At 60.0% G+C, this 57,671-nt stretch carries 44 protein-coding genes and 1 tRNA gene; 19 read left to right on the top strand and 26 right to left on the bottom strand.

The features are described 5' to 3' along the window. The first annotated feature begins 85 nt into the window (after positions 1-85). Positions 86-1,444 carry a 30S ribosomal protein S12 methylthiotransferase RimO gene (gene rimO / locus HNQ65_RS08245; protein WP_184339043.1) on the top strand — a complete coding sequence of 453 codons (1,359 nt, stop codon included), beginning with the start codon at positions 86-88 and terminating at the stop codon, positions 1,442-1,444. 31 nt (positions 1,445-1,475) lie between these two features. Here rimO and HNQ65_RS08240 read toward each other — a convergent pair whose 3' ends face one another. Next, positions 1,476-4,067, bottom strand: coding sequence for a hypothetical protein (locus HNQ65_RS08240; RefSeq protein ID WP_184339042.1), 2,592 nt, complete (start codon positions 4,065-4,067; stop codon positions 1,476-1,478). Positions 4,068-4,183: 116 nt separating this feature from the next. Between HNQ65_RS08240 and HNQ65_RS08235 the strand changes: the two genes are divergently transcribed. Further along, a complete protein-coding gene (locus HNQ65_RS08235; RefSeq protein ID WP_184339041.1) occupies positions 4,184-4,903 on the top strand; it encodes an RNA polymerase sigma factor in 720 nt (239 codons plus the stop codon). Between the two features lie 86 nt (positions 4,904-4,989). Next, positions 4,990-6,654 (top strand): bifunctional serine/threonine-protein kinase/formylglycine-generating enzyme family protein, encoded by a 1,665-nt coding sequence (locus HNQ65_RS08230; RefSeq protein WP_184339040.1) that lies wholly within the window; start codon positions 4,990-4,992, stop codon positions 6,652-6,654. Positions 6,655-6,678: 24 nt separating this feature from the next. Here the strand turns inward: HNQ65_RS08230 and HNQ65_RS08225 are convergent, their stop codons facing one another. The 3 genes from HNQ65_RS08225 to HNQ65_RS08215 form a co-directional block, all read right to left on the bottom strand. Continuing rightward, positions 6,679-8,175, bottom strand: coding sequence for a tannase/feruloyl esterase family alpha/beta hydrolase (locus HNQ65_RS08225; protein WP_184339039.1), 1,497 nt, complete (start codon positions 8,173-8,175; stop codon positions 6,679-6,681). A 117-nt stretch (positions 8,176-8,292) separates the two neighbouring features. After that, entirely contained in the window at positions 8,293-11,124 is a 2,832-nt protein-coding gene (locus HNQ65_RS08220) for a hypothetical protein (protein ID WP_184339038.1), read from the bottom strand. A gap of 266 nt (positions 11,125-11,390) precedes the next feature. Then, positions 11,391-11,708, bottom strand: coding sequence for a hypothetical protein (locus HNQ65_RS08215; RefSeq protein WP_184339037.1), 318 nt, complete (start codon positions 11,706-11,708; stop codon positions 11,391-11,393). A gap of 263 nt (positions 11,709-11,971) precedes the next feature. On the opposite strand from HNQ65_RS08215, the gene HNQ65_RS08210 reads away from it, so the two are divergent. The 4 genes from HNQ65_RS08210 (at position 11,972) to ppk1 (ending at position 18,030) form a co-directional block, all read left to right on the top strand. Continuing rightward, entirely contained in the window at positions 11,972-13,222 is a 1,251-nt protein-coding gene (locus HNQ65_RS08210; protein ID WP_184339036.1) for a glucuronyl esterase domain-containing protein, read from the top strand. A 73-nt stretch (positions 13,223-13,295) separates the two neighbouring features. Then, positions 13,296-14,321, top strand: coding sequence for an ROK family protein (locus HNQ65_RS08205; RefSeq protein ID WP_184339035.1), 1,026 nt, complete (start codon positions 13,296-13,298; stop codon positions 14,319-14,321). 27 nt (positions 14,322-14,348) lie between these two features. Then, positions 14,349-15,905, top strand: coding sequence for a hypothetical protein (locus tag HNQ65_RS08200; RefSeq protein WP_184339034.1), 1,557 nt, complete (start codon positions 14,349-14,351; stop codon positions 15,903-15,905). Continuing rightward, positions 15,880-18,030: a polyphosphate kinase 1 gene (gene ppk1 / locus HNQ65_RS08195; RefSeq protein WP_184339033.1), complete on the top strand. Its 2,151-nt coding sequence runs from the start codon at positions 15,880-15,882 to the stop codon at positions 18,028-18,030. Before HNQ65_RS08200 ends, ppk1 begins: the two co-directional genes overlap by 26 nt. A 9-nt stretch (positions 18,031-18,039) precedes the next feature. Here ppk1 and HNQ65_RS08190 read toward each other — a convergent pair whose 3' ends face one another. After that, positions 18,040-18,297, bottom strand: coding sequence for a hypothetical protein (locus HNQ65_RS08190; protein WP_184339032.1), 258 nt, complete (start codon positions 18,295-18,297; stop codon positions 18,040-18,042). Positions 18,298-18,768: 471 nt separating this feature from the next. After that, positions 18,769-19,503, bottom strand: a complete 735-nt coding sequence (locus HNQ65_RS08185) for an MIP/aquaporin family protein (RefSeq protein WP_184339031.1) — start codon at positions 19,501-19,503, stop codon at positions 18,769-18,771. Positions 19,504-19,631: 128 nt separating this feature from the next. Here HNQ65_RS08185 and HNQ65_RS08180 point away from each other — a divergent pair, with 128 nt between their 5' ends. Next, the gene (locus HNQ65_RS08180) at positions 19,632-20,510 is read left to right on the top strand and encodes an alpha/beta hydrolase family protein (RefSeq protein ID WP_184339030.1); all 879 of its coding nucleotides are present in this window, start codon (positions 19,632-19,634) and stop codon (positions 20,508-20,510) included. 7 nt (positions 20,511-20,517) lie between these two features. Here HNQ65_RS08180 and HNQ65_RS08175 read toward each other — a convergent pair whose 3' ends face one another. Both HNQ65_RS08175 and HNQ65_RS08170 read right to left on the bottom strand, forming a co-directional pair. Further along, a complete protein-coding gene (locus tag HNQ65_RS08175) occupies positions 20,518-21,330 on the bottom strand; it encodes an MlaE family ABC transporter permease (protein ID WP_184339029.1) in 813 nt (270 codons plus the stop codon). 70 nt (positions 21,331-21,400) lie between these two features. Further along, the gene (locus tag HNQ65_RS08170; RefSeq protein ID WP_184339028.1) at positions 21,401-22,879 is read right to left on the bottom strand and encodes a hypothetical protein; all 1,479 of its coding nucleotides are present in this window, start codon (positions 22,877-22,879) and stop codon (positions 21,401-21,403) included. Positions 22,880-22,967: 88 nt separating this feature from the next. Between HNQ65_RS08170 and HNQ65_RS08165 the strand changes: the two genes are divergently transcribed. The 4 genes from HNQ65_RS08165 to HNQ65_RS08150 all read left to right on the top strand — a co-directional run bounded on the left by HNQ65_RS08165 (position 22,968) and on the right by HNQ65_RS08150 (position 27,319). Beyond that, on the top strand, positions 22,968-23,759 hold the full coding sequence (locus HNQ65_RS08165) for a TatD family hydrolase (protein ID WP_184339027.1): 792 nt from the start codon (positions 22,968-22,970) through the stop codon (positions 23,757-23,759). Between the two features lie 48 nt (positions 23,760-23,807). Continuing rightward, positions 23,808-24,779 carry a DUF6807 domain-containing protein gene (locus tag HNQ65_RS08160; protein ID WP_184339026.1) on the top strand — a complete coding sequence of 324 codons (972 nt, stop codon included), beginning with the start codon at positions 23,808-23,810 and terminating at the stop codon, positions 24,777-24,779. A gap of 68 nt (positions 24,780-24,847) precedes the next feature. Beyond that, complete coding sequence (locus HNQ65_RS08155; RefSeq protein ID WP_246437956.1) at positions 24,848-26,881, top strand: FAD-dependent oxidoreductase; 2,034 nt, start codon at positions 24,848-24,850, stop codon at positions 26,879-26,881. A 147-nt stretch (positions 26,882-27,028) separates the two neighbouring features. After that, entirely contained in the window at positions 27,029-27,319 is a 291-nt protein-coding gene (locus HNQ65_RS08150; RefSeq protein ID WP_184339024.1) for a hypothetical protein, read from the top strand. A gap of 74 nt (positions 27,320-27,393) precedes the next feature. Here the strand turns inward: HNQ65_RS08150 and HNQ65_RS08145 are convergent, their stop codons facing one another. After that, the gene (locus HNQ65_RS08145) at positions 27,394-28,164 is read right to left on the bottom strand and encodes a polysaccharide lyase (protein ID WP_184339023.1); all 771 of its coding nucleotides are present in this window, start codon (positions 28,162-28,164) and stop codon (positions 27,394-27,396) included. A gap of 184 nt (positions 28,165-28,348) precedes the next feature. Here HNQ65_RS08145 and HNQ65_RS08140 point away from each other — a divergent pair. Further along, positions 28,349-28,424 (top strand) — tRNA-Lys (locus tag HNQ65_RS08140). A 16-nt stretch (positions 28,425-28,440) separates the two neighbouring features. On the opposite strand, the gene HNQ65_RS08135 is transcribed toward HNQ65_RS08140, so the two are convergent. The 4 genes from HNQ65_RS08135 to HNQ65_RS08120 form a co-directional block, all read right to left on the bottom strand. Beyond that, positions 28,441-29,130: a PIG-L deacetylase family protein gene (locus tag HNQ65_RS08135; RefSeq protein ID WP_184339022.1), complete on the bottom strand. Its 690-nt coding sequence runs from the start codon at positions 29,128-29,130 to the stop codon at positions 28,441-28,443. A 908-nt stretch (positions 29,131-30,038) separates the two neighbouring features. After that, positions 30,039-31,532, bottom strand: coding sequence for an ammonium transporter (locus HNQ65_RS08130; RefSeq protein ID WP_184339021.1), 1,494 nt, complete (start codon positions 31,530-31,532; stop codon positions 30,039-30,041). A gap of 232 nt (positions 31,533-31,764) precedes the next feature. Continuing rightward, positions 31,765-32,292: a hypothetical protein gene (locus tag HNQ65_RS08125; RefSeq protein WP_184339020.1), complete on the bottom strand. Its 528-nt coding sequence runs from the start codon at positions 32,290-32,292 to the stop codon at positions 31,765-31,767. A gap of 28 nt (positions 32,293-32,320) precedes the next feature. After that, complete coding sequence (locus tag HNQ65_RS08120; RefSeq protein ID WP_184339019.1) at positions 32,321-32,788, bottom strand: plastocyanin/azurin family copper-binding protein; 468 nt, start codon at positions 32,786-32,788, stop codon at positions 32,321-32,323. Between the two features lie 137 nt (positions 32,789-32,925). Here HNQ65_RS08120 and HNQ65_RS08115 point away from each other — a divergent pair, with 137 nt between their 5' ends. Beyond that, a complete protein-coding gene (locus HNQ65_RS08115) occupies positions 32,926-34,284 on the top strand; it encodes a DUF1552 domain-containing protein (RefSeq protein WP_184339018.1) in 1,359 nt (452 codons plus the stop codon). A 76-nt stretch (positions 34,285-34,360) separates the two neighbouring features. Here the strand turns inward: HNQ65_RS08115 and HNQ65_RS08110 are convergent, their stop codons facing one another. The 3 genes from HNQ65_RS08110 to HNQ65_RS08100 all read right to left on the bottom strand — a co-directional run bounded on the left by HNQ65_RS08110 (position 34,361) and on the right by HNQ65_RS08100 (position 38,374). Then, positions 34,361-35,842: a hypothetical protein gene (locus tag HNQ65_RS08110; protein WP_184339017.1), complete on the bottom strand. Its 1,482-nt coding sequence runs from the start codon at positions 35,840-35,842 to the stop codon at positions 34,361-34,363. Between the two features lie 738 nt (positions 35,843-36,580). Then, positions 36,581-37,405, bottom strand: coding sequence for a hypothetical protein (locus HNQ65_RS08105; RefSeq protein WP_184339016.1), 825 nt, complete (start codon positions 37,403-37,405; stop codon positions 36,581-36,583). A gap of 327 nt (positions 37,406-37,732) precedes the next feature. Beyond that, entirely contained in the window at positions 37,733-38,374 is a 642-nt protein-coding gene (locus HNQ65_RS08100) for a TPM domain-containing protein (RefSeq protein ID WP_184339015.1), read from the bottom strand. Positions 38,375-38,562: 188 nt separating this feature from the next. On the opposite strand from HNQ65_RS08100, the gene HNQ65_RS08095 reads away from it, so the two are divergent. Beyond that, positions 38,563-40,089, top strand: coding sequence for a hypothetical protein (locus HNQ65_RS08095; RefSeq protein ID WP_184339014.1), 1,527 nt, complete (start codon positions 38,563-38,565; stop codon positions 40,087-40,089). Positions 40,090-40,200: 111 nt separating this feature from the next. On the opposite strand, the gene HNQ65_RS08090 is transcribed toward HNQ65_RS08095, so the two are convergent. From HNQ65_RS08090 to HNQ65_RS08080, 3 genes are all read right to left on the bottom strand, one after another. After that, a complete protein-coding gene (locus HNQ65_RS08090; protein ID WP_246437940.1) occupies positions 40,201-40,680 on the bottom strand; it encodes a Fur family transcriptional regulator in 480 nt (159 codons plus the stop codon). A 20-nt stretch (positions 40,681-40,700) separates the two neighbouring features. Then, positions 40,701-41,651 (bottom strand): carboxylesterase family protein, encoded by a 951-nt coding sequence (locus HNQ65_RS08085; RefSeq protein WP_184339013.1) that lies wholly within the window; start codon positions 41,649-41,651, stop codon positions 40,701-40,703. Positions 41,652-41,717: 66 nt separating this feature from the next. Further along, the gene (locus HNQ65_RS08080; protein WP_184339012.1) at positions 41,718-42,833 is read right to left on the bottom strand and encodes a leucine-rich repeat domain-containing protein; all 1,116 of its coding nucleotides are present in this window, start codon (positions 42,831-42,833) and stop codon (positions 41,718-41,720) included. A 77-nt stretch (positions 42,834-42,910) separates the two neighbouring features. On the opposite strand from HNQ65_RS08080, the gene HNQ65_RS08075 reads away from it, so the two are divergent. Both HNQ65_RS08075 and HNQ65_RS08070 read left to right on the top strand, forming a co-directional pair. Next, complete coding sequence (locus HNQ65_RS08075; protein ID WP_184339011.1) at positions 42,911-43,192, top strand: putative quinol monooxygenase; 282 nt, start codon at positions 42,911-42,913, stop codon at positions 43,190-43,192. A 61-nt stretch (positions 43,193-43,253) separates the two neighbouring features. Further along, positions 43,254-43,715 (top strand): c-type cytochrome domain-containing protein, encoded by a 462-nt coding sequence (locus tag HNQ65_RS08070; RefSeq protein WP_184339010.1) that lies wholly within the window; start codon positions 43,254-43,256, stop codon positions 43,713-43,715. Positions 43,716-43,721: 6 nt separating this feature from the next. Here HNQ65_RS08070 and HNQ65_RS08065 read toward each other — a convergent pair whose 3' ends face one another. The 7 genes from HNQ65_RS08065 to HNQ65_RS08035 all read right to left on the bottom strand — a co-directional run bounded on the left by HNQ65_RS08065 (position 43,722) and on the right by HNQ65_RS08035 (position 56,032). Further along, positions 43,722-44,729 carry a methyltransferase gene (locus HNQ65_RS08065; protein ID WP_184339009.1) on the bottom strand — a complete coding sequence of 336 codons (1,008 nt, stop codon included), beginning with the start codon at positions 44,727-44,729 and terminating at the stop codon, positions 43,722-43,724. 71 nt (positions 44,730-44,800) lie between these two features. Further along, positions 44,801-46,096 (bottom strand): TolC family protein, encoded by a 1,296-nt coding sequence (locus tag HNQ65_RS08060; protein WP_184339008.1) that lies wholly within the window; start codon positions 46,094-46,096, stop codon positions 44,801-44,803. Positions 46,097-46,390: 294 nt separating this feature from the next. Continuing rightward, positions 46,391-47,377, bottom strand: a complete 987-nt coding sequence (locus HNQ65_RS08055) for an efflux RND transporter periplasmic adaptor subunit (protein ID WP_184339007.1) — start codon at positions 47,375-47,377, stop codon at positions 46,391-46,393. A gap of 73 nt (positions 47,378-47,450) precedes the next feature. After that, the gene (locus HNQ65_RS08050; RefSeq protein WP_184339006.1) at positions 47,451-50,570 is read right to left on the bottom strand and encodes an efflux RND transporter permease subunit; all 3,120 of its coding nucleotides are present in this window, start codon (positions 50,568-50,570) and stop codon (positions 47,451-47,453) included. Between the two features lie 70 nt (positions 50,571-50,640). Further along, a complete protein-coding gene (chrA, locus tag HNQ65_RS08045; protein WP_184339005.1) occupies positions 50,641-51,951 on the bottom strand; it encodes a chromate efflux transporter in 1,311 nt (436 codons plus the stop codon). Between the two features lie 69 nt (positions 51,952-52,020). Then, complete coding sequence (locus HNQ65_RS08040) at positions 52,021-53,013, bottom strand: bestrophin family protein (protein WP_184339004.1); 993 nt, start codon at positions 53,011-53,013, stop codon at positions 52,021-52,023. Between the two features lie 211 nt (positions 53,014-53,224). Beyond that, positions 53,225-56,032: a PSD1 and planctomycete cytochrome C domain-containing protein gene (locus HNQ65_RS08035; RefSeq protein WP_184339003.1), complete on the bottom strand. Its 2,808-nt coding sequence runs from the start codon at positions 56,030-56,032 to the stop codon at positions 53,225-53,227. Between the two features lie 70 nt (positions 56,033-56,102). On the opposite strand from HNQ65_RS08035, the gene HNQ65_RS08030 reads away from it, so the two are divergent. Beyond that, entirely contained in the window at positions 56,103-57,239 is a 1,137-nt protein-coding gene (locus HNQ65_RS08030) for a M20 family metallopeptidase (protein WP_184339002.1), read from the top strand. Between the two features lie 106 nt (positions 57,240-57,345). Continuing rightward, on the top strand, positions 57,346-57,591 hold the full coding sequence (locus HNQ65_RS08025; protein WP_184339001.1) for a hypothetical protein: 246 nt from the start codon (positions 57,346-57,348) through the stop codon (positions 57,589-57,591). Positions 57,592-57,671 lie beyond the last annotated feature (80 nt).

The raw sequence follows: 57,671 nt of genomic DNA, 5'->3' as shown, positions 1-57,671 counted from the left end.
CAGGCCCTGAGCCTGGCCAGCACCGGAGTCGCAGATCATCTTTCTCCTTTCCGCAGCCCGTAAAGGCGCTAAGATGCCAGCCCCCATGATCAAAGTCGGCCTCGTCTCCCTCGGTTGCGCGAAGAATCTCATCGACTCGGAAATCATGATCGGCCACCTCCAGCAGGCTGGCATGGTCATGACGCCTGAGCCTGATCTCGCGGATGTGCTCATCGTGAACACCTGCTCGTTCATTGACATGGCCAAGAAGGAGAGCGTGGGTGCGGTGCACGACGCTGTGGACGGTCGTGCCGGATCCAAGAAGCGCGCCCGCCAGAAGATCATTGTGGCAGGCTGTCTTTCGCAGCGGTTTTCGACGGAACTGCCGGGTCTCATGCCTGAGGTGGACGCCTTCATCGGCCTGGACCAGATCACGCAAGTGGCACCGATCATCGAGAAACTTGTGGGCACCAAGGAGCACGAGCAGGAAAATCTCGTCACGAAGCAGCCGCAGTATATCCCGGACTACGACACGCCGCGCTTCCGCCTGACGCCGCAGCACATGGCGTACATCAAGATCGCCGAGGGGTGCAATCATCCCTGCTCTTTCTGCATCATTCCACGTATTCGCGGCCGTCACCGCAGCCGCTCTCAGGAGAGCATCGTCAAGGAGGCGCGCCAGCTCGTGGCCGCCGGGGTGAAGGAGATCAATCTCATCTCCCAAGACACGACCTACTTTGGCATGGACAAGTGGACGGAAGAGCGCCCGAAGCCGCGCAGCGGTGTGGACTCCAGCAAGGGTGAGTCCCTTTCCACCCTCATCCGTGAGCTGAACAAGATCGAGGGGGACTTCTGGATCCGCCTGCTTTACACGCATCCCGCGCACTGGAGTGATGACCTCATTCAGGCGATCGCCGAGAGCCCCAAGGTGGCGCGTTATATCGACATGCCGCTGCAGCACATCAGCGACCACATGCTGGACCTGATGAAGCGCGAGACCGACGGCGCGTACATCCGAGATCTGATCAAGCGCATCCGCGCAGGCATCCCCGGCATCGCCATCCGCACCACCTTCATCGTGGGCTTCCCAGGAGAAACGGAAGCTGATTTTAATGAGCTGCTGCAGTTCATCGAGGATACCAAATTTGAACGTGCCGGCGTCTTCAACTACTCCCGTGAGGAAGGTACTCGTGCCGCCAAGATGGAGGACCAGCTGCACCACATGACCCGCAAAGCCCGCTGGAACGAGGCCATGCGCGCAATCCAGCGCAGCGTGGAATCCTTCAACACCACCCTGGTGGGGCGCAAGATGCGTGTGCTGGTAGAGGAGCCCGGCGTGGCCCGCAGTGAGATGGATGCCCCGGACATCGACACCACAGTGTTCGTGAACAAGAAGCTCCCGGTGGGCAGCTTTGCGGAAGTGACCGTCAAGGAATGGCGCGGCTACGATCTGGTGGCGGCGTGAGTTTGCGCCAACCGTGAGCGGTTGACAGGGCTTACTCCACGACCACTCGGAAGAAAAGCCGTGTGGTGGAGAGGCCGGTGAGAGTCATGCTGGTGGTGGTGGAGGGAACTGCTCCTGTGCTGGAGCTGGGAACGGCCTGCCAGGCTGTGAGATCGGCCGAGCTTTCAATGTGGTAGCTTTTGCCGACGACACTGTTCCAGCCAAGAGTGATCTGACTGCCGGAAAGCTGGGTGGAGGTTACCCGCACGCATGAGGATGAGTCCTGAGGCGCGGTACCGGCGTAGAGCTCGCTTTCGTTGGTTTGGCCGTCGCCATCATCGTCCGTTGTCCCGAGCACCAGGGTGAGAGCACGCTGGCCCGTGGCGCCGCCGCCATCAGTCCAGCGGAGGCGGAGATGGCGGACGGCTTTTGTCGTGCGGTCGAGTGTGGCGGCTTGCACCAGGTAGGACCCGTTGATGCTGAAGTCGGAGTTGTCATCGGAGCCGGTGCCGCCGACGAGCGCATAGGTGCAGCGCAGTCCGCTTTCCGTTCCCCCGCCCGTGATTTCCGCCAGCACCGTGCCGATGGCGGTGCCGCCGGGCACCTCAGTAACACTGAGCCCAATGGGACGCGCGGCATCTTCGCCGATCATGGAGAGGATGTCGCGGCCATCCATGAGGTTTAGCGTAGTGCGCCTGGCGGCTGCGCTGTTGACGATGCCCGCGTAGAAGCTGCGACGGCGGTTGGACTCGGTACTTGTGAGCTGTGAAGCCCAGAGGGAGGTATTGTAAGGATCCCAATTGGGTGTGCGGCGTGAGTTGGAATAAATGGAGACCCAGGCGGATTCACTGGCGAAGAGGTCGTTGTCATGCAGCTTCACGCCGACGAAGTATGGTGAGATGGCGCCGCTGGCAGCGTGTGCATTCGTCAGGGAGTCATCCAAGGAGCTGGCCACGGGCTGGGTAACTTTGGACGGGTCGAAGGTCTCGATCAAACGCCAGTCAAAGCTCTCAGGGCGGACATTGAGCGTGCCGCCTCCGGTGACGGATGCCGTTGCGCCGAAATTCACGGCTGAGTTGCTGTCATGCTGCACGATCATGCGCACGCCCGAATTGTAAAAGTAGGGATAGACGGTGTTTTTGGAGTTCGCGTCGGAGGAGTTTGGCCCGACAAAGCGTGGTGTGCTGCCATACAGGGAGGTGAGCTTGGCAAAGCCGCCGCTGACACCGGTGTTTGGCTGGCCCGTCACCATGTTGAGCTGCGAGCTTTCGTAGCTCGTCACGTCACTGCTGGTATAGCTGCGCCACACGACGGTCTGAGTGCTGTCATAAGCGTAGGGCTTGGGCGCACGGATGTGGTACGCCGTGTTGACCCAGCGGCTGGAGAGCAGGCGCCCGAGCAACTCAGGTGCCTGAGCTTCGAGGATGTCCGTCTGCCAGGTGGTGAGAAAGACATCCACAGGAACTTGCAGCGCCTCGTGGTGATTGAGCAGGGTGCGCAGTTCGGTGCAGCTTTGAGCGGTGTAACAGAAGTCCTGCCAGTTCAGGGAAAAGCTGATGTTGTCTTCGGGGCGCAGATAAAGGCCGGACTGTGCGCTGTACGGGGAAGCATTCCACTCCGTGTAAATGTCCTCAAAGGTTTTCACCTGCAAGCGTCCGGCATCACGCCACTTTTGGATGGTGTCCAAAATGGCTGGTGCGGTGGTGGTGAGGTAGCCGCTTTGCACAAAGTCGCGGTGGTTCATGACACGCCCAAAGGTCCAGAGCTTGTTGTTGTGCGGGAGGGAGTTGTCCTCCAGGGAGCGCAGCAGGCGGTCAGTTTCAAAAAATTCCTGCTCCCAGGTGCCGATGGCTGCGATCTGCCCGCTGGCGGAATCGACCAGATAGTTGTTTGCATCCTGGGGACGCCAGAGTCCGGCGACGTGTGGGTCGTCCTTGTGAGTTGCGCCGCCACCGCCCATGAGCAGGTGAGGCTTCCAACGATAGCCCGAGTGAGAAGCGGCGAGGAGCCCGTCATTGATGCCATTGCTGTCGAGGTCTCCGATGAACTTGGGCCAGTTCTGGTAGTTGGATGCGGTGGGGACATAAACATGGCCGCCGACGACGAGCGTGACATCGGTGTCACAGCCGACGTCGATGAGCCAGGCGATGTCGGCGTAGTTGTAGTTTGGATTCGACTCGTGCGAATGCGGATCGAGGTTTACGCCGAGGGTTTCATGCAGGTATTTAATGACGTTTTTTCCACCGGTGTCCGTGGTGGTGCTTGCACCAGTGTAGGTGAAGGTGGAGAGAGAGCTGTCGGAAAAGGTGCCGTTCATGATGGTGGAATCAAAGCTGGCACCACCGAAGACTTCGAAACGGCGCACGCCTTCGAGGAAGTTGTAGTCGCTCTGGAACTGCCACGGCAGGCTGCGTGCCTGGCATTGTTTGGCAAAATTGATCAGCGCCTCGCGCCACTGAAGGTAGGTGACCTTGGTGGTGCCGAGGCTGGTAAAATTGGGCGTGGCCGGAATGCCATTGGTGCCGCCACCGGCGGTCTCGGAATGAACGGCGAGCGCAAACCGGGCCTGCTGGCCGGTGGCGTAAGCGGGTAATGTGACAGCGGCGGAAACAACGGCGAGCAGGGCAAGGCAGGAGTTTTTCATCTGAATTGGCGGGTGGTTCACCTCTCAGATGGCCTGTTTGGACTTGAAGATTACAGTGTGGTGAAAAGATAGATTCGACAAAACCGGCGTGGTGGGTGTCAGTGAGAATCTGCCGCATGTCCGCCGTCTCCGCCGCCCGACCCTTTCCCGCCACGATGTGGAGCAAGGTGCTGCGTACGAGGGACGAGCCCACGGCGCATGCCGCGCTGGACCAGCTGTGCTCCATTTACTGGCAGCCAGTGGTGGGCTACATCCGTGCGCTGGGCTGCGGATTTGACGAGGCGGAGGATGTGGCGCAGGATTTTTTCAGCATCTTTTTGAGGCGTGAGGGATTTCAGCGTGCGGAGCAGGCACGCGGGACGCTGCGCTCGTATTTAAAATCCGCCGTTCGTTATCATGTGCTGCACTGGCGGCGAGACCGTGCGGCGCAGCGGCGGGGCGGCGGTCTGGAACCTCTGGCACTGGATGACGAAGGCGCGCCCGAACTGCCGGCCAGTGATGAACCCGCCATCCATTATGACGAGCAGTGGGCCGTCACCGTCATGGAGCGTGCGCTGAGCGCAATGAGGCATAGCTATGCAAAGCGAGGCAAAGCGGAGCTTTTTGAAGCGCTGAAACCGGTGCTGATGCAGCCGGAGCATGGTGATGGCATGGCTGCGGCGGAGATGCTGGGAGTGGCGCGTGGCACCTTTGCCGTGGAGCAGCACCGTGCGCGCCGGCGACTGGCAGAACTGCTGCGCGTGGAGGTGGCGCAGACCGTGGCAGAGCCGGAAGAAGTGGATGCAGAGCTCCTGCATCTGCTGCGGGTGCTGGCAAAGACGGAGGCCCAGGTGTGATGGAACCGGCAAGCCACAGCTGCGGCACCCACCTGCGCCGCATTGACGGTGTGTGCCCGGCATGCGTGGCACGTTCCATCACCGGCATGCTGAGCCGGCCAGTGGTGGAGGCTGAAGGCATGATGCAGGTGCCAGGCTATGAAATGATGGAGGTGATCGGCCGGGGAGGAATGGGGGTGGTGTTTCGCGCTTTGCGCGCCTCTGATGGCAGCGTGGTGGCGGTCAAGCTTCTGCCTGCGCATCTGGCGAATCAGGAGGAGATCACAGACCGCTTTATGCGCGAAGCCCATGCACTGGCTGCGTTTGATCATCCGCATGTGCTGCGTGTGCTTGACTCCGGGATGACGCCAGGCGGGCAGCTGTTTTTGGTGACCGAGCATGCCGCAGGCGGGGATCTGGCGCACAGGCTGCAGCAAGGCACATTGAGCCTGGATGAGGCTGTGGAGCTTTTTCATCAGGTGCTGCAGGCCATCGGCGAGGCCCATCACCACGGGATCGTGCATCGTGACATCAAGCCTGCGAACATCCTGCTGGATGACGCGGGCAGAGTGAGGGTGGGTGATTTTGCGCTGGCCAAGCTCCTGCGCGAGGGCGGTGTCCCGCAGCTCACGCTGACGCAGGGAGGTGATGTGTTTGGGACTCCGTATTACATTGCGCCGGAGGTGCGGCTTGGTGCTGGCGCCGTGGATGAACGTGCGGACCTTTTTTCCCTCGGTGTGCTGCTGCACGAGATGCTCACCGGCCGTGTGCCGATCGGCAGCTATGAGCCTGCTTCGAGTGTGACGGGCGTGCCTCGCGCCATGGACCGTCTGATCGCACGCTGTCTTCGGGAAGATCCTGCGAAGAGGCCGCAATCGGTTGAAGAACTCCGCGGTGAATTTGACGCTGCATTGAAAACCAACCTTCGTGGCAAGGTTTGGATGACACTCATCGTGCTGGCTCTGCTGGGGGCGGGACTTGCTGTCAGCCGCCAGACTCAGATCACACCGCGGACCGCTTCCAAGCTGGCACCGTGGAGCAACAGCATGGGCATGAATTTTGTGCCAGTGCCTGGAACGAAGGTGTTGTTTTCCATCTGGGAGACAAGGCGCTGTGATTTTGCCGAGTTCGCCAAAGAAAAACCGGGGCTCGAATCTGAGCATGAGTGGGAGCGTGCGGCAGGTGCCGCGACTGTTTTGCATCCTGTCTCAGCCGTGAGCTGGTTGCGGGCTGAGCAATTCTGCAAATGGCTCACCAAGCGTGAGCATGATGCCGGAATGCTGCCGAGGCACATGCAATACCGTCTGCCAACGGATCTCGAATGGAGTGCTGCAGCCGGACTGCCCTCGGAATCCGGAGGCACGCCGCAGGAACGTAATGCGCAGCTGGGCCCTATGGAACATGCTCCGTATCCATGGGGGCGCTCATGGCCGCCGCCTGCGGCCAATTTTCCAGCCAACTTTGCCGGACAAGAAGCCGCTGGCACTGTGCCAGCCTTTGTCAGACCTCTGCTGGCTGAGCGTGATGCCTGGCCAACCACCGCACCTGTGGGCGCATTTCCTGCCAACGACCTAGGGCTCTACGATCTGAGCGGAAACGTCAGCGAGTGGTGCCTGGATGCCTGGAGCAAGGAACTGCCCGATAAGACAACACGTGGCGGAGCCTGGAACCAGACGTCAGCCTATGCCCTGCGCCTCGATGGGCGCGGGCATGCATCTCCGCCACGCCAGCTGAGCGGCACAGGATTTCGTGTCGTTGTCCAGCTGGAATGAGGGTCGTGCCCGATACGATTGGCTTTATTCAGCAGCTTTTGGGCTGAAGCGCTCAGACACTCGGTCCACGCCGCCACGCGGGCCTTCGACGGGTTTAAATCCAGCGGTCTTGTTCCAGCTGGTTTTTTCCGGGTAGGGATAAAGCGGCATGTCGAGTTCGGTCTTGCCATCCACGATGCGCTGGGCACTGAGCTTGCCGGGGGCTTCGCCTTTTTCGCGCCAGGTCATGACGAGGCCGAGCATGTCCGGCAGCTTGTTGATCCCAGGGCCGGGGCCATGGCTCATGCCTGGAACAATGTAGAGCTTCATAAACTCGGCCGCCTTGTCCAGAGAGCCAACTCGTTCGGCCACGCGCTCATAATAGTCGAGTGTGGCGTGATAGGGGACGCAGGAATCGGCCGAGCCGGAGATCATGATGAGCTTGCCACCGCGCTTGATGAAGGGGGTGAGGTCTGGATTTTCGGCATTCAGGTATGGGCCGAGTGCGGCGGTGTAGGTGTCGATGTCCTTGCCAAAGTCCAGGCTCAGGAGGTCTTTGTCTTTGCCGAAGACCCAATTGAAAAGATACAGGTGTCCGTGGGCGATCTTGAAGGAGCTGCCGAAGGGGATGCCATTGAAGATGCGTTCTCCGGTGATGGTGTGCTTGGGCCCGCCAAAGAGTTTTCGCAGGGCCTCGGCGTGGTTGTCTGTGAGAGTCGGGTCTTTTTTGCGGGCCAGGGCAATCACGGCCTCGATGTCTTTATCCGTGCAGCGGGGGTCTGAGACCAGCCTGCCGGCAGTCTGCGGGATCTCGCGTGCTGCCATGTACTCATTGCCAGCGGCAATGATGTTTTCCTCCTGCGCAGGTGTGAAAGGGCACTTCTTGAGGATCTGCTCATTCCACAGAAAGTAGGCATGCAGCGGCGTGCGGCAGTGAGCTGGCACATTGGCGATGATGCCATCGTAATCTTCCGGATAGCGCTGAGCCTCCTGCATGGCCTGCTGGCCGCCGGTGGAGCCGCCATTGAAATAAGAGAACTCAGGCGCACGACCGTAGCAAGCCGCAACGACCTGCTTGGCGGTCACTGTCATGAGGTGCGTGGCGCGGTAGCCGAAGTCCTTCCAGACATCTGGTTTGCCCACACCTGAGTAGGCGTCCGGGGCTGTGCCCATGTCGGTGGTGGCCACGGCAAAACCACGGGCCATGTAGCCCAGGAGGCTGCCCGAATTGATGCGACCGGCAGCACCGCCGTTTCCCAGGCCGATCAGGCGGTTGTTCCATTTTTCTGCCAATGGCAGGCAGATTTCGACATTGATGTGGGAATCCTTTCCCGGCGTGAGCAGCAGCTTTACCACTGTGTGCGGCGGCACTCCATTTTCTATTTTACTGCTGTGCTCCACGAACAGGATTTTTCCAGATTCCAGAGTTAACTGCTGAATGGCTGCCAATGGATCTGCAGCCTGGCTGGTGACCGTGATGACAGTGCTGAGCAGAACAAGACGGCACAGCCAGCTTGGAATCAATGAGGGGTCATGTTTCATGGATGAACAACAGAAGCGCGAATCACTTCTACATGCCGGAGGCAGCGGTTTCTTACAATTCGTTGAAACGCTTTTCCGTTATTCAACGCAGAGGATCACTGCGATCATGAGCTTGGGTCAGCGCCTGGATATCCGGCGCTTTTTTGGTTTGGGCTGCTCTAGCAGGGCCTGGCGAATTTCCTCAGGGCTGAGGACGATGGCCTGGCGAATGGTCACAGGCTGTGAACTTTCTGGTGCCGCTGGTGCTGCTGCTGGGGCGGCCAGAGTGATAGAGCTGGGTGCCGCGACGATCCGGGCTTGAGGTGCTTCTTTGGCCACGGGGAGGGAAGGTGCAGCATTGCTTGCCGCCGTTGTGATAGGGACGGGTTTTTTAATCGTGATATCCAAAGCAGGAGTCTCTGGCTCTGCTTGAGCAGGTGTGGCTGCTGAGTTTTCCAGTTCTGTGTCCTGTGACACCTCTGCCAAAGCGGGAGACATCTTTTCGACGGGGATATTTTCTGCGACCGCCGAAGCCACAGTCATGACCGGCTCAGGAGCTGCGGGCTGGGGCACAGGTGGGGCAGGACTCACAGGTGTTTTGGCTGCTGGAGCTGGTGCGGCGGCCACGGGATTCACCGCCTCAGTCATCTGAAGAGTAGAGGTCGGCACAGGGCCTGGAAGAGAGACGGGGCGGGCTTCTGCTTGGCCTGCGGGTGCAAGGGCTGGAGCTGCGTTTTCCAGATCAGATGATGCTCGACTGGAGACGATATCCTGAGGAAGGGGGCCTGGCATTTCGCCGAAAATCATCCATGCCAATGCTCCCAAAAGAAGCAGGGTGGCGCTCAAAGCCAGCCAGGGGAAATGGAACTCCCGCCGCGCAGGGCGCTGGTAAAGATCAAAAGGCTTGATGTGAGGGGCCACGGGCATGTGGCGGGGGGCTTCGGTGGAAGCTGGCGCTGTGGCGGATTCGGCGGGCCAGTCTTCTTCAAAGTCAGAAACAAACCCGGCGCTTTCCAGTTCTCCTGATGCCAGCACCGCAGGCTCGGCGTCATCTTTGTCTGCATAGACCAGTGTCAGCAACTGGCACAGTCTTTCGGTGAAGTCCGCCGTCGCGGGCAGCGGTGCGCCGATGAAGATGGACTGCAGGCTCTCCAGCAGATAGCTGGAGGCTGACGCAGGCACGCTGACGGGGAACTCTGAGATGCTCCGCATCTGGCCCTGGCCTGAAAGAAGGTAGGCGGCCAGGCAGATCAGGGAGCGCTGTCTTTCCTCTCTGGCCCCGATCACGTCGGCCTCATGCACCGGTCCAAAGTCGCCGACACCGGGATCAATGAGGCGTGGCTGGCACAGGCTGCGCATGGTCTTGTGCAGGCGGAGTTTGACCATGAATTTGGGCCAGACGTCCAGCCGCTTTTGGTGCAGGCGCTCCAGGTCCCGGGGCAGCACCGGGCCATCGTAGCCGACGCAGAGCTGAATGCCCTCGGGTTCCAGGTCTACATGCTGAACACCTGAATCCAGAGCCTGTTCCAGGCCTGAATGTATCTGCCGCAGCAGGAGGGTGACCTCCACCGGATTGAGTGTGCCGCGACGGGCCATCAGACTGCCGAGGCTCATGCCGGGTTCACGTGGTTCGGAGAGAAAGGCCCAGTCAGGTCCCTGCCAGTGCTGGATCATGTGCAGGAGATTGGGCTGCCGGGCTGCATCCTGCCGCCATGCCTGGGAGGGCAGGGCAGAGAAGTCAGACTGGCTGACGATGCGCCCGGGTGGCAGCAGATGCAGCGTCACGTCCTGCGAGCCGCACACATTGACCGCCGGAATGGCAAAAGGATGGCAGCCAGCGAGCTCGGGGTGCTCGATGCGGAAGCTCGCTCCGAAAAGGGTCTTCAGCGGAATGTTTCCCAGCAGCAGGTGCTGCAGGTGGGAGAGGGGCAGGGAACTGTCATCCGCCACCAGAAGGCTTCTGGGGTTGCGTGCCTGCGCCAGATTTACGAGTGAACAGAGCGCCTCGCGCACTTCCGTGCGCAACGTCTTGAGGGTCACCGTGGAGTCAGAAGGCCTGGAGAGCACCTGCCTGAGCAGGAAACGCAGGGCTGAGGGCAGCTCGGCGATGACTCCGAAGTTTTCGGGATTCCCACCTGCATAGTCCTGACCGGTCAGCAGCAGAAACAGCAGACGGCAGCAGTCTCGGATGAGCGTGGGAGGGCAGGCTGTCTTGCTGGCTGTCACTTGATTTGAAAGTCCGTAGTCAAACAGTTGCAACTGGAGATACTGCTCCTCCTGGGAGGTGACCAGCACGCGCTCAAGCCGCATGCTGCAGAGCAGCTGAGAGTGATGCTCTTCCGCTGCGGAAAGGTCCTTGAGGAGCTGTTTCACCAAAGCCAGCGCTGTGACCGTGGGCAGGGCTCCGCGTCTGCGGATGTAGTCCTGAACGAATTCGCCGTCATTAAGCTGGGTGACGTAGTAGGGCATGTCGTCGTCCATGCCCGATTCGAGCACTGTCATGAAGGAGGGGGCTTGCACTCTGGCGGCTTCCCGCAGCAACTCGCATGCTCGGAGACTCTGCTCCGCGTCCAGCGTTTCCGCTGGAACGTCTGCCACGGCCTCAGTAAAGCCCTGAGGCTGGTAGAAGCGGTGCAGGTAGCGTGCACGGACGCGTGAGGCCTGCACCAGGCGCCGTCTGCCGGAGAATTTGTGGAAACGCCCCTGGAAGCGCGTGGATGTTGAAGTCGTCTTCTGACGGAGCTGCGTGCTCTCAGGCCTGACCCAGCGTCTTGTGGGTATGGCTGCTTCAGCCGGATTGGTCTGCGGGGCTGGTTTACCAGTGTAAACATGGAGCTCCACCAGGCGCCTCTTTCGCTGGTCGAAGGCCAGCATCACCGTTTCATCCTTGGCGCGTGGTAGCACAATAGGGGAGCCATCGCGATGGCTAGCCAAGGACAAGGCACCCAGGATTTGCGGTTCTGCTATCATGATCGCGCTTTAGATATAGAAAATCGAGTGGTTTGAGTTTGGCGGCTTCGCTTCTTTCTAAAATATGATCATTGAGACGCAGTTTTGCAATGGAAATTATATAATAAACCAATTAGTTTAGAAAACGCTCTATTTTATGGGTGAATCGGTCCCGAATTTAAGGGCTTCATGCGCCTTTCAGGGCGTTCTGAAAGAGGTGAGAAGTTAAGGATTTGTGTGGCTTCGCTTTCCTCAGGCAAACTCTGAGCACCGGAAAGGTTCGCGATTCAGCCATGGCACACGCTCAGCCTTTGCCGTTCGTTTCCCTGCATTTGTCCATGGGTCGTCTTTAGATGATCCAGAGCTGTCACGTGTGCCTTCAGATCTGGGTCTTTGGCAGCTACAGCATCCAGCTCCGTCTTCGCTGGCCAGGAGTGGTGAAGCCAGCCTTTCACGATCCTTATGCGCATTTCATCTGCCTTGCAGCTTGCGACTTTGGGCACACTCAGATAGAGCGACTGGTAAAAGTCCGGCTGCCACTCTCCCAAGGAATCAGGCTCCATCAGTACCAGCACGCCGACCATATGTCTCGCCATCAGTTCCAAGATGGAGATTGGCTGTACTTCGGCGTTTTTTTGCCTCGCTGACCGGGCTGCATGCGCGCCACAAACACCACGCAGTCAACGACCGCTCCTGCCGCCAGAACAGCCCCCAGCCTTGAAAAGCGGGCGGTGGGATGGCTTGCATCCAAGTAGGCAGCGGCGGGGGGCTGCAGGTGTGTTCATCATTCCCCCCCCGATGAAACATCGCCTTGCCAGCGATGCCACGCACAATTCTGTTCCGCATTCACGTTCCATTGCCCACAACCATGCGCTCCTCCCTATTTCTCCTTCTAACCGCCTCCGCCCTGGCCCAAACTCCACGCCCAGGGGTGAATTACGATGAAGCCAAGGTCGGCACGGATCGCCTGCCCGACCTTAAACTCACCACTGCTCAGGAATGGACCCAGAAGCGACGTCCGGAGATCCTGGAGCTCTTTGAAGATTACGTGTATGGCAAAACACCTGCCAACATCGGCGCGCCGAAGTTTGAAGTCACCGCCACCAAAGCGGACGCACTCGGCGGACTGGCTACGCGAAAATTCATCCACGTCTCTCTGCCGGATCGCCCGGCCTGGCCAGGAATGGATGTCATGCTTTACACGCCCAATGGCACCAAGGCAGCCCCCTGCTTTGTAGGCCTGAGCTTTGGCGGCAACCACGCCGTGAGCACCGAACCCGACGTGCCGCTGAGCACCCGGTGGATGCGCGAGAGCAAGGAGAAGCACATCGTCGATCACCGCGCCACCGAGGCCACTCGCGGCACCGAGAGCAGCCGCTGGCCGCTGGAGATGATCCTCAAGCAGGGCTTTGCCGTGGCCACCGCCTACTATGGCGACATCGAACCCGATCACGCCGACGGCTGGAAAGACGGCCTGCGTGCTGCGGTGAGCAGGGATGGCGCTGGCACAGTCTGGAAAGACGGCGAATGGGGTGCCATCGGCGCCTGGGCCTGGGGCCTCAGCCGCATCGCCGACTACCTGCAAACCGATGCACAGGTCGATGGCAAACACCTCGCTGTGATCGGCCATTCCCGACTGGGCAAGACCTCCCTCTGGGCTGGAGTGCAGGACGAGCGCTTTGGCGTCGTGATATCCAACGACTCTGGCGAAGGCGGGGCCGCCCTCATGCGGCGCGACTTTGGTGAAACCACCGCCATCATCACCAAAGCATTCCCCCATTGGTTCACCCCGAATTACGCCAAATACGCAGGCAATGCCGCCGCCTGCCCGGTGGACATGCACATGCTCATCGCCCTGGCGGCACCACGCCCCATTTACATCGCCAGCGCCAGCGAAGACCACTGGGCAGATCAGAAGGGCGAATTCCTCTCCGGCAAGTACGCCAGCCCGGTCTATGCGCTGTTTGGCAAACAGGGCGTCGGCGTGGATGCACAGCCTGCCATCGACACTCCGGTGGGGGATTTCATCGGCTACCACAACCGCACGGGCAAGCATGACGTAACAGACTACGACTGGACGCAGTATCTGAAGTTTGCCTCCCGCCATTGGGTCAAGTAAGAGGGCACCTGTTCACTTTGTCGCTTGCCGCATGCGAAAGCCTCGTGTGTCTTGAGGCATTCTTTTCCAAGCCATGCCTGCCAAAAAAGCGAAAACCAAACCTGAAGCGAAGAAGCCGGCAAAAAAGCTCCGCAAAGTGCCCTTTTGGATCGGCTTCGATCTCGGCGGCACCAAGATGATGGCGTCGGTGCTGGACGCCAACTACACGGTGCTCGGCTCTGCGCGCAAGTCCACCAACGGCTCTGACGGCGCTGCCAAGGGCCGGGCTAAGATCATCAAAGCCATCGAAGAAGCCATCGCTGAAGCAGGCGTGGACCCCAAGGGCATCCAGGGCATCGGCATCGGCTGCCCAGGACTGGTGAATCCTGACAAAGGCATTCTCATCTTCGCCCCGAATCTGGGATGGACGAACATGGCGCTGCGCAAGCTGCTGCAAACCAAGTTCAAGTGCCCCATCGCGGTGCTCAATGACGTGGATGCGGGCACCTATGGCGAGTACGTTCTGGGAGCAGGCAAGGGAGCGCGCTCACTGCTCGGTGTGTTTCCCGGCACGGGCGTCGGCGCAGGCTTTGTTTACAATGGCCAGCTGGTCATGGGCCGCGCCATCTCGGCCATGGAGCTGGGCAACATTCTCTTCCCGGGCACGCACATCGGCAGCCCGGTGTTTGGCACCGTAACGCTGGAGGACCTGACCAGCCGCCTGGCCCTGGCCTCGCAGGCCGGCTTGGCCTGCTACCGCGGGCAGCTTCCTGAACTGGACAAAAAGACCGAAGGAGCCCTGCGCAGCATCCGCAGCAAGGCGCTGGCAAATGCCTTCCGCAGCGGCGACGACGCGGCCATGATCATGTTCCGCAATTCCATCCGCTACCTGGGCATGGGCGTGGCTACCGTGGTCAACCTGCTTGCCCCGGACCGCATCACCCTCGGCGGCGGACTGGTCGAAGAACTGCCCGGCCTGTATCTCAACCTGCTAAAGGAAGAAGTGGAGCATTACGCCATACCTGAGCTGGCCCGTGGCATCAAATACTCGCTCGCCAAGCTCGGCGGCCAGGCTGTGGCGGTGGGTGCTGCGGCATGGCTGCGCTCCTCCAACAAGTAACCAGCGCTGCCAGCATCCCCCTTCTCAATGAGCGACGTGCCATCCCCCGCCCCACTCCAGCCGACTCCGGAGCATGCCGTCATCTACGTAGGCGCTGCCTCTGTGACTCTCGTCATCGGTCGAAAAGACGACAAGGGCCAGTTCATCCGCATCGAGAGCTTGGACCGCCCTCTGCCTGTGGCACGCGATATCTTCCGTGCCCGCAGCATTTCCCGCAACACCGTGGATCAGGCTGCCGCCATCCTGCGCGACTTTCTGCAGAGCATGCGCGAATACGGCATCCCATCATCTCAGCTGCGCCTCTTCACCACCAACATCCTCGCGGAGGCGGTGAACCATGAGATCTTCCTCAACCGCCTTCAGGTCCACAGCGGTGTGATCCCCAGCCTGATCGATGACGGGAACATGACCCGCCTGGTGTACCAGATCGCTCAGCGCATGCTGCTGAAAAACCCGCTGCTGGCCAAGGGAAACACCTTTGTCTCCCATATCGGTCCCGGAAACACCCGCGCCATTTACTTTCAGCAGGGCCGACTGGCCGCCTACAGCAACTACCGTCTGGGAATCTTCCGCGCGCGTGAGGCCATCGCAACGCCAGATGAAGAAGCCAGCCAGCAGATGCTGCACCTGGAGGAACACATCCGCGGCGTGGTGGATCATCTCGCACAGGATTACTCTGATGTGAAAATCGACCACCATGTGGCCATTGGTGCGGAGATTCAAAGCGTGGCCCCCCGTCTGGGCAAAGCGCGCCACGGAGCGCACCGAGTTCTCGAAGACGATCTGGCCAGCCTCACGGACAAACTCGCACGCCTGAGCCCTGACGAACTCGTGCGCGAGCTGCACGTGCACTACACCGGCGCCGAGGGCATCGTGCCCGCCCTGCAGACCAATCTGGCCCTGGCACGCCGCTTTGGTGACGACTCGCTCTGGGTGCCTGAGGGCGACTTCCACCTGGAACTCATCCTCGACCTGATGACCTCTGGATCGCGCACCGCGATCTTCCAGGAGGAGGTGATGCAGGCCGCGTGCGAAATCGGCCTGCGCTACAAGACTGACCGCAAGCACGCCGACCACGTGGCCGCACTCTCCCGCCAGCTCTTCCGCGAACTGCAGCACCTGCATGGGCTGGATGCGAAATATGAGCTTGTCCTTCGCGTGGCTGCCACACTGCACGAGGTGGGCATGTTCATCAGCCCGCGCGAGCACCACAAGCACAGCCTCTACATCCTGATGCACACGGAGATCTTTGGTCTCAGCTCCCAGGACCGTGTGATGGTGGCCCTGCTGGCGCGCTATCACCGCCGCTACAATCCGGAGCCGAATCATCCGCACTTCTCCGACCTCTCCCGCGAGGAGCGCATGATCGTGCTCAAGCTGGCCGCGCTGCTGCGCCTGGCGGACGCGCTGGACCGCAGCCATGCGCAGCGCATCAAGGCCATCCAGCTCCGCCCCGAAGGCACCCGACTCACCGTCCTCACGCAAGGGGCGGATGACACCACGGTGGAGCAGATTGCCATCGACATGAAGTGCGACCTTTTCCGCGAAATTTACGGTTATGACATCATCCTCGCCAAATCCTGAAGCACCATCCGCACCGCCGCTGCGCCTGACCGAGGAGCACTTCATCAACCGCGAGCTGAGCTGGCTGGCCTTCAACTCCCGTGTGCTGGACGAGGCTGCACGCCCGGACCTGCCCGTGCTGGAGCGCGTCAAATTCCTCGCCATCACCGCCTCGAATCTCGATGAGTTTTTCATGGTCCGCATCGGCGGCCTTCAGCTGCTGCGGGAGCAGGGCCTGCGCGTGCGTGACAATGCCGGCCTCACCCCCACCCAGCAGTGGGATCAGGTGCATCAGCAAGCCACCGCTTTTGTGGCACGGCAGTATGACATCCTGCATCAGCAGCTCGTTCCACTCATGAAGGAAAAGGGCATCCGCCGTCTCCTTCCCGCCGAACTCACCCCGGCTCAGCGCACCCTGCTGCGTGCGTATTTTGACGAGCATATCTTCCCCGTACTTTCCCCGGTGGTGGCTGACGACGCCGGCGCACGCTCGGTCATTCCGGCGCTGAACATCGTCCTCCTTTGCACTGTGACCGGAGACGACAATGGACAAACGGACAAGCGCCATGTGCTGCTGCCCCTGCCAGGCAATCTGCCGCGCCATGTACCCATACCTGACCCGGACAGCGGCCAGTACCTCTATGTGAATCTGGAGGATGTCGTGACGCTCTTCATTGGAGAGTTTTTCCCAGCGGAGAAAGTCTCCGCCCCGACCCGCTTCCGCGTCAGCCGCAACACGGACATCACCGTGGACGATGAGAGTGCCTTTGACCTCGCCAGCGAGATGGAGCAGGTGCTGGAGCAGCGGCTGAAGAGTCCCGCCATCCGCATCGAGATCGAAACCGGCGCCTCACGTGAGCACACCCGCACCATCCGCGAGCTCTGCGGCGCCCGAACTGCGCAGTTTTATGACATTCCAGGAGAGCTGGATCTGCGTGCCTATTTCCAGATCGCTGGAATCTCGGGCTTTGAAGAGCTCAAAGTTGACCCTTGGGAAAGCCACCTCAGCACAGCTATCACTCCCGGAGAGAGCATCTTCGACGCGATCAAGCGCGGCGACATCCTGCTGCATCACCCCTACGAGAGCTTTGATCCTGTGCTGGCCTTGGTGGAAGAGGCAGCAGCAGACCCGAACGTCATCGCCATCAAGCAGATCCTCTACCGCACGGCCAAAAACAGCCGCATCATCTCCGCTCTCATCCGCGCCGCGCAGGCGGGCAAGCACGTCACCGTGCTCGTGGAGCTGAAGGCCCGCTTCGACGAGGCCCGCAATCTCGAACGAGCGAACGACCTCATCAATGCAGGCGCGCAGATCATCTACGGCGTCGCTGGCCTGAAGACGCACGCCAAGGTCTGCCTCGTCATGCGCCGTGAATCCGGACACATGACGCGCTACATGCACTTCGGCACCGGCAACTACAACGAAGCCACCTCCAAGCTCTACACCGATGTGAGCCTGCTCACCTGTCGTGCTGACTACGGAGCTGATGCCTCGGCGTTTTTCAACACCGTCACGGGTCGCTCGCGCTTCGTACATTTCAACAAGCTCAGTATGGCCCCCTATGGCCTGCGCGAGCGCCTGCTCTCCCTGATCCGCAGCGAAACCTCCCGCGCCCGCAAAGGCGAGGCCGCTGAGATCATGCTCAAGATGAACGCGCTCGAAGACCGTCAGATGATCGAGGCGCTCTACGAAGCCTCGCAGGCAGGTGTGAAGATCCGCCTCAATGTTCGCGGCATCTGCTGCCTGCGCCCCGGCGTCAAAGGCATCAGCGAAAACATCAGCGTCGTCAGCATCATCGACCGCTATCTGGAGCACGCCCGCATCTTCTGGTTCCGCCAGGGGGGCAAGCCCGCTGTCTTCATCGCCAGCGCGGACTTCATGAACCGCAACCTCTCCAAGCGCGTCGAACTGCTGACCCCCATCGAGGACAAGGAGGCACGCAAACGCCTGCTGCACATTTTGGAGGTCCATTTTGCCGACACCGCCCGTGGCCGCGTGCTCAAATCCGACGGCACCTGGCATCTGCCTCAAGTCGTCGCCGCCAAAAAGGCCCGCTCACAGGATCTCTTTGCTCGCGAGATGGCCAAGCGCGCCCGTCAGACCAACGAGTCCCCGGACGTGCTCGTCCCGCACACGCCGAAGTAAGTACGCAGTTCATGCCTCCTGCGGTGTAAAACCGTCAGGAGCCAGCATGGCTGGAACATCAATGGCTGCCATGTCACCTTCGTGGGTGACAAGGATGTTGCCTCCGTGTGTGTCTGCGCAGATCACCCTGTCGGCATCTCTGAACCAGACATTTTTCCCGTGCCAAATACAACGCTGAAAGCTTCGCTGGCTGAAAAACATCTCAATTTCTTCCATCTCGGCAGGCCTGCCTTGAATCGCCTGCTGTGAGGTAATGATGCGAATCAATGCAAAACTAGGCTCGAAGACACCTTCCAATTCGATGTCATCGCCAAAAATTTAGTTCTCCAGCCTCAAGCGTTCGAGGTAGCCAACAGGCGTGGCTTCCCTGCAGTCAGGCATGACACCAAATGAGTTGTCATAAGTGGCTTTCAGCACACGCGGGTTTGGGCTCCCAGATTTTGGAAACCACACCTCGTGTTCGTAGCCAAAGGCATCAGGTGGCCTGCTTAGTTCCTCGTAGTGCCGAATGAATCCGCCGCTTTCTGCCCAGAGCCTGAGGGCTTCGATCTCGGCTGCAAGGCGTGTCGCTGCAAATAGGCCTCCACCTCGGCGAATTGCTTCAGCGCCTCGTCGCGTGTTTTCAAGGGCGACTTCAAGCGTGCTTGACGCATCTGCGCTGCGAATTGCTCCGGGGTCATTTTGCATCCTCCAGCATGTTGGGTGAAGATAATCGATATGGCTGACGCTGCAAGACCATCACGCAGCCTCCCACAGCGCCTTATAAACCAGCGCTCCGACGACTCCGCCAATGATCGGACCCACCACTGGAATCCAGGCATAGCCCCAGTCGGAATCGCCTTTGCCAGGAATGGGCAGCACAAAGTGGGCGATGCGCGGGCCGAGGTCGCGTGCGGGGTTGAGTGAATAGCCGGTGGGGCCACCGAGCGAAAGACCAATCGAGCCCACCAGCAGACCGACGAGCGCCGGGGCCAGGCCTTTGTCGAAGCCGGAATTCGGCACCAAATTGGCAGGAGAGAGGATGGCCAGGATGCCGAGCATCAGCATCGCGGTGCCGATCACTTCGCAGACCACATTTCCAACCGTATGGCGAATGGCAGGGCCGGTGCTGAAGACCGCCAGCTTGTCCCCGGCAGACTCTGTTGCTGGCCAGTGTGGCAGGTAGGCCAGCCAGACGAGAATGCCGCCGAGGAAACCACCCACCAGCTGTGCGGTGATGTACCCTGGAACCATTGCCCAGCTGAATTTGCCAATGGCCGCCAGCCCGAGAGTCACCGCAGGATTCAAATGCGCACCGCTGATGGAGTTGACGCAGTAAACCGCTATCGCCACAGCCAATGCCCAGCCTGCGGTGATCACGATCCAGCCGGCATTGTTGCCTTTGGTTTGCTTGAGCACCACGTTGGCGACGACACCGTCGCCCAGGAGCACCAGAATCATCGTACCGAGCATTTCAGCAAGATTTGCAGACATGGGATGGTTGGGTTGGTTGGTTGAATTTCCATGCGAGGCTACCGGGCTGCCTCAAAAAGAGCAAGAAAGAAGCATGCCTCCTACTTTTGCATTGTGGCCGTTCTGGCAGCCCATTAGCCTCAGATGTCATGAGACTTATTGTGTCTGTTCTTTCCGTTTTTGTCCTAGCAACATCGACATCGTCGGCCCAGTTATCGGCGTCCGAAAACAGTGCTGTTATTCCCGCGGACATCGTTCGGAAAGAATACAAGATCGCTGAGAACGGCAATCAGGTATGGGTCTATCATTCCTCCACCATGAAAGGGGGCTCCATTCCCTGCATCCTGATCGCAGCGGCTGGTACGCGCATGTTTCACGGAATGGCTCTGGGAGATGGCGATGTGCCCGAGCACCTGCCCTATGTGAAAGCAGGCTTTGCCGTCGTGGCCTACAGTCTGAGCGGCCCATGGCCTGATGATCCAGTTACCGATGCAGGTGTCATCAAAGCCATCTCTTCTTTCATTCAAAGCCAGGGCGGCCTCAAGGATGCCGCTGCGGCGCTGCAACTGGCCAGAGCAAAACATTCCTTTCTCAGCACCTCTTCAGTCTATGCCGTCGGCCATAGCTCCGCTGCTGTCGTGGCATTGAATCTCGCTCAAAAATTGCCCTCGCTGCGCGGCTGCATCGCCTACGCACCCGCAACCGATCTGGAGAAACACTACGGTGCCAAAGTCATCTCTCAACTCGACAGCGGCGTCCCAGGGTTTCGCAGATTTGTCGAGGAAAACTCACCGTTCCGTAATGCGGAGCAAATTAACTGTCCGACCCTGCTTTTCAATGCGCTGGATGATTCCAAGATCCCACCTGCCAGCATCAACGCCTATGTTGAACGTCTGCAGAAGGCAGGCAAGACAGTCAAGCATGTCGAAGTGTCCACCGGCGATCATTACGACTCCATGCTGAATGAGGGCATTCCGCTAGGCATTCAGTGGATCAAAACGCAAGAAGCCTCGGGCTCGAAACATTGATCAATCCTCAAGGCTCCGACCCCAATGGCGACACGTAGTTCAGCGCGATCGTCAGGAAGAAATTTGAGATCAGAATGGCCAGGGATGAGTACACCACTGCCCGCGTCGTCCCCAGGCCCACGCCCACCGCGCCATTCTCCGCCCCCAGCCCCTGATGGCAGCTGATGAGTGTGATGATGATGCCAAACACCCAGCCTTTGAACATGCCGATGCCCACATCCAGCACCTCGGTATGCTCCACCACGTGTCCCCAGAACCAGCTGCCCGGCACATCAAAGCCGTATACGATGAGGGCATAGGAGGCCATCAGCCCAAAGGAGATGCTCTCCGCCACCAGCAGCGGCATGGAGATGCACATGGCCAGAAAGCGCGGCAGCACCAGATAGTCCACCGGATGCACGCCCATCACTCGCAGGGCGTCGATCTGCTCGGTCACTTTCATCGTGCCGATGTCCGCCGCCATCGCTGCACCCACGCGCCCGGCCACCATCAGCCCCGCCAGCACGGGCCCCAGCTCCCGGCAGAGCGCCACAGAGACAATGGCTCCCACAGTCGTTTCAATGCCAAACTCCTTGAACTTGGCATACGATTGAAAGGCAAACACGGCCCCTGTGAAAGCCCCCGTCACCACCACCACCAGCTGCGAGCCATAACCGATCGCCACGATCTGCTGCCCCACCAGCTTCAGCCGCCATACACCACTGCGCAGCCCGATGAACAGCTCACGCATCAGCGCGGTAAGCTGCCCCAGCCATGCCAGCATGCCGATGCCTGCCCTTCCAATGAAGACCAGCCAATCCTCCCAGCGCCGTGATTCCATGCCACCATGAATGGCGCATCCGCCCGCAGCGTGAAGGCTGCACGTGTGCCTTTTTCGTCACGCGTACTGGCTACTCCACTCGCGCCGCCTTCAGCCGCTCATCATCTAGATCGAGGCGGTAAAGGATCTGATTGTAGTCGTAGCGTGGCGTCGCCACAGGATTGCCGGAGAAGGTCTCGGCGTAGGTCCCCTGAAAATAGATCAGGCGACCATCTTGCTGATCGAAGAAAGCGTGATGGCTCGGATTGTAGAAGCTGTACTTCGGGTGTGTGGCAATTTTGACCGCCTTTCGCCAGGGGCCGTCGATCTGCTTTGCCTCGGCATACCACACCTCTCCGAGATAGGAGTCTCCGCCCTCCTGCTGCACGGCAATCATGATCCAGCGCTCGCGGTGCTTGTTCCAGTGCATGCTGCCGGCATGCAGTCGCACCGGCTTTCCTGTCTGGGCATCCACCACCTGCATTCGTGCCTTTTCAGCGGGCATTTTCTTTTCCGCGATCAGCTTCTCCTCATCTTTCTGCGTCGTGGGCGGCAGCGCCTTTTGCCACACGTAATCGTCACTTTCAGCAGACCACGCCAGCGCCTCATACGCCGAGGTGTTTTGCACGGAATCATAATCTGCCTTCACCCGTGTGCGGCAGTAAGGCGTGGAAAAATAGATCCAGTCTCCGTCCGCCCCTTTCACCCACACGGCATTGCCCAGCGGGTGCTGCCACTCAAACTCATCTCCCAGCACCGCAATGCGCCGGAAGCGCCCGCTCGCTTCATCCATCTCCGCCAGCCCGTGCTCCAGGCGCTTGCCCAGATCGCGCCACCGGGAATAGTGCGCCATGAGGTGTTCTTTGCCCTGACCATCCATCACGGTGTGCATGCCAAAGAGCCACACAGCGCCGGGCTCCTCCAGCGGAATCATTTTGGCCACGGCGCGGTTCTCATCCGTGATGTACTCAAAGTGGATGCCGTGCTCGGGCTCCAGCCCGCCTTTGTCGGGCGCATCGCTCCAAGCAGCCGTGGAGTGGTAATTTCCCAGCGGGTAGTTGGGTCGCAGCGTGTCGCCAAAGATCCAGAAGTAGCGCCCCTTCCACGGCACCACCTGCACAGAATCCAGGCCCATCACATCCGCCGAGAGATTGGGGCTGGGTAGCGGCGGCTCGTGCCCCAGCAGGGTGCTGTCGCGATAAATGCCCTGTCCTGTCAGCCGGCACAGGCGTTCAGCGATGTTGGTTCGCAGCACTTTCACCTCCACGGACTTTCCGGCCACAGGCTTCAGTCGCACTCCGGTGAAACCAAATCCATCTTTCGGCATCGTGTATCCAGGGCCCTGAACATTGAAATACACCGCCCGATTCATCAGCCCGGGTTCATTGAATGCGATCCACCCTGCGCTGTCTGTCGTCAGCGCGATATGGTTGGTCGTTTCCAGCGTGACCAACGGCACGCCACGCCCGGTGTGCTCATCGATCACACGGATGCCAAAATAATCCTCTGGAGCGGCGCTGAGAAAGGCTGGCAGGCAGAGCAAAACCAGAGGCAGTCGGCGGAGTGGCATGTGTGTGGTTTAGCATGAACAAAGCCCCCAGGAAAAGGAGTAATTCACGAGGCTTGACACCCGTCCCCAAAATGCGAAGGCGCAGACCATGTTTTTCGACACGCACACCCACCTCGGCAGCAGACAGTTCGACGGCGACCTGCCCGCCGTGCTGGAGCGCGCACGCGCTGCAGGCGTCTCTCGCATGGTGGCTCCCGCCACGGATCTTGAAAACGCCCGCAAGCTGCTCGCCCTGGCCGAAAACGAACCCGATGTGCGAGTGGCTGTCGGCATTCATCCGTGTGATGCCGACACGGTCAGCGGCGACTCCTGGATCGACGAACTGCGCACGCTGGCCCGGCATCCCAAAGTCTGCGCCATCGGCGAGATCGGTCTCGATTACTTCCACGCCCCGCCCGAGGGCTTTGCCCTGGCCGACTGGAAAGCGCACCAGGCCCGGGTGCTCACTGCACAGCTCGAACTCGCAGCAGAACTGAAGCTGAACGTCATCCTGCACAATCGCGAAAGCTGGGAAGACCTCACCGCGCTCGTCCTGCCGTTCAGCGACCGCCTTCGCGGCGTCTTCCACTGTTTCACCGGCACGCTGGAACAGGCACAGCCCCTGCTGGAGCGCGGCCACCTCATCTCCTTCACCGGCATCGTCAGCTTTAAAAACCCGGGCTTCATGGCCGATACCGCACGCGCTGTTCCTGCCGGGAAATACATGCTCGAAACCGACGCGCCCTATCTGGCACCCATGCCGCACCGCGGCAAACGCTGCGAGCCCGCCTACGTGGCGGACACCGCCCGCGCCATCGCCACCCTGCGGGGCGAGCCGGTGGAAGCAGTGGCGGCAGACACCACCCACACGGCCCTCGAATTCTTCCGCGGCTGGAATTGATCTCCGCCGAAAGCATTCCAATCTCCCCCACGTTCTCTGCCACCACTCATGAAACTCCTCCTCGCCTCTTTCCTCCTCACCTCGCTCGCCAGCGCGGCCCAGTTCTCCGTTGAAAAAACCGCCACAGGCGGTGCCATCGTCAAGGTGGACGGGCAGGTCTTCGCCGAATACGTCGTGGATCAGGCCAACAAGCCCTACCTCGCCCCTGTCTTTGGCCCCACTGGCAAGCAGATGACCCGCAACTACCCGATGGCCAATGTCGAGGGCGAGCAGCACGACCACCCGCATCATCGTGGCATCTGCTTTGGCCACGAGGGCATCAATGGCATCGAGTCCTGGGCCGAGCGCGCCACCTTTGGCGAATCCGCCAAGACTGCTGACCGTGTGAAATCGCTGGGCAGCGAGAAGCACCGCGAATTCAAAACCCTCGAAGCCAAGCCAGACTCTGCTGTGCTCGTCTCCATCATCGACTACCTCGACCCCAGCGGCAAAAAGTACCTGGAAGAAGAGCGCACCATGATCTTCACCGCGGGTGAAGGCACCCGAAGCATCGAGATGAAGCAGATCCTCCTCGCCACCGAAGGCCCCGTAAACTTCGAAGACAAAAAGGACGCCGGCCTCAGCATCCGCGTGCCCACCGAGATGGCAGTCGAGATCGAGAAAAACAAAAAAGGCAGCGGCCACATCATCAGCAGCGAAGGCCTGACCGACGCCGATGCCTGGGGCAAGCGCGCCAAGTGGTGCGACTACTACGGCACCGTGGGCGGAGAGAAGCTCGGCGTGGCCATGCTGAACCACCCCTCCAGCTTCCGCTTCCCCACTCCCTGGCACGTGCGCACCTACGGCCTTTTCACCGCCAATCCCTTCGGCACCAAGGCCTTGGACAAGAACGCCCCTGATGGCGCTTATGAGCTGAAAAAAGGTGAATACACCCTGCTGCGCCATCTCTTCTACTTCCACAAGGGAGACGAGAAGGAAGGCAAGGTCGCAGAGGCCTATGAAGCCTTCGCCAAGCAGTAATCCTTTAGATTGATGCTGTGAGGTGAAAAACAGATGCATGGCGGGGCCGCATGCTCTCTTTTCACCTCATGTCTTTGCATCGTTTGTTTCTGTTTCTCGGCCTCACTTCATCCATCTGCGCAGCAGATTTTGATCTCGTCATCTACGGCGGCACTCCGTCAGGACTGGGTGCGGGAATCACCGCCGCACGAGAGGGAGCTTCCGTGGTGGTGATTGAACCCACCCAGTGGATCGGCGGCATGGTGACAGGTGGGCTGACCAGCACAGACGTGGGCAAGCAGGAGACTATCGGCGGCTTTCCCCGTGAGTACTTCGCGCGTGCTGCGGCACTGAAGCCAGACACACCCATGTGGTATGCCGAGCCGGCTGCCAATATGGCCGCTTTCCAGGCCATGCTCAAAGAAGCCGGCGTGAAGGTGATCACAGCGCAGGCGCTCAAGTCGATCTCCAAAGACGGCGCACGCATCACCAGCCTGACCACCACTGATGGCACCACCTACCACGGCAAAGAATTCATCGACGCCAGCTATGAGGGTGATCTCATGGCAGCAGCCAAGGTAAGCTATATCGTCGGTCGCGAAAGCACCGCACAGTATGACGAGCCGCTGGCAGGCTACCACCCCATGCCCATCCGCCCGCGCACCGTAGAGGTGATGGAGAGCGACTGCCCAAGCATCGGTGGCAAAGGCCCGAGCTACATCCACGGCACCCCCGTGAGCATCTCCGGCTTGGATGCTCAGGGAAAGCCCATCTACGGCGTCTTTCCAGACTCCAAGCTCACCCCTGGCAGCGCTGACAAACGTACCCAGAGCTACAACTTCCGCATCTGCGTCACGCAGCGGGAGGACATCAAAATTCCTTTCCCCAAACCCGCCAGCTACGACGCTGCACACTACGAGCTGCTGCTGCGCCTCATCCAGGCTTTCCCCGGCATCCGCTTTGGTCGCCTGTTCCATCTTGGTAAAACCGCCAATGGCAAATACGACCTCAATGCGCAGGGGCTTTTCTCCACCGACTACCCCGGCGCCAATTTCGACTACCCCGATGGCGATGCCGCCACCCGCGCACGCATCTGGCAGGACCACACCGACTTCATCCAGGGCATGCTGTGGTTCCTCGGCCACGATGAGCGCGTGCCACAGAGCCTGCGCGATCAGGCGAACTCCTGGGGGCTATGCAAAGACGAGTTCGCCGACAACGCCCACTGGCCTTACGCCCTCTACATCCGCGAAGGCCGTCGCATGATCGGCGACTACGTCATGGTGCAGAAAGACCTGCAGACCGACATCTTCAAAAACGACTCCGTCGGCATGGGCAGCTTCCTCATCGACTGCCATATCGTGCAGCGCATCCTGGCCGAAGACGGCACGGTGCGGGATGAAGGGAGCTTTCAGGACACCCCAGCGCTGCCCTACCAGATCCCCTACCGCAGCCTGACCCCCAAGCAGGTGGAGTGCGAAAACCTGCTCGTCCCGGTATGCCTCTCCGCCAGCCACATCGCCTACTGCTCGCTGCGCATGGAGCCCGTGTACATGGCTCTGGGCCAGGCCTCAGGTCTTGCCGCTGTGATGGCGCTCAAAGCAAGCACCCCGGTGCAGAAGATCGATGTACCCGCCTTGCAGAAGAAACTGCTGGAACAAAAAGCCGTGCTCGAACTCGCCGCCATGGCCAAGATGATCCGCTCAGCCAAGCTGCCAGGTATTATCATGACGGAAGAGTTTGCCGAAAGAATGGGGCATTGGACCGCCAGCTCCTATGGAGCACCGGTGGATGGCTCGAGCTTCCACGATGCCAACACCGAGAAAGGTGCCAAGACCATCACCTACCGCATCAAGGTTCCGTCCTCAGGCAAGTATGACGTCCGCATATCCTATGTCTCTGCGACCAACCGTGCCAGCAACGTCCCCGTGCGCATCGAACACGCTGGCGGTACGGACACAGTGATGGTGAACCAACGCAAAGCCCCAGCCATCGACGACCTCTTCATCAGCCTGGGCACCTACATCTTTAGCGCGGGCAAGCCCGCCGTCATCACCATCAGCAACAAGGACACCGATGGCATTGTGGGCGCAGACGCCGTTCAGCTGATCGAGGTGAAATAACCCCTCGTCAGGGGCGGCACATACGCTCCACCTCAATTCTGGGACTTCTTTTTCCTGCGTCCGACCTTGGGTTTTGTTGCCCGTCTTTTTCAACGCCCCGCCGCAGAGGCTTTTCTAACAAGGCGACAGAATAACCACATCCTTGTTATGAAATCCTCTCTTCACATCCTCGGCCTTGGTTTGTTCATCATGATGCTCTCCAGCTGCACCACCTATGTGGATGGCGGCGGCTATGTGGGAGCACGCCCTGGCTATGCCTACCGTACGCCACCGCCTCCGGCCTACTACCGCAGCGGCTACGGCTATGATCATGACCGCCGTCACCCCACTTACTATGCGCGGCCCGCACCGCGGCCTGCAGGTGTTGATGCACGCGTCAATGCCCGTGTGGGGCTGCCGGTCAATGCTTCAACCTCCACGCGACTGAGCCTCTTCTAACCCCCAAATACCTTGAAACCGTGGCGGATGGCGCAAGTCATCCGCCACTTTATTTTTTCTATTAAAGCATGCACTCAAGGAACGACCTTCATCTCCGTAAACTCCGCCCAGCAGGCATGCGTGGGCGCCCATGAGGAATCGCCGCCGCCGTGGAAGGTTTCAAAGTAAAGACCATCCACGCCAAAGCTGTCCACCGTGCGCCATTCCATGTCCGTTTTCTTCACCAGGCGCTTGCCATCGATCCACACGGAGAGCGTGCCATCACGTTTTCCCATGGTGTTCATCGTCACGGAGATCCTCACCAGAATCGGAACCTCGGTGGGAAAGCGAAAATCAGACGGGAAGGCAAAGCTGTCGCCATAGTCTCCCTTTTGATTTTTGTGGTACACGTAGGCTTCACCGCGCCCTTCTTTGCGCCACATCAGCCTCGCCGAAAAGCCGTTCGTGCCCGTGGCCCTTCGACCGCCGCTCACGTTTTCCGGCCCGCCGCAGAGCCCCGGCAGCTTGCCGCCTTTGACGAAATCAAAATCTTTGCTGAATCGCATCGTGTAGCTGAGCACCGCCTCCTCATGCTTCCCAAAGGGCATGCGCCAGCCAGCACCGCCCTGCTCGGGTCCGATCTTTCCCACGGCAAAGTTTACCCGCAGCCACTTGAGTGCATTACTCTGCACCACCTCCACACGCCCTTGGGCAATGCCGCCTTCGAATTGGCACCCCGGCCAGTCGCTTTTCCATCTTGGAATCGAGTAAGGCCCTGGCTGCCCGCCCAGAGTGATCGTCAGCGGCAGTTCGGCCGCTTGGGAGGTTTGCAGAGAAAGAAGAGCTAGGAGCAGCAGCGCACGCATGCAGGCGGAGTAGCACGGCTCTGCCAGGAAAACACCTGGAAAACCAGCTTTGAAACCACATCAGCCGACGGAAGCCGCAGAAAGTTGGCCCTCAACATCAAAAACTCACTTGCACAGAGCCCAGACTCGATTAAAGCTCTCGTCCCCTTTGATGATCCGGTCACTTATGTGGCTGGACACAAATGCCTCCGTAGCTCAGTTGGTAGAGCAGTTGACTCTTAATCAATTTGTCGTAGGTTCGAATCCTACCGGGGGTACCACCCTCAGGGTGGTATCTCAAAATTCCGCGTTCACCACAGGCTTCACGCTTTTGAAAGCCTCTGCATATCTGGCTCCACAGGTCAGCCCACGATAACGCGAAAGCACGCTCTTCGTCTCCATGGCAGCATCCGCCTTCGCAGGATCATAGTCCTCCTTGCGCACGTAGGCCATCAGGCGGCCCAGCCATTCACTGGCGGCAGGCCATTCGGCCGTGACATCGACAAACGTGTCCGGCTCGAAGCCGATGGTGTGTCCGGGACCATTGTCATACCAGAAGACCTTCGAGGGAGACTTCACATCATCCCTTCCCAGCAGTCTCGCTGGCTGATACAAGGCGGCATGGCAGATGGCGCTCGCCGCTTCATGATCGGGGTGGCGGTCACGCGGCCACAGCATGAAAGCCGTGTCCGGCTTCACCTCCGCCACCACTTCAGCCACCGCTCGCTTGGTTTCCAGCGTGGGCTCAAAGCCCAGGCTCTTGTAGCCTAGAAAACGCATCTCGATGCCACGCTCAGCAGCCAGTTGCTTGGAGAGCTCTAGCAGTCCCTGCTCCCTGCCTTTGACGGGTGGCCAGTTGGTGTAGTCACCGATCAGGCTCAGAATGACCACCCGCTGATGCTTCTGCACGGCCCGCAGCAGAGTTCCGGGGATACCGAAAGGGCAGTCGTCATAATGCGCGCCGATGGCCAGAATGGTGCGTGTCATGCCTCATTATGGCTGCTGCTCGTTGAGAGGGCAAGAGCGGCAGGCGGTGGTTTAGCTGGGGATGGCTGCTGCGGCGCTCGGTTTAGGCGTGCTGATCTGAATCTTGATGCGCTGACGTTCTGGGAAAACGAGCCTGACGCTTGCAAGTGGAGCCGTGACTAGGGCGGCGTAATGCTGGAGGCAGTTGCGCTCTTTTGCACACTGTTTGTGTTTATACCACTGGTAGTTGAAAACGAGTCTTCACAGGATCACAGACTCAGAGTCTTCCTCGGATAACAAGTGGAATGGCTGGTCCGCTATCTTGGATCGTGGGATGGGTGTGGCGATAGCCCGTAAGTGCATGAGCGTGCCGCAGGTTCTGGGGCCTGAAAGCGCAGCGTCCCATTTGGAGTGCGGTCGCGCAGTGAGGAACGAACGAAGCTACCGCTTTGATTCGCTTCGCTCACCCTACGGGCTCCTTTCAGTCGTCTGTTTGCCTTCGGCTATCTCCGCTACGCTCCGGTTCGCTTCGCTCGGCTCCGCAGGCCGGACAGCTGGCTGAGGCCGAAGAACCTTCACGACCCCGCGAAAGCGGTAGCTCCGATGCAGGCCTGCGCCTTGCATCTGCGCGACCGCACTCCAAATCCAGATGCACGCCATGCCTGCGGCGACAGAATTGCAGACCCGTTTTCAAGGACTCGTGGTATTACACCCGCAGCACAGCCTCATCGCTCCGATGACGGCACGTGCGCTCAACAATGGACTCATGTGTGTGCTGCTGATGCTGCTGTTTAGGTAAAGCAAGAATGTCTTTAACTGAGGTCGCAGCATTCCAATCTTGGTCTCAACAGTCGGGCCTAGGGGCATAAAAAAACCGGGCTGAGAAATCAGCCCGGTTTTGGGGAAGCAGGATCTTGTCCTGCCGCAGATTAGTGCTCGTAACCGGACTCGCCGTGTTCGGCAAGGTCGAGGCCCTGGCTTTCCACTTCGGGCTCGGGGCGGAGGCCAACCACGATCTTCACGATGATGGTGATGACGAGGGTGGCGGCGATGCTCCAGGCGATCGTCAGGCCGGCGGCCTTCAACTGGTTCATCAGGAGGCCGTCCTTGAGTCCGGCGACCACGGAGTTGGCCTTCTCATCAGCAAACACACCCGTGAGGATGGCACCCATCGTTCCGCCAACGCCGTGCACACCGAAGGTGTCGAGGGCGTCGTCGTAGCCGAGGATGTTCTTCAGGTAAGCGACGGCAATGAAGGGGACGATGCCAGCGGCCACACCCATGATCATGGCGGAGTTGGCGGTCACGAAGCCTGCAGCAGGGGTGATCACCACCAGACCTGCCACGATGCCGGAGCAGAAGCCAAGCACTGAGGGCTTGCCTTTCAGGATCCACTCAGCCACAGCCCAGACGAAGCCAGCGGTGGCGGCGGCCAGCGTGGTGGTCATGAAGGCGTTGGAAGCGATGCCGTCAGCACCCAGAGCGGAGCCGGCGTTGAAACCATACCAGCCGACCCAGAGCATGCCGGTGCCGACAGCGCAGAGAACCATGCTGTGGGGAGCCATCGGCTCCTTGCCAAAACCTTTGCGCTTGCCGAGCAGGAGGCAGAGCACCAGGGCGCTCCAGCCGGAGGTCATGTGAACGACGGTGCCGCCAGCGAAGTCGATGGCCTTGATCGTGGCGCCCGGGTTAAGCGGACCGCACATGAAACCAGTCGTGCTCCACACCATGTGGGCGAAGGGGAAGTAAACGGCGAACATCCAGAGAGTCACGAAGACCAGCACCGCGATGAACTTCATGCGCTCGGCGATGGCGCCGATGATGAGGGCAGGGGTGATGATGGCGAAGCTCAGCTGGAACATGGCCCACATGACGTCGGAGATCCACCAGTAGCCAGCACCTGCGGCATAGGGGGAGACACCTTCGAGCATCTTGAAGGAGAGATCACCGATGAAGGCATTGCCAGCTCCGAAGGAGAGGCTGTAGCCGCAGGCCCACCACAGGATGGTGACCAGACCGGCGATGCCCATGCACTGAGCGATCACGGAGAGAACGTTCTTCTTGCGGACCAGACCGCCGTAGAACAGCGCGAGGCCGGGGAGAGTCATGAAAATCACCAGCGCGGTGCTGACCATCTGCCAGGCATTGTGGCCAGGACCAGGCTGCCCACCGATGTTGGACTTCCACGTCTTGTCACCATCTTTGCCAGCCTGACCATTGGTCACGTATTTTTCGAGGTCGAAAACACGTTGTTCCAAGGTGGCGGCGGCAGGTTCGGCAGCGGCGGGAGCCGGAGCAGGTGCTGCCGCAGGAGCGGCGGCCGGGGCGGGGGCGGCAGCGGGTGCCGGTTCTGCAGTCTGACCTCGGGCATCGCCGGGTGTGATTGCAAATGTGGTGAGGGCAACTACCGCAGCAAGTGCCATGCTGCGCCAGGTTCGAGGGTGGTTGATTTTCAGCATAATTCAGGGTGTGGATTTTGACTCCGAAACAGACCTGAGCATGGCGCGTGCCAAGTCTGTTTTTGTTTTTTTGGCCACCCTTTTTCTCGACTCACTCAATGTTTCATCATGGAAGGGTCTGGTTTTTGCTAATAAATACAAAAAGCGGGTGGTTTCCCACCCGCTTCATGTGTGTCTTAAGATCTGTTTGCCTAGTTTATTTGGCAAAGGGACTGAGCACCATCTTTTTGAAACCTTCCGCCAGTTTGGCGATGGCGTCCTTGGGACCCGTGAGTTTCACAAAGATGTTGGATTCGCCTGAGGGAACGATCGCTGCGATGAGCGTGTAGTTTTCCCGGGGCGTCTTGGCTCCCATGGGGGGGCCGTCATTGTAGGTGCCGGTGGCCGTTACCAGGGTGATCTTGCTGCCGCCAGCATCAAGCTCTTCGCGCTTGGATTCTGGAGTGCCCTGAAACTGGCCGAGCCAGCGCTTCACATTAGCCTCGGTGTCACCGCCGCCGCCGGGGCCGGGAAAGCTGTAGAAAATAGCTTCCACTGGTTTCTCGGCTCCATCCACTGTGGCAGCCAGGGTGCCGGCACGGAACATGCCCGTGCTCTGCACTTCGGCCCACGGGGAGGCAAACTTGAAAGCGAGGCCGTTGACGCTGAGGGTTCCCTCCTCGCCACGAACAAGGGTTGTGAGTGAAAACAGGGCGATGAACGCGGGGATAAGGAGGGATCTCATGGTGTTTGCAGCTGGTGTTGGCTCAAATTTAGTTGGTCACGTGCATCACGCCGCGCATCAGCATCCAATGGCCGGGGAAGGTGCACATGAAAGGATAGTCGCCTGCTTCGGCAGGAGCGGTGAATTCGATGGTCTCGCTCTGGTTGGGCTGCACGAGCTTGGTGTTGACCACGATGTCAGCCTTGGCTGCCTCGGGGATGTAGTTCTTGGCCATGCCTTGAGGATCAGCCAGCATGGCGTTGGCCTGAGCGCCGACGGCATCGAGCTTGCCGGGCTTCAGCAGGAGGAAATTGTGCGGCTGCGGGGCGATGCTGCCTGTGTTGTTGAGTGTGAGCTTCACCTTTTGGCCGGCCTTCACGCTCAGTTCGGTCTTGTCGTAGCCCAGCGGGTTCTTGCTGTCTGGCTTGAGCTCGATGGTGGCGACGCCGGCGTCCTGGGCGAACGCGGAAAGGGCTAGTGAGGCGAGGGTGGTGAGAAGAAGGCGAGTGTGCTTCATGGTTTGATAGGGAACAGTGTTTGGGGGTGAAGTCCTAATCGGGCCGCTTCGCGCTGGAATTTCAACTACTTTGTGGCAGCCTTACGTCACGCCTTCTGGGGCGAAAGTTTCGTCACTGCCAGGCGTAGATAAATCATATGAACGAGTTTCGTGAAACCTCCCTAGCCGCACACTCGCTCAGCCGCCGCAAAGTTTTGCGGGGGCTGGGGACCATGCTCTCCCTGCCATTTCTGGAGTCGCTGGGCACGCGTGCCTTTGCCGCCACAAAACCTGCGGCCAAGCCGATCCGCGCTGCCTGGATGTATATCCCTAATGGAGTGAATGTGGAGCAGTGGATGCCCACGGGAGAAGGCACGACCTACCAGCTTTCACCCTCGCTGCAGGAGCTCGCCAAGCATCGTGATGACTTCATGGTGGTTTCCGGGCTGATGCAGGACTTTGCCCGCAGCCACGGCAACGGCGGCGGTGACCATGCCCGTGCGACGGCCACCTTCCTCACTGGGTGCATGCCCAAGAAGACTGCCGGCGCAGATATTCACCTCGGCATCTCTGTGGACCAGATCGCCGCGCAAAAAATCGGCCACCTCACGCGCCTGCCCTCGCTGGAGCTCAGCACGGACGGCCAGCGCAGTTCGGGCAAGTGCGACTCCGGCTACTCCTGCGCATACCAGTTCAATCTGGCGTGGAAAAACGAGACCATGCCCATGGCTCCGGAGATGGACCCGCGTCTTGTCTTTGAACGCATGTTTGGCCTTGGAGCCACGGCGGGCAACGGACCGGAAGCCGCCCGCGCCAAGCGCATGCAGAAGAGCATTCTCGACACTGTTCTCGACGAAGCCAAGAGCCTTCAGGGCAAGGTGGACGCCAGCGACCGCCGAAAGCTGGACGAATACTTCTCCTCCGTGCGCGACATCGAGCTGCGGATCGAGCGTGCGGAGAAGTTTGCAGGCCAGATGCCCGATGTAAAGATCCCGGCAGGAATCCCCGATTCTTACGAAGAGCACATCCATACGATGTTTGACCTGATGGTTCTGGCTTTCCAGACGGATACCACGCGCCTTTCCACCTTCATGCTGGCTCATGATGGCAGCAACCGCAGCTTCCCTGAGCTGGGTGTGCCTGATGCCCATCATTCCCTCTCCCACCACCAGAGCGACCCTCAGAAGCTGGCCAAGATCGCCAAAATCGACCAGTTCTACCTGCGTCAGTTCGGCTATTTCCTCGACAAGATGAAGTCGATCAAGGAAGGGGACAGCACCCTGCTGGATAATTCCATGATCGTCTTTGGCGGCGGTATTGGTGACGGCAATCGCCACAATCACGACAACCTCCCTATCTTGGTGGCAGGACGTGCGGGCGGAACCTTCACTCCTGGAAAGCGCATCGTGCTGCCCGGTGAGACTCCGATGACAAATCTCTACCTCTCGATGCTGGACCGCCTGGGAGTTCCTGCGGAGAAGGTGGGTGACAGCACAGGCAGACTGGAAGTGAGCTGATCTGAAGCTCAAAGTCAGAAAGCGGGACACTCCGCTCTCATTACACCTTACTTTCTTCAGCTTTGGAGAAGCCGGTTCAGCGTCCTGCTGGCAGCGGGCGCTTGATCGTGGCCGGAAGATCGGGGGTGGATTTGCGGATGCCAGGCGGGGGCTCCGCAGGCTTGACCTCCGAGGACTTGCCGCGTTTGCCGTTTTTAGTAATACCAGGAGGGATGTCGTCTTCCACCGGCCCTGCTTTCTGAGGGGCGGGGATGGCCTTGGCGGTCGTCATGGGCAGGGAATACCAGTGCATCTGCGGCACGGCACTGAGTTCCACCCACTGCTGGGAGCCCAGTTTTTTCCATTCCAGCTCCACCACGGCCCAGACATGAGTCTCCCAGGGGAGCATGGTGCGTAGTTCGACGGCGAGCGGCGAGTCTTTGTCCAGGAATACGGAAGCTTGGAAGGAGTTGGGCGGGGCAGGGCTGATGCGGAAGACGTCCTTGTGGTCGAGGTTGGGCACACCGTCTTCAAAGTAGTGGTGGCGAATGATTCCGACGTGGAAGCGAGCTTTGCCTTCCTGATAGGACTGGAAAAACTTTTCCAGCATGCGGTCCTTGAACTCTACAAAGGCAATCCAATCCACTTTGAAGCCATCATCCTTCTCCTCAAGCATCACTGGCACCGGAAACTCCCAGGTCTTGTTTTCCAGACTCAGGATGCAATGCCTGCCGGTTCCCAGTTCGGGATTGGGATCCATGCGGACAAACTGAATGCGATCCACTGTGATGGGGCCCTCAGGAGAGCGTGCGTAGTAGCGCTCCATCAGCGGCTTCATGAGGTCTGCGCCCAGCGTATACTGCAACCTCTCGCTCAGATTCTTGGCGGCGAGAAACTTTTTGATCGCATCTGCTGCTGGCTTGGCGGCAGGAGGGATGCCCTCTTCCTCGATGGCTTGTGCCTCGCCAAGTCCCGACGGGGCCACCGCTGGATTGTTGGCTGCAGCGGTATTCGGTGTCGGGGTGGGAGGGACTTCGAGCAGGGCTCCTGGGGTTGTGGGCGTGGGAGTCGACGTAGCGGCGTTTGCCATCGCGGTGCCATTTGCTGCAGCAGGCGGGCTGGTGGTGCTGGCTGAGGCCATCGCTGTGGAGCCTTGTGCCGGACTGACCTTTGGCGTCGAAGTTACAGGCTCCTGGGGATCAAATCCCACAGTGATGGGCCTCGGATCGGTCTTGCCGTCGCCAGTGGCTGATGTTGAAGCTGTGGTTTTATCTGCTGGCGCTTCCGCTGGTTTGGAAGGGGAAGAGGTGAGCGGGCCCGTTGCAGATGGAATCGAAGGCTTGAGTGTCGAGCCTGACTTCGCGCTTTCCTCGGTCAGATCATGTCCAGTCAGGCTGGGAATAAGTCCGGGGATGTAATCTTTCAGCAGAAAGCCCACGAGCCCTAGAAATCCCAGGAGGAAGAGAGCTGCGAAAGCCAGCCTGATAAAATTTGTGCCACGCGGGGCACGCAAGCTGGCAATGCTGCGGCCAGCAGGCAGCGGGGACATCGGTGCCGCTGGCTGGGCGTCTGGGTGCATGGCTCCACCTAGGCTCAACGGGGGGCTGCCGTTAGCTTGGAGCGGCTGCGTCATGGCTGTCAGTGGCACAGCTGACACTTCTCTCCCAAGCAGAGAGCCTGCTGGCAGTGATGAGGGCATGCCCAGCATGCCTGCACCTGCATTTCCCTGCGGGCCCATGTTGGGAAGAGGAGGGGATCCGGGGATGAGGCGGGACTGATTTGGCATTCCGCCACCAGGTAAATCGACTGCAGGCCCCGGAGAACTGACACCTGCAGTTGCGCCCGGTGCAGAAGCCCAGGGCATAAGATTCGCAGGCGAGTTGATGGAGGTCGTAAGTGGAGGCTGCCCCGGTGCGCGTCTGGGTGGCAGGCCAGTGTTTGCCTGCGCGGCTGGCATTCCCATTCCAGGTGCCGAGGTCTCACCTGGCATTGAAGAGAGAGGAGCGGGGGGCCATGAAGGCTGTGGAGCTGCTGCAGGAGGCTGAGCCCACTGCGGTGCCGCTGCTGCTGCAGGGGGGGCGGATGGAGAAGTAACCGTCTGCCCACAACTAGGGCACGGCCCCGATACGCCAGCCATTTGTGCGGGCACAGTCAGAGTGGTGCGGCAGAAACCGCATTGGAACTGAATGGTATCGGGATTCATTTCATCCAAGCACTACAAAACTATGACTATTTCACTAATTATCATCCAAGGATTAGTTTTGACAAATTGAAGTTCAAAAACTAGCAGGGATCGGGACTGCCACGGATTGAATATTTATGCATATCGGATCATGGCACCGCCCCCGCCGGTAAATGCGCCCCCCAGCCGGGGAACGGTTTCGGGTTCGGGTAAAACCCAGATGCGGCGTAGTTTTCTCAGCTTCAGGCTGCGCCTGATCCGCAGGCCCGCCAGGACCACCAGCCCAGAAAGCAAGGCTCCGGCACCTCCCCAGATCATGATGGCAGGGCTGGCAACGTGACTTTTGGTGCGGGCTGTGGTCTCTTCAGCCGCAAATTCTTTCAGAGAGCGCTCCTTCCCTGATGCGGCCGCAGGTGTGGCACCCAGGGCCTTTTGCAGCCAGAAGAGCCGCGTGGAGAGGTGGATGGTGTAGCGGCGCAGCTGGTCGTGGATATTGCTCGTCTGCAGCGCCTCCTGCAGGCAGGCCTGGATGGTTTCTCCCAGGAAACTGCTCGAGACCTGGCCGTGGATGGAGCTGCTGACAAACAACCGGGTGCGCCAGGGTTCGCCCTGGGGATAGATGAGCAGGCAGGCGTCGGTCTTGAGCAGGCTCCCTGAGGCGATTTTTTCCAGCCGGACACCTTCGGGCAGTTTCTGGTCGTGGGCTATGACCATGACGTAAAGCTTGATTCGTGCGTCGTGGGCATGGAACTCCAGCAGCCGCTGCATGTCGTGGTTCTGGATTTCCGGCACCAGCTGATCGGGGTCGATGAGGTATTCTCCAGGCAGATTTTGCCCGCAGGCGGCCAGAAACTCTGACGAGACATCCTTCAGGGCTGACAGCGGTGTCGGCAGCAGCGCAGGCGGAGCCTCTACGGGCTCTGCCTGGCCGAGGATGGATTCAGGAATGAAGAGGCGCATGTCCTCGGCTTGCAATCGAGGAGAGAGCTCATGTCCTTGCTGATCAAAAAAATGATTCAGCGGGGCTTTGTCCGAAAGAGGTCCGCGGAGAAGTTTATTGATCTCGGGGGGGCTCCCCGCATCTGTGGGGGGCAGTACGCCGGGTGTGGTCGGCATTGGCAGCCTCTCGCGGAAGGTTCGGAGTTCCTGTTCACTCCATTGAGGAAGGGGAAGGGGATGATCTTCCGCGCTGCCAGCGCCTGTCGCCGCGCACAGTAATGCCAGACAGCCTGCAAAAGCAGAGCGAGACAGCAAGGCTGAAGCTGGGCAGGAGGCAGGCATGATGGATCAGGGAGGTGTCGAGAGTGGGCGTGAGGAAGCCCGATGACCGCTTCGCAGGGGTTGCAGTCCAATGCCCGACATCGAGTCAGAAACTGGGGCGCTTTCTGGCTGCCATTGCATGCTACGGGCGTATTTTTTAAGCGCCGCTCCAGCGCTCAGGCAGGAAGCCTCAATGGCAGCTCCATAGGCTCCCTTGCGCAGGTGGCTGCCCAGATTTTGCAGCATGCGTGAGAGGGTGCGCTGTCTGAAGCAGTGTTCGACTGCATAACCCAGGGTGAAGCAAGCTGTCTTGGCCACAGGATCGATCACCAGGATGATCCCAAAGTCGTTGCGACGGCTGACGGAGTGGGTGTTGAAGGCTCCCTGATTCAAGAGCCAGAAACCCAATTCTGCAACGTTCATATTGCTTGGCAAAGCACCTAAGTAAACGGCAAAAAAAGCCTGTGGAAAGCTGCGCTCGAAATCGTCCAAAACGATCTCCGCCCGTCGGGTGTCTTCAAGCCTCAAACAATGAGCTACATCCGTGATTCTTTCTAGCCTAACCCATTGATTTCCAAGGTAATTGTGCAAAATCTTAGCGGAAAAGCCGCAGGTCGAGCAAGTGGTTTGCTCTGGCAGGACGCTCGCAAGGCAGCGCGGACATTTCATTGTTATAAAATATATGGCATATATGAATAATCAAGCCTTAATTCATCACACATGACACAGAAAAAATGTTTACACCCGGGAGGCTTTGTGGTGTAACTGTCAGGTGATACAGTAAATAAAACCGAACACCCTGGTCTTTCGGCTTTCTCATTTTCCGCATTCCAAGCTCAATTTTCCATCAACCGATCATGAAGCTCGCCCCCACCATCATTCTTCTTGGCAGTCTCTTCACTGTCGGATCTGTCCATGCCAAATGGTCGCGAATTCCGATCATCAAGGAAAAGCCGGTTAACGTTATCAACAGCCCTGCCAGCAATGCTTCTCTAGACAGCTCTTCTGGCTTCGGACATGTTGATTCGCTCCTTTCCAGCGACATCACCGCTACTTCCACAGTTTCTGCGGGTAAAAGCTTCGTGCTGTTCAATCTCGGCAAGCCTGTTCTGATTTCCTCCTCCTCGTTTGTGAACGACGGCATCGAAGGCCGCGCCACACTCTCCGCCAGCGCGGACAAGAATGGCTGGGCGGTTCTCGAAGAAAAGGTTTTCTCGGCGGCTGACCGAACCGTCGAGTTCAAGTTCGCCGGTATTCAGGCCAAGTACGTCAAGCTTGAACTGGCGCTCTCCAAAGGCGGCATCATCCGCTATCTTCAGTTCTTTGGTGCCTCCAGCGACAAAGGCTATGCCGTCAAGCAGTCTGCTGACGGCAAGGGTGGCAAGCCCATGGACCTGATCAATGGTCTGGGTGGAGCCCGTGTGGTCTATGCTGCACCCAAGCCCGCCAATGGCTTCGACACCGCAGTGACCTACAACAAATTTTCCTTCCCTGAGTCGGATGAAAAGTACCGCACCATCATTTATGACTTCGGCCAGCTTCGTATCCTGAACGAGTTTGCCTCTGTGCACTCTCCCCGTCCGGTGCGCTTTGAAGTGTTTGCCTTCGACAACCTTCCTGAGAAAGAAGACTGGCGCGGTCGCATGGCTTTTGATCCGAAGGACTTTGGCAACGTCGCTCCTGTGGCTGTGGCCGAGGATACCCGTGGAGACGGCAGCCTCAAAGCCAAGCCAGCCAAGCCGGTCAAAACCCGCTATCTGGCGCTGCGTTGGGAGCCTGAATTCAATCCGCCTGACTTCCAGGCCACTGGCTCTGCAGAGGGTAATGTGACCAACATCGTGACGACCAACACCGTGGTCATCAACAATCCGGATGGATCCAAGACAACCGTTACGATCACTGTGGGAGATGCTCATGGCGCTGGTGCTGGTTCCAGTGATGTGAAGCCTGATAATCCGATGCAGGCCCTTGCCCAGAATGGTGGTATCCAGACGGACAGCTCTACTATCACCACCGTCTATGTGTCTGCTGATGGCAAGACGACGACGACCACTGTGCAGCAGGGTACAACCACCGTGGAAACTTCCACTGTCGGTGGAGTCACCACAACCAAGTCCACCACCAACAATCAAGACGGCACATCCACCACCATTACAGAGGTGAAAAATGCAGACGGCACGACCACGACTACCGTGGAGACCAAAGGCACGGCAGCAGATGGATCTCCTACCGGACAGGCAACGGTGACAACTTCTTCCACCGGTGCCACCTCGAGCGATGGCAACCTCGGTGCTGGTAACACTCCGGCTCCTTCTACTGTGACGCCTGGTGCTCCAGCGGGTTCTGGTGGAACGCAGGTCAACGTCACCTCTGGGTCTTCATAGTATCTCGTTGCTAGAGTTTTGTGAGCCGCACCAGTCTTAAGCTGGTGCGGCTTTTTATTTGACTCGCTCAATGCGTATCAAAATAGAAAGACGGCAGGGCTGCTTGCCGCATTAGTCTGCGCACTTTGGGCACAGGCCGTAGAACTCCAGTTCGTGGTAGAGCTTTTTGAAACCTGACTCGTGCTCGATCTGCTTCTCCAGTGCTTCCACTGGGCAGGCAATGTCCAGCCGCTGAATACGGCCGCACTGGGTGCAGATGAGGTAGTCATCGTGCCGGCCTGGAATCAACAAGGTGTAGTAGGCGCTGCGGTCATGCAGCCCCAGGCGACGGATCAGCGCCAGTTCCTCCAGTTTGACGAGAACACGGTAAACGGTCGCTTTGTCGGCACCGCTGGTCAGGTCTGGGGATTCTGCGATGTCTGCCAGAGACAGCGGCTGGTGGGAATGCACCAGGATGGAAAGCACGTTTTCCAGCGCCTTGGTGCGCCGCAGGCCTGCCTCTCTGGCGCGTGTGAGCATGGAGGCGGCCAGCTCGCGGGCAGATTGCTCATCATGGTGCTGGCAGGTGGCGGAATGATGGTGATGGAGCATCGCGTGTCAGTGGGCGGATTCTAGGGGGAAGACATCGCCTGCTTTTTCTGCTGAAACAACCATTCATGCAGGTCTGCACGCGGATAGACGAGGCCGGTGATGCCGTGCCCTGCGCCTTCCAGCTCGGTGTACTTCATCAGCTCGCCGCCAGCTTGTTTTACAGCCTGTACGATGGCACGGGAGCGCTCCACGGGCACCATGTCGTCCTTGTCGCCGTGAAACACCCAGAACGGCACGGGTTTCAGAATCGCGGCATTTTTGACATCGCCACCTCCGCAGAGCGGCACGCAGGCGGCAAACACCTGGGGATACTTGGCTGCGATGCCGAAAGTGCCAAAGCCGCCCATGGAGGAGCCGGTGAGATAGAGCCGGCTGGAGTCGATGGGGAGGTGCTCGGTAAGATCGGCAATCAGCGCCAGCAGGTTGTCCGCCACTTGGTTTTTCCAGCCGATGTCGGCGGAGGGGCATTGAGGAGCCAGGAGGAAGCAGGGCTGCCTGGACTGGTTCTCTTCGTTGGTCCAGATTTTCGGCGCGCCTCCAAGCTGGGATTCGTTGTCGTTGCCGCTCTGGCCAGAGCCGTGCAGCCAGATGACGAGCGGGTAACGCTGGGTGCCATCCAGCTTGGGATTGCCCCAGAGCTGGTAGTTCAGCCCTTGCTTGGACACGCCTTTCACAAACTGGCCGGTGATCTTCTCGGCGTAGGCCCCCTCTTTCAGTCCGACATCGCGGCGTTTCTCACGCAGCAGACCACGGATGTAGTCCTGGTCTTCCTTGGAGAGCTTGTCCAGCGGCAGGCGGAACTGGTTGAAGTCGCTGCTACGCTTGACCTTGACCTCCTTTTCGGAGAACTCGACCAAGGTGCCCATGAACTTTGATTTCCCGTCGCTGGAGGTCCACTGGCGGGGCGGGTCAGCGGCCTGAGTGCTGGTTACGAGCAGGCAGAAAACGGCGAGGCAAAACGAGATGCGCATTCACCATGCTACGCCGCACGGCTCATGGAGAGCAAGCTCTTTGCCCGTAGCATGCATGGGGGCACATCAGGGGGTGATGCGTGCGCCCGCCTTCTTCATCTCATCGACGAGTTTCTTTGACTCCTCATCAATCGGATTTCCCTCGATGAAGATCTGGCAGTAGGGGGCCCAGTCGCGCGCGCCGTCATTGTCCTTCTTCCACATGCGGTGCAGCGGGGAGAGGTCGGTGATCTGGTTTTTCTCCAGGAAGAGGAACTGCAGCTCGGTGAGCGGCTCCAGTGGCGAGATGTCCTTCACAGCATTGCCCTTGAGGGAGAGCATGGATAGCCATTTCATGCCGCCGATTCCGGCGATGCTCGTCACCTGATTGCCCTCGAGATAGAGTGTCCACACCTTGGGCAGCTTGAAGAGCGGGGTGGCGTCCTTGATCTGGTTGTTGGCAAGGTAGAGGGAGGTGAGCGCGGGGATGCCGGCGAGTGCGGAGATGTCCGTCACCTTGTTGCCGGTGAGCTCGATGTATTGCAGCCCCTTGCAGGTGGCCAGAGGGGAGATGTCGCTGATCTGGTTGTTGGACACATCCAGGAATTGCAGGCGCTCCAGACCTTTGAACGATGCGAGGTTGGTGATCTGGTTTTCAGGGAGCGTGAGAGAGGCGAGCGCGGTGCACTTTTCGAGGCCGGTCAGATCCTTGATGCCTGCCTTTGGGGCCTCGATGATGGAGACGGTGGTCACATCCTCGGCGGTGATCACATCCTGGGTGTCGCGTTTGGCAAAGACCTGTTTGCGCACGGCGGCCTCCAGAGCCTTGTCTGGGAAGATGGCCACGGGCTTCGGAGGCGGGGGCTTGGCAGCGGCGGCAGGGGCTGGCGCAGGTGTGCCGGGCTTGGCGGGAGGTGCTGCAGGCTTGGCCGGTGCTGGCGTTGGCTTTTCAGGAGCCGGGGCTGGTTTGGCGGGGGCGGGAGCTGGCGGCGTGGGATTGGCGGGCGTAGCAGCGGGCTTGGCTTCTACTTTGGCAGGCGCCGGAGTGGCCGGTGCTGGCTTGGTCTCGGCCTTGGGGGCAGTCGCTGCTGCGGGCGGTGGCGTCCCATTCGCGGCAGGGGCCTGTGGGGCGGCGGGCTTGGCGTCTTGGGCGTGCAGACTCAGGGCAACAAACAGCGCGGGGAGGACGAGGCGGAGTTTCATGGCTGGGGGATGGCTAAGGCCATGATACGTAGAACGCAGGTTGCATGTTCAGCAAAAATCGCCTCTCTCTTGCGATCATGGTCAACGTTATTGTCATCCTTGAGATCGATCCGCAGAAGATCGACGAATTTCTTGAAGTCATCCTCGAAAACGCCGCGGCCTCCCGTCTGGAGCCCGGCTGCATCCGCTTTGAAGTCAGCCGCGACAATGAGCAGTCCAATCTCTTCGCCCTGAGCGAGAGCTACGTGGACCAGGCCGCCTTTGACCAGCACTACACCACCCCGCATGTGGCCAAATGGCGCACCCGGGCACCGGGCTTTGTTGTCAAGCGCTGGGCGGTGAAGGGGCCGGTGTATTAGCCTGGACTTGGTCCGGCACATTCGGCGTCACAGATGGCATGCAGCGGGCTAGCACAGCGCGATGAAGTGCTTTGCTGTTGTTTTTTGCCTATGCCTGGGATTGTGGTCGCTGGCCGCCTGCTCTCATAAAACGGATCCCACACATCCGTTCAAGGCTGTCGCGGGATATGAGTACTTCATGCAGTATGTGAAGCCGCTGCTGCAGACACGCTGCCTGGCATGCCACAGCGGCAGCCAGCCGCCTGCGGGGCTCTCGCTGGTGCAGCGCAGCGGCCTCTATGCTCCGCGGAAATACGGGCGCGCCTATGTGGTGCCCGGAGATCCCTATGCCAGCCGTCTGCTCACCTCTGTGGCCGATGGCGGAAACCATCCCGGTCTGCACCATGGCCTCATGCTGGACGGCTCAGAGGTGGACATCCTGTACGAGTGGATCGAGGACGGAGCCTACTGGCCGGACAATCCCGCTGGCTTTCTGCAGCCGCAGGTGATCGTGATGCGCAAGAAGGGGCTGCTGGAGCGCTGAGGTGTTTTACTTGATGCCGATGACCATCGAGTCCGGACCCACGAGGTGCTCCACTCGGCAGTTTGTAAATCCGGCTTCCTGCATCCAGCTGATGCAGTCTGCACCGGTGTAGTCAAAGCCGCCCGGAGTCTCGATGAGCATGTTCAGGCTCATGAGCAGGCCGAAGGCGTTCTCCTTGCGGGCATCGTCGATGATGGAGTCATACACCACCACGGCACCGCCCACAGGGAGTGCGGCGTAGGCCTTGTTCAGCAGCATGAGTTTCGTGTCCAGATTCCAGTCGTGCAGGATGTGGCCAAAGAGCAGCACATCCGCCTGCGGCAGCTCATCGGTGAAGAAGCTGCCTCCGGCGAACTTCACGCGCTCAGCCAGACCGTTGGCGGCGATGTAGTCTTCAAAGATTGGAGCCACCTCCGGCAGGTCAAAGCCGATGCCTTGGAGATGTGGGTGTGCGAGTGTGATCTGGGTGACGAGGTCCCCCTGTGCGGTGCCGATGTCTGCGCAGCTCTGGTATTTCGCCCAGGGAAACTTTTGCGCGATGGCCATGTTGGCACCACGGCTCACGCCGGACATGGCGCGCAGGAATTCCTTCAGTTTTGCCGGGTCCGCGTAGAGTGCGGCGAAGGGGTCGTGCCCGCCTTTGGATTCGTTTTGGGACTCACCCGTGCGCACCGCTTCTGTGAGGCTGCCCCAGAAGGGATAGAGGCGGTGGTTTGCCATCTCCAGGATGCCGCCGATGTAGGAGGGCTTGGCCTTGTCCAGAAAGAGGTCGGTCTCAGGGGTGTTGCGGTAGATGCCGTCGTCTCCGCGTTGCAGAAACTTCAGCGCCACCAGGGCATCCAGAAAATCGCGCGCTCCACGCGGATGCAGTCCCATGCGGCCCTGCAACGTGCCGAGGTCTCCGGGATGCTTTGCCAGCTCGGTGAAGATCTCCATCTCCACGGCGCTGAGAAGAGTCTTGGAGGCCCAGAAGGCGAGGCCGGTTTGCAGGATGTGATCAGGGGTCAGGCTCATGGGCGGGAGTTTGTCGCAGTCACGAATGGCTGCAACTGATACACCGCTTCATTCTCGCCTTCCCGCCAAGCTTACTGACCCACTGCACGCTTCAGTGCGTGCTGGGCCTTGTTGTACTCCGTCACGGCCAGCACACGGCTCTGGCGTGCGCGGGTGAGTTCTTCGCGGGCGAGGAGGTATTCGAGAACGACACCCACCTGGCTGGCCTGGCGTTCTTTGGCCAGCTTGGTCATTTCCTCGGCGGCATCCACGGCTTCGTCGTTGATCTTGATCTGGTCATTGGCGGACTGCACGCGGGTGGCGGCTTCAACGACTTCACGGCCGATGGCTGCTTTGACCTGGCTCGTCTGCAGCGCGGCGCTTTCTTCACGTGCGTCTGCCAGCTTTTGGCGCTGAGTGTCAAAGAGGCCGCCGGGGCCGATCTTCCAGCCCAGGCCGAGGTAGTAGTCCTGCTGGCTGCCGAAGTTGCCCCAGCGGTTGCCCACATTGGGGCCGCCTCCGAGACCACCTGCGGTGTAGCCTGCCTGCACCGTGGGGATGAGCGGGGCCACGCGGGCGCGGTCTTTCTCTGCATCCATGGAGCTGTGAATGGCAGATGCAGCCTGCACCTCCGGGCGCTTCTGCTGTGCCTGCGAGATCATGGAGGCCACGCCTTTGCCTGCCATCATTTTGACGGGCACGAGATCGGACTTGGCGGGGCGCAACGTGGCATCGGGGGTGAGACGGAGGATTTCGGCCAGCTTGGCCATGGCGAGATCCCGCTGCTCCTGGCCCTGGCGGATGGCCAGCTTGGCGCGGCTGACCTGCGACTTCACACGCAGCAGATCAGCGCGGAAGGCGGTGCCTGCGGTGACGGCTCCTTCGAGCTGCTTGCCGTAGTCTTCGGTGATCACCAGATCATCGGCAATGATGGTGAGCATGGCCTCGGTGGCCAGCAGGTCGTAGTAGCGTTCCACCGACTGCGTCACGATGTCGATCCGTGCCTTCTCCGCCAGATGCTGCGCTGCAAGGGCGCGCTGCTTGGCCGCGAGCGCGGAGTAGTAGATGTCCCCCGGGGACCAATCGATTACGACGCCCGTGCCCACATTGTAGGACTGCTTGTTAACGTTGTACACGTTGCCCAGAATGTCCTGCAAGCGGCCCTCATGCCCACGATATCCGGCACCAATGCTCAGGGCCGGCCAGAAGCGCTGCCAGGCCTGCTTGGATTCCGCCACGGCTTCATCGTGCTTCGCACGCGCGAGCTGGATCTCATCGTTGTTGGCTCCGGCAAGACGCATGACGGTGCGCAGATCGACGAAGGAGGGAGCGGGCTCGGCGGCCTCGGCCATCGGCACGATGAGAAAAAGCAGAGCAATAAATCTCATGAAAAAATCAGTCAGGGCATTGCGAAAGAGGACGAAGCCCGCGCCTAGTGCGAGTACAGCACCAAGGGCTGCAAACGCATAAGTAACAGGCTCTCGAACCACGCTTTCCCAAAAGTTGGGAATGTGACTGGTGGAACCAAGGCCCATGAGTGCGCCCGAGTGATGGGAAGTATAAGACTGGTAGCTTATGATCCAGGCAAAGGCAGTTGCCACCAACAACAGCGATGCCCTGTTTCGTTTCTTCAAATACGAAGGGGTTTGGTTCTCTGAAATAATGCTTGTGCTTTGCATGGTTCAGGGTGTTTTGATGTTTACAGCCTGTTTGTCAGTCAGCAGCGTGGTGCCGGGCAGAAGGATCATGTCGTCAGCTTTGATGTCGGGAATCTCCACATTCGTGCCATCGTTGAAGCCGGGTTTTACGGCGGTCTTGATGGCTTTGCCGTCGACGTGTTTGAAGACGAAGGCGTTGGTCTTTTCCATCACCAGTCCGGCCACGGGGATGAGGGTGGCGTTGTCGTGTTTCTCCACGGCGATCTTGGCCATGGCGTACATGCCGGGGCGGAGTTTGAGTTCGGCGTTTTTCAGGTCGGCCTCGGCCAGCATGGTGCGGGTGGCGGGATCGAGTGCGTAGGCGATGCGGGAGATGCTGGCCTCCACGGGTGCGGGGCCGCTGGCATCGATCTGAGCTTTGACGGGTTTGCCCACGGCCACGAGCGGCGTTTCCATTTCAGTGACGGGGATCTGTAGGCGCAACGTGCTGGCATCCACGATCTCGACGATCTTGCTGGTATTGGCGGTGACCAGGGCTCCGGCATCCACATGGCGTGCGGTGACGATGCCATCAAAGGGAGCTTTGATTTCCGCAAACGCGAGCAGTGTGGTGATGCGCTCCATGCCTGCCTTGGCGATGGCCAGCTTGGCCTCCAGTTCATCGACGGTCTGCGGCAGTACCAGATCTGGGGACTTGGCGCGGGCCTCGTGCATGCGCTTCACCTCGATGCTGGCGGCGTTGACCTCGGCCTTGGATTTGGCGAGATCGGCCTGGAGTTCTGGCACCTCGATCCGTGCAATGACCTGGCCGGATTTGACGGCATCGCCTTTGTCCACGCTGATGGCGGAGATGTAGCCTGTGATCTTGGCGTGAAGCATCACCTGCTGCCAAGGCGCAAGCGTGGCAGGCAGGGAAACCCAGCGGTGGATGGTGCCGGTGGCCGGCTTCGCGGCGGGGAGGTCGAGAGCGGATGCGGCGGAAGCGAGGAGGAGGAAGAGCAGGAGACGCATGGGAGGCGGAAGCGGTAAAAACTGAAAGCTTAAAACTTAAAGATAAAAACTGGCTGGATCTTGATATGGTGATTCAAGATTCGAGAGGTTCCAGTGAGGCGGGTTTGGCGGTCTTGGATGCGAGCAGTGTGTAAACGGCAGGCAGCACGAGCAGCGTGGCCACGGTGGCGAGGGCGAGGCCGCCGATGGTGGCGATGGCGAGAGGGCTGGTCTGGGAGCGTGCGAGGGCCATGGGGATCATGCCGGCGATCATGGCCAGCGTGGTCATGAGGATGGGGCGCAGGCGCGTGGTGGCGCTCTCCAGCGCGGCATCACGTTTGCTCATGCCGCCAAGCTGCGCGCGATGCGCGAAGGTGACAAGCAGGATGGCATTGGCCACCGCCACCCCCACGGACATGATGGCACCCATGAAACTCTGCAGATTCAAAGTTGTGCCGGTGAGCATGAGGGCCAGCACCACGCCGAGTAGCGCGGCGGGAATGGTGGTGAGCACGATGAAAGCGAGGCGCACACTTTGGAAATTGGCCACGAGCAGCAGGAGGATGGTGATAATGGCCATGAGGAGGCCGGTTTGCAGGCCGCTCTGCAGCTCCTTCAGCGGCTGCACTTGACCTCGTAACACTACGCTGACTCCTGCTGGCGCTGGATTATCTGCGATGATTTTTTCCACCTCCTTCGCGATGCTGCCGAGAGGGTGGCCCTGAAGATTGGCGGTGATGGAAATGGTGCGCGCCATGTTGTAGCGGTCATACTGGCCGATGACGCTGCCTTCGGTGACTTTGGCGATGTTTCGCAGCGGCACGGGAGGGCGGTTCTGCGCGGTCACGGGCACGTTGCGCAGGTCTTCGAGGCTCTTCATAAGCGGCTGCGGCACCTGGACTTGCAGGGAGTAGCTGACGCCCGTCTTGGTGTCCGCCCAGAAGTTCGGCACGGTGAAGCGGCTGCTGGTGGTGGCGGCCACGAGGCTGCGCGTGGCATCGCTCATTTTCACACCGAGCAGTCCTGCGCGCTCGCGGTCGATCTGCACATCCACGCTGGGGTAGTCGAGCGTCTGACTGAACTGTACATCGCGCAGGTCTTTGAGTTCAGCGAGCTTGGATTTGAGCAGTTCGGCATGTGCGCGGCTGGCAGCGAAATCCTTGCCACCCACCGCCACCTCGATCGGCGTGGGGGAGCCGAGCGCCATCACGCGGGAGACGATGTCAGCAGGCTCGAAGGAGAACTGCACCTGCGGAAACTCGGCGGCGAGGCGGGCGCGCAGTTTCTCGCGCAGCGGCGCTACGGCCGCGCCGCTGCCTTCTTTGAGCTGGATCTGCAGGATGGCCTCCTCGGGGCCGCTGTTCCACTGGTGGATGAGATTCACAGGATAGTTCGGCGCATGCACCCCCACGAGGCCCATGCTGATGGCCACTTTGTCCGGACCGGTTTCTTCACCGATGATGGCGAGCGTGCGCAGGGCGATCTGCTCGGTGGTTTCGAGGCGTGTGGCTGTGGGCGCTCGCAGGCGGAGCTGGAGCTGCCCGGCATCGATCTGCGGAAAGATTTCCGTGCCGAGGAATGGCAGCAGGATGCTGATGGCGAAGACCACGCCGCCTAGGTAGGCGGGCACAAGGATGTGGCGAAGGGCGATGGAGGGCTTGAAAAGCAGCGAGATCTTGCGGCTTGCGGCAGCCAGAGCCACCGGGACGGTTTCGCTACGATTCGATGCCTCACGATGCCACCAGATGTTCAGCACGGGCACCAGCGTGCTGGAGAGCAGGTAGGAGGCGATCATGCTGAAGCCCACGGCAAGGGACAGCGGCAGGAAGAGAGCCTTGGCCGCGCCGGTCATGAAGAAGCTGGGCACAAACACAGCCAGCACGCACAGCATGGAAAGTGAGCGCGGGCCGATGGTTTCCTCCGAGGCGTCCAAGACCAGCCGAGCGAGCGAGCGGCCACCGCCCATTTTGAGATGGCGGTGGATGTTTTCGATTTCCACCGTGGCCTCATCAACCAAGATGCCGACGGCGAGTGCCAGGCCGCCGAGGGTCATCAGATTGATCGTATAGCCGCCGATCCACAGCGCGAGCATCGCGGCGGCGATGGCGATGGGGATGTTCAGCACCACGATGAAGGCGCTGCGCAAATCCCGCAGAAAGAGCAGCACCATCAGGCCGGTCAGCGCTGCGCCAAGGATGCCTTCTTTGACGAGATCGCGGATGGCGCGGATGATCCAGGGGCTTTGATCAAACTCGAAGGTGACGTTGATGTCTTCAGGGCAGGCGGCTTTGAACTTGGGGAGGTTCTGCTTCACCAGCTCCACGACGCTGAGCGTGGAGGCGTCGCTGCGCTTGGTCACGGGCATGTACACGGTGCGGCGGCCGTTCACGATGGCGATGCTGTACATCATGTCGCTGCCATCGCTGACTTCGCCGAGGTCGCGCACATACACCGCGCCCTGATCGGTGACCTTCACCGGCACGGCGGCGAGGTCCTGGATGTTTTTTACCACGGCGTTGGTGGGCACGATGGGGAAGCTATTGGGCAGTGCGAGATTGCCGCTGGGGCTGATGGTGTTGGCCGCCGTCATGGCAGCGACGACATCATCTGGCGAGAGACCGTAGGCGCGCAGGCGGTCGGGCTTCACATTGATCAAGATGGTGCGGGCACTGCCGCCGAAGGGAGGCGGGGCCGAGACGCCCGGCAGCGTGGCAAAGAGCGGGCGCACCATGTTCAGCGCGGCATCCTGCATCTGGCCCACGGTGCGCGCGGGGTTCTCCGTGGAGAAGACAAGGTTTCCCACCGGCACGCTGCCTGCATCAAAGCGCGTGACAAAGGCTCCCGGCGTGCCCGGTGGCATGAAGGAGCGCGCGCGGTTCACATAGGCAATCGTTTCCGAGAGCGCGGCGGACATGTCCGTGCCGGGATGAAACTGCAGCTTCATGATGGAGGCGCCCTGGATGTTCTTGGACTCCACGTGCTCGATCCCGGCGATGTAGAGGAAGTGGTACTCGTAGTAGTAGGTCAGGTAGCCTTCCATCTGCAGCGGATCCATGCCGCCGTAGGGCTGCGCCACATAGATGGTGGGAATGCCCAGCGTGGGAAAGATATCGCGCGCCATCTTTTCCTTGGCCTGCCAGGCACCCAGAAGGATCGCCACGACGGCGACAATGACGGTCCAGGGATGACGAAGTGCTAGGCGGGGAAGGGACATGCGGGAAAAGGGCGAATGGCAAAAGCCGGGGGCTGGTAACTGGCTTGGGGCAGCGATTCTATCAGGAGGATCAGCCGAAGGTTAATTGCTTGATGAGGCCCAGGATGGCACAGGCAAAGATCACCTTCATCAGCCCTGCTTTGTAGCGCTGCATGGCGATGAAGGCGACGATGGCCAGCACGGCAATGAAGGTGTCAAAGCCTCCATTGGCAGGCCATAGCGAATGTGTGGCGAACTTGACGCCGAGATTGAGAATGACACCGACGACAGCCGCCGTGATGGCGGTGAGCGCTGCGCTGAGCCGGGGCTGCTCGCCAAGTTTCTCAATGTGCGGAGCCCCGAGGAAGACGAAGAGAAAGCAGGGAATGAAGGTGACCCAGGTGGTGATGAGCGCGCCGACCGTGGCACCCGCGAGCGGTGTCAGAGCGCCCGGGTGCTGCCAGCCACCGACAAAGCCCACAAACTGCAGCACCATGATCAGCGGCCCGGGCGTGGTCTCGGCAAGTGCTAGCCCGCTCATCATCTGCGGATGTGACAGCCAGCCATGGATCTCCACGGTCTGCTGCGCCACATAAGGCAGCACGGCATACGCACCGCCAAAGGTCACGAGCGCCGCCTTGCTGAAGAACAAGCCCTGCTGTGCCTGCGTGCTGCTCCAGCCGAGCCAGCCTGCGATGACAAATACGGGAAGCCACCAGAGCGCCAGGCACAGCACGGTGATGGTGAAAGTGCGCGCCCAGGTGGCCGTAGGTGCCGGGGGCAATGAAAGGGCTGGTGCACTTTCTTTGGCCTCGCCATGGCCTTTGCCTGCGGGAAACTGCTTTGGCGAAAACCGGTTGCCTGCATAACCGAGCAATCCAGCGCCGAGAATGATGAGAACAAAGGAAATCTGGAGGAAGTAGATGGCTGCGAAGCTCAGCGCAGCGATGCCCCAAAGAGTGGGGCTTTTGAGCGCCTTTTTGCCGATGCGCAGCACAGCCTCCGCCACCACGGCGATGACAGCTCCCAGCAGACCATGAAAGATGGCCGCGAGCCACGGCAGGTGTCCGCCCGCCATGTAGAGCCAGCTCAGACCAAAGAGGATGAAGACGGACGGCAGCACAAACAATGCCCCTGCCGCGATGCCACCCTTGGCACCATGCAAGCGCCAGCCTAGATAGGTGGCGAGCTGCTGTGCCTCAGGGCCGGGCAGCAGCATGCAGAAATTCAGCGCATGCAGGAAATGGGATTCACTGATCCAGCGGCGTTTTTCGACCAGCTCCTTGTGCATGATGGCGATCTGTCCGGCAGGACCGCCGAAGCTGATGCAGCCGAGCTTGAACCAGTAGCGCAGAGCCTGGCGGAAGGTGGGCATGGAGGGCGGTGTTTCATCGTGGCTCATGGCGCCTCCATGCCAGAGGGCGCAGCTTAGATCAATGAGGGAAAAGACTCAGCCCCGCCACCCGAGCGGTTAGAGCAGGACGTTGTTCTCGGGCTGCAGCTTGGGGGGCAGATTCTCCTCGCCCAGGATCTCGCGCACATCGATCTCGATGTTGCGGCAGATGGTAGAGATGGGGGTGTCGTTGATGGCGTTGTCGAACGGGTTTTCGCTGAATTCGCCGGTCTGCTCCATGGTGTAAAAGACCCAGGAGATGAGAACCGAAAAGGGAATGGTGAGCCATACGCCGGGGCCGCCGACGACAGCACTGAGATCCTTCAGCAGGCCAAAGGGCAGCAGCAGGATGAAGATGTGCACAAAAATTTGGCTGAAGATGTTGTACTGGCGGAAAAGAGGCGTTGTTTTGATGCGCTCGCATCCGCCCTGGAGATTGTGAAATTCCGTGACGAGGCGCATGAGCTCGATGTGCTCGAATGCATCGAGCATGCCCTCGTGCTTCAGCTTGGCCAGGTGCTCGGCATGCACCTTGAGCAGCATGCAGGCGGGATTGTTGAGGCTCTTGAGGCGCTCATGGTAGTGCATCTTGCCGTGCTCGCTGAGGATGCGCTGAAGCCCTTTCTCAAACACCTCCAGCTCAAGGCGCTCTCCAGCAAAGGTCTGGTGGAGGTTTTGCTTGCTGGTGGCCCATGGGATGGTGCGGCGCAGCTGCAGGCGCAGGATGTTGATAAAGGCCAGGTGGCGGTAGGCGGCCTCGCGCACGTCCTTGCAGTCAGCGGGGAGGCTGGCCTTCAGGTGGGCCACGAAGCTGCGCGAGGCATTGGTGATGCCACCCCACAGTCGGCGCGCCTCCCACAGGCGGTCATAAGCCTGATTGTTTTTGAAGCCGACGAAAAATGCCACAGCCGTGCCGATGGTGCCGACTGGCAGGAAAGGGATTGCGATCCAGCGCAGTCCGGCGAATCGGTAGAGAAGCACCGCGACTGTGCTGATGATCAAGGACTCGATGAAATTCCGACGTGCGAAGTGCCAGAGATGGAGCAAGCGGAATTCTTTGCCGACGTACATGGTGTGCGGATGCGATAAGGTGGGTGGAACTGATCAAGATCAAAGAAAAGCACTCTGCATGCCAGACTGTGCTTCCTCGAAAGAGGGGAGGCTCTATACGACAGCAGGCGCGCGCTGCGCGATCAGTTTTTTGCAGCAAGCTCTTTCCTCAAAGCGATGGGGGAGCCATGGATGAGATGGAGCTCCAAGGCGGAGTCCAGCGCTGTCGCCACTACCTCAGGTAAATAAACTCATTGCTCATCATCAGCGCCTGGCAGAGCAGGGCCCAGGCTTCCTGCTCGCGTTTGGTGGAGTCGCGCTGGCTGGAGTTGAGGGAGGCGTCGGCGGCGGTGAGGTAGTTTTCGGCGCGGCGGAGGTCTTCGGCGGTGGCTTCGCGGGCAAAGGCGAGGCGGTAGGCGGCGCGGAGGCGTGCCTCCTTGTCGGCGGAGAGCTTGAAGATGCGTGCGGCGAAGTCGCGTGCGGCGTCGGTGGCGAGGTCGCTGTTCATCATGAGCAGCGCCTGTGGAGAGACGACGGAGCTGTGTCGCAGGCCGGTGCTGGTGGCGGGATCCGGATAGTCAAACTGCTGGAAGAGGTCGTAGAGATTGTTGCGGATGATGGGCATGTACAGCGCTCGGCGCGTGCTGCCGTAGGTCGTCAGATCCTTGGAGGTGTGGTTGAAGACAAACTCGCGGTTGCGGCGCGGGATGGTCTTGCCGCCGAGGGTGGTGTCCAGCGTGCCGGCCACCTGCAGCAGGGCATCGCGGATTTCCTCGGCCTCGAGACGGCGCACGGGGAAGTGATGCAGCAGCAGATTTTCCGGATCAGCCGCATCTCCCTGCGCGGTGGACAGTGAGCTCTGCTGATAAGTCTGCGAACTCATGATGAGACGGTGCATGTCCTTCATGCTCCAGCCATTGGTGGTGAACCAGCGTGCCAGCCAGTCGAGCAGGGCAGGGTGCGTGGGCTGCTGGCCCAGCAGGCCAAAGTTGTCCGTGGTGGGCACGATGCCCTGGCGGAAATGCCAGGACCAGATGCGGTTGGCGATGACGCGGGAGGTCAGCGGATGATCGGGGCTGGCCATCCAGCGCGCCAGCTCCAGGCGGCCGCTCTGTGTGGCGGGAAATTGAGGGGTGGTCTTCAGCGCCGTCTGCACCACCTGGATGACGCCGCGCTGCACGGGCTTGCCCAGCGCAAGGTGGTTGCCACGGATGTGAATGGGCAGCTCCTTGAGGATCTTGGAAGATTCAGACACTGCCAGCGTGGTGGGCAGGTCGGGGAGATTGCTCTCCGTGGTCATCATGGTGTCCTTCAAAGAGCGGACCTTTTCGGCCACGTCTTTGGGGAAGAGGACGATGGGCTCCGGCGGCAGCGCCAGGAAGCCTGCGGGTGCATCCAGTGCAGCGCGTGCCTGATGCAGCAGGGAGTCCTCGGTGGAGTCTGCTGCCTCGGCTTTGCCTTTCGTCTTTTCAGCAGTCTTGGCTTTCGCGGCGGGGGCGATCTTTTCGGCGGCGGCAAAGACGGCACTGTAGTAGCCGCGCAGTGTCTCCACCGTGCCGGAGCTCAGCGCATCCTGCCAGGGCTTGAAGAAGGGCAGGTTTTCATTCGCAGCGAGGTACACGCGGCAGTTCAGCAGCACGTGGGCGCGCAGGCCGCTGGCCTTGGCCACGGGCTCCACCTGGCTCATCACAGGAGTTTCGGGCAGCTTCGCAGCGGCCATGAGGTAGTCGACCGCACGTGCACGCACCTCCTTGCGCAGAGCTGCAATGGCATCGCCCTCGGCCTTGGAGACGGCGGCGCGTTGATCTTTGAGCACGCGCTCGGCAGATTTTACTTCCGCAAAATCTTCCAGCGACCCCATGGGGGCCTCATAGGCGGTGCTCAATGCGCCGATGCGGTCCACACTGAAGCTCTGCGTGCTTTTGAAGATGGCGGCCAGCGCGTAGTAGTCAGTCTGGGGGATGGGGTCAAACTTGTGATCGTGGCAGCGCACGCAACCGAGCGTGAGGCCCATGAAGGCGCGGCCCATGACGTCGATCTGCTCATCCACCACGTCCATGGTCAGCTTCTCCTTGTCCGGCTCTGCCAGCACCTTGGCACCCAGATTGAGGAAGGCAGTGGCGGTGACGTGCTCCTTGCGCGTGGTCAGATCCTTGGCTTCAAGAAGATCGCCCGCGATCTGCTCGGTGAGGAACTGGTCGAAGGGCTTGTCCGCATTGATGGACTGCACCACGTAGTCGCGGTAGCGCCAGGCGGTGCCGAGGGCGATGTTTTCATCGAGACCGTTCGAGTCGGAGTAGCGTGCCACATCCAGCCAGTGGCGGCCCCATTTTTCACCATAGTGCGGCGAGCGCAGCAGGCGGTCCACCACCTTGGCAAAGGCATCGGCAGAAGTGTCGGCTAGAAAGGCATCCACCTCCTGCGGCGTGGGCGGCAGGCCGGTGAGATCGTAAGTGGCGCGGCGGATGAGCGTGCGCTTGTCGGCCTGCGGTGCCAGCTTGAGTCCTTTTTCGGCGAGTTTTTCGCCGATAAAAGCGTCGATGGGATTGGCGGCTCCCGTCTTGGGCACTGCGGGTGTGGCGATGGGGCGGAAGGCCCAGTGCTTGGAGCCTTCCTTGAGATCGATGACACGCGGTGCGCTCTGTTTTCCTGAGATGACGGCTTCGCGTGGATCGGGTGCTCCCATTTTCACCCACTCCTCCAGCGCCTTCACCTCGGCGGCAGGCATGGCCCCTTTGGGCGGCATCTGCAGGTCCTGGTTTTGATAGCGAACGGACTCGATGATGTGGCTCTTGTCGGGGTCGCCAGCCACGAGGGCTGGACCGCTGTCGCCACCTTTGAGGATGGCGTCGCGGGAGTCGATGAGCAGGCCGCCCTTGCTCTTGCCGGACTCCATGGAGTGGCACTCGTAGCAGCGCTTGATGAGGATGGGGCGGATGGTCTTTTCGAAGAAAGCGATCTTGGCGTCCTCCGCAGGGGCGGCGGCGACTGCTGCGGCATGCAGCGTCGTGACCAGGGCGATGGAAAATGCGGCTTTCATGTGACAGCAAAACTACGGCCAGAAAACGGCCCTTCTTGCTGCGGAGCTGTCTTCGGCCTAGGCTGTGTGAATGTCTCCCGTCCTTCAGACCCTCGCCGACCTCGTCCGAATCAACAGCATCAACAGCTCCTACGAGGGCGGTCCCGGCGAGGCCGAGGCTGCGGCGTATGTGCGGAAATTTTTTGAGCAGCGCGGCATCGAGGTGTGGGAGCAGGAGGTGTTTCCGGGTCGGAACAATGTCATCGCCCGCATCCCGGGGCGCGACTCCACACGGCGTCTGGTCTTTGAGGCGCACATGGACACCGTGTCGATCAAGGGCATGACGATTGATCCCTTTGATCCTGTGGTGCGCGATGGCAAGATGCATGGCCGTGGCTCGGTGGACGACAAGGCGGGGCTGGCCGCGATGATGCACGCGGTGGCAGACATTCATGCCAGCGGCGAACTGCCGCCCTGCGAGGTGTGGATGGCAGCCGTGGTGGATGAGGAGTACTCTTTCCGTGGTGTGGTGAAGCTCTGCGAAGGGCTCAAGGCCGATGCTGCTGTGGTGGCGGAGCCGACGGAGTTCCGCTGCGTGATCGCGAGCAAGGGCGTGCTGCGCTGGCGCATCAAGACGAAAGGAAAGGCAGCGCACAGCTCCAAGCCGCATCTGGGTATCAATGCCATCACCGCGATGGCGCGTGTGGTGCTGGCTCTGAATGAAGACCATGCGCGCATGCAGCCCGCAGCGCATCCGCTGCTCGGGCCGGGCACCTGCAATGTGGGCGTGATCAACGGCGGTGTGCAGGTGAACTTTGTGCCGGATGAAGCCTTGATCGAGATCGACCGCCGCCTGCTGCCCGGCGAAGAGGTGCCGCAGGTGCTGGCGCACTACCAGGTGCTGCTGGATGCTCTTATGAAGCAGCACCCGGACGTGGTGGCGGAGATGGAGGAGCCGATGCTGCAGGACTGGGCCTTTCAGACCGATGCAGGCGAGCCGCTGGTGCAGCTGGCGCGCACGCTGCTGGGAGAGATGGGGCGCAATGATGAAGTGTGCGGCGTGCCCTTTGGCAGTGATGCCAGCAAGTTCTCACGCATGGGCATTCCCACGATCCTGTTCGGCCCCGGCAGCATCGACCAGGCGCACGCGGCGGTGGAGTACGTGGAGTGCGCCGAGGTGGAGAAGGCGCTGGCGTTTTACACGGAGGTGGCGCGGCGGTTTGTGTGAGGGAGACGGAGCAATGGATGAGTATTCGCTTTTGCGGTAGCAACATGACAGCTTCTAACCTTGCATGAACAACATTTAAAATTTCAGCCGAAAAAACATGCCATCTATGAGCGACAGACAAACTGCCAAGAACGCCCGATCTTTTTATAAAGCCAAGGGGACTCTAGAGCCATATCAGTCACGTGCGCAAAAAGCGATGTCTTTGTTGGTGCGCCAGGCGTGGAGCGGTAGAAATGGAACGCCTATTGTTTATTCCGATTTGGCACAAGAGATGGGCATTCCCAATGAGCGCAATCTCAATTATCCCCTTGGGAGTGTGGGTAATACGCTGATCGAGCTAGTGTTGTGTTAGGTTAGTTCTTTTCAAAACAAGGAAAGGTGCTAGGATACCAGCATGGCTGGAGGACGTCCTACAATTCGATTGAAGTTGAA

The organism is Prosthecobacter vanneervenii, assembly GCF_014203095.1.
GTDB classification, from domain to species: domain Bacteria; phylum Verrucomicrobiota; class Verrucomicrobiia; order Verrucomicrobiales; family Verrucomicrobiaceae; genus Prosthecobacter; species Prosthecobacter vanneervenii.
The sequence above is the reverse complement of the archived record's forward strand: the minus strand, read 5'-3'. Positions and strand labels throughout refer to the sequence as shown.

Coding starts and splice junctions, on each gene's coding strand:
- rimO (WP_184339043.1), top strand. CDS start 86: ATGATCAAAGTCGGCCTCGTCTCCCTCGGTTGCGCGAAGAATCTCATC.
- HNQ65_RS08240 (WP_184339042.1), bottom strand. CDS start 4,067: ATGAAAAACTCCTGCCTTGCCCTGCTCGCCGTTGTTTCCGCCGCTGTC.
- HNQ65_RS08235 (WP_184339041.1), top strand. CDS start 4,184: ATGTCCGCCGTCTCCGCCGCCCGACCCTTTCCCGCCACGATGTGGAGC.
- HNQ65_RS08230 (WP_184339040.1), top strand. CDS start 4,990: ATGCTGAGCCGGCCAGTGGTGGAGGCTGAAGGCATGATGCAGGTGCCA.
- HNQ65_RS08225 (WP_184339039.1), bottom strand. CDS start 8,175: ATGAAACATGACCCCTCATTGATTCCAAGCTGGCTGTGCCGTCTTGTT.
- HNQ65_RS08220 (WP_184339038.1), bottom strand. CDS start 11,124: ATGATAGCAGAACCGCAAATCCTGGGTGCCTTGTCCTTGGCTAGCCAT.
- HNQ65_RS08210 (WP_184339036.1), top strand. CDS start 11,972: ATGCGCTCCTCCCTATTTCTCCTTCTAACCGCCTCCGCCCTGGCCCAA.
- HNQ65_RS08205 (WP_184339035.1), top strand. CDS start 13,296: ATGCCTGCCAAAAAAGCGAAAACCAAACCTGAAGCGAAGAAGCCGGCA.
- HNQ65_RS08200 (WP_184339034.1), top strand. CDS start 14,349: ATGAGCGACGTGCCATCCCCCGCCCCACTCCAGCCGACTCCGGAGCAT.
- ppk1 (WP_184339033.1), top strand. CDS start 15,880: ATGACATCATCCTCGCCAAATCCTGAAGCACCATCCGCACCGCCGCTG.
- HNQ65_RS08185 (WP_184339031.1), bottom strand. CDS start 19,503: ATGTCTGCAAATCTTGCTGAAATGCTCGGTACGATGATTCTGGTGCTC.
- HNQ65_RS08180 (WP_184339030.1), top strand. CDS start 19,632: ATGAGACTTATTGTGTCTGTTCTTTCCGTTTTTGTCCTAGCAACATCG.
- HNQ65_RS08175 (WP_184339029.1), bottom strand. CDS start 21,330: ATGGAATCACGGCGCTGGGAGGATTGGCTGGTCTTCATTGGAAGGGCA.
- HNQ65_RS08170 (WP_184339028.1), bottom strand. CDS start 22,879: ATGCCACTCCGCCGACTGCCTCTGGTTTTGCTCTGCCTGCCAGCCTTT.
- HNQ65_RS08165 (WP_184339027.1), top strand. CDS start 22,968: ATGTTTTTCGACACGCACACCCACCTCGGCAGCAGACAGTTCGACGGC.
- HNQ65_RS08160 (WP_184339026.1), top strand. CDS start 23,808: ATGAAACTCCTCCTCGCCTCTTTCCTCCTCACCTCGCTCGCCAGCGCG.
- HNQ65_RS08155 (WP_246437956.1), top strand. CDS start 24,848: ATGTCTTTGCATCGTTTGTTTCTGTTTCTCGGCCTCACTTCATCCATC.
- HNQ65_RS08150 (WP_184339024.1), top strand. CDS start 27,029: ATGAAATCCTCTCTTCACATCCTCGGCCTTGGTTTGTTCATCATGATG.
- HNQ65_RS08145 (WP_184339023.1), bottom strand. CDS start 28,164: ATGCGTGCGCTGCTGCTCCTAGCTCTTCTTTCTCTGCAAACCTCCCAA.
- HNQ65_RS08135 (WP_184339022.1), bottom strand. CDS start 29,130: ATGACACGCACCATTCTGGCCATCGGCGCGCATTATGACGACTGCCCT.
- HNQ65_RS08130 (WP_184339021.1), bottom strand. CDS start 31,532: ATGGCACTTGCTGCGGTAGTTGCCCTCACCACATTTGCAATCACACCC.
- HNQ65_RS08125 (WP_184339020.1), bottom strand. CDS start 32,292: ATGAGATCCCTCCTTATCCCCGCGTTCATCGCCCTGTTTTCACTCACA.
- HNQ65_RS08120 (WP_184339019.1), bottom strand. CDS start 32,788: ATGAAGCACACTCGCCTTCTTCTCACCACCCTCGCCTCACTAGCCCTT.
- HNQ65_RS08115 (WP_184339018.1), top strand. CDS start 32,926: ATGAACGAGTTTCGTGAAACCTCCCTAGCCGCACACTCGCTCAGCCGC.
- HNQ65_RS08110 (WP_184339017.1), bottom strand. CDS start 35,842: ATGCACCCAGACGCCCAGCCAGCGGCACCGATGTCCCCGCTGCCTGCT.
- HNQ65_RS08105 (WP_184339016.1), bottom strand. CDS start 37,405: ATGCGCCTCTTCATTCCTGAATCCATCCTCGGCCAGGCAGAGCCCGTA.
- HNQ65_RS08100 (WP_184339015.1), bottom strand. CDS start 38,374: ATGAAATGTCCGCGCTGCCTTGCGAGCGTCCTGCCAGAGCAAACCACT.
- HNQ65_RS08095 (WP_184339014.1), top strand. CDS start 38,563: ATGAAGCTCGCCCCCACCATCATTCTTCTTGGCAGTCTCTTCACTGTC.
- HNQ65_RS08090 (WP_246437940.1), bottom strand. CDS start 40,680: ATGCTCCATCACCATCATTCCGCCACCTGCCAGCACCATGATGAGCAA.
- HNQ65_RS08085 (WP_184339013.1), bottom strand. CDS start 41,651: ATGCGCATCTCGTTTTGCCTCGCCGTTTTCTGCCTGCTCGTAACCAGC.
- HNQ65_RS08080 (WP_184339012.1), bottom strand. CDS start 42,833: ATGAAACTCCGCCTCGTCCTCCCCGCGCTGTTTGTTGCCCTGAGTCTG.
- HNQ65_RS08075 (WP_184339011.1), top strand. CDS start 42,911: ATGGTCAACGTTATTGTCATCCTTGAGATCGATCCGCAGAAGATCGAC.
- HNQ65_RS08070 (WP_184339010.1), top strand. CDS start 43,254: ATGAAGTGCTTTGCTGTTGTTTTTTGCCTATGCCTGGGATTGTGGTCG.
- HNQ65_RS08065 (WP_184339009.1), bottom strand. CDS start 44,729: ATGAGCCTGACCCCTGATCACATCCTGCAAACCGGCCTCGCCTTCTGG.
- HNQ65_RS08060 (WP_184339008.1), bottom strand. CDS start 46,096: ATGAGATTTATTGCTCTGCTTTTTCTCATCGTGCCGATGGCCGAGGCC.
- HNQ65_RS08055 (WP_184339007.1), bottom strand. CDS start 47,377: ATGCGTCTCCTGCTCTTCCTCCTCCTCGCTTCCGCCGCATCCGCTCTC.
- HNQ65_RS08050 (WP_184339006.1), bottom strand. CDS start 50,570: ATGTCCCTTCCCCGCCTAGCACTTCGTCATCCCTGGACCGTCATTGTC.
- chrA (WP_184339005.1), bottom strand. CDS start 51,951: ATGAGCCACGATGAAACACCGCCCTCCATGCCCACCTTCCGCCAGGCT.
- HNQ65_RS08040 (WP_184339004.1), bottom strand. CDS start 53,013: ATGTACGTCGGCAAAGAATTCCGCTTGCTCCATCTCTGGCACTTCGCA.
- HNQ65_RS08035 (WP_184339003.1), bottom strand. CDS start 56,032: ATGAAAGCCGCATTTTCCATCGCCCTGGTCACGACGCTGCATGCCGCA.
- HNQ65_RS08030 (WP_184339002.1), top strand. CDS start 56,103: ATGTCTCCCGTCCTTCAGACCCTCGCCGACCTCGTCCGAATCAACAGC.
- HNQ65_RS08025 (WP_184339001.1), top strand. CDS start 57,346: ATGAGCGACAGACAAACTGCCAAGAACGCCCGATCTTTTTATAAAGCC.